The organism is Aeromonas sp. FDAARGOS 1403, from assembly GCF_019047325.1.
GTDB classification, from domain to species: domain Bacteria; phylum Pseudomonadota; class Gammaproteobacteria; order Enterobacterales; family Aeromonadaceae; genus Aeromonas; species Aeromonas dhakensis.
On sequence record NZ_CP077249.1, the window covers coordinates 542,501 to 598,826 of the forward strand.

A 56,326-nucleotide genomic window follows, 5' to 3' on the forward strand; every position below is an offset into this window, starting at 1 on the left:
TAACGTAGTCGGCGTGACCCGGGCAGTCTACGTGGGCGTAGTGACGGGTAGCGGTGTCGTATTCTACGTGGGAGGTGTTGATGGTGATACCACGCTCACGCTCTTCCGGCGCCTTGTCGATCTGGTCGAAGGCGAAAGCTTTACCACCGAAGTGCTTGGCCAGCACGTTGGTGATGGCGGCGGTCAGGGTGGTTTTACCGTGGTCAACGTGGCCGATGGTGCCGACGTTTACGTGCGGTTTATTACGCTCAAATTTTTCTTTAGACACGACGTAGTCCTTCTAGGTTAAACCCGCCTACCGTCGTAGGCGGGGAATCTTAAATTACTTGGATTTGCGCTCTTCGATCACGGCCTGGGCGACGTTGGTCGGGGCATCGTGATACTTGGCGAATTCCATGGCGTAGGAAGCACGACCCTGGGTAGCAGAACGCAGGGAGGTAGCGTAACCGAACATTTCGGCCAGCGGCACCAGAGCACGTACGATCTTGCCGGACGGGCCATCTTCCATGCCTTCGATCAGGCCGCGACGACGGTTCAGGTCACCGATAACGTCGCCCATGTAGTCTTCCGGAGTCTCGACTTCGACCTTCATGATCGGCTCGAGCAGTACCGGGTTGGCCTTCATGAAGCCAGCCTTGAACGCCAGAGAAGCAGCGATCTTGAACGCCAGTTCGGAAGAGTCGACATCGTGGTAAGAACCGAAGTGCAGACGCACGCCCAGATCCATTACCGGATAGCCTGCCAGCGGGCCGGACTTCAGCTGCTCGCGGATACCCTTGTCAACACCCGGGATGAATTCGCCCGGAATGACGCCACCCTTGATGTCATTGACGAACTCGTAGGCTTTGCCTTCTTCCAGCGGGTACATGTCGATAACGACGTGACCGTACTGACCACGACCACCGGACTGCTTGGCGTGCTTACCTTCGATATCCTTGACAGTGTTACGAATGGTTTCACGGTAGGCAACCTGCGGCTTACCTACGTTCGCTTCTACCTTGAACTCGCGACGCATACGGTCAACGATGATGTCCAGGTGCAGCTCACCCATACCGGCGATGATGGTTTGGCCAGATTCTTCGTCGGTCCATACGCGGAAGGACGGATCTTCCTGAGCCAGACGGCCCAGAGCCAGACCCATCTTCTCCTGGTCGGCCTTGGATTTCGGCTCAACGGCGATGGAGATTACCGGCTCCGGGAATTCCATACGCTCCAGGATGATCGGTGCGTTCTCGTCACACAGGGTATCACCGGTGGTGACGTCCTTCAGGCCGATGGCAGCAGCGATGTCGCCTGCGCGAACTTCTTTGATCTCTTCACGCTTGTTGGCGTGCATCTGAACGATACGGCCAAAACGCTCGCGCTTCTCTTTAACGGAGTTCAGCACGGAGTCACCGGAGTTAACCACACCGGAGTAAACGCGGAAGAAGGTCAGGTTGCCCACGAACGGGTCGGTAGCAATCTTGAACGCCAGAGCAGAGAACGGCTCGTCATCGGAAGCGTGACGCTCGTCTTTGGTCTCGCCATCCAGCTTCAGACCGTCGATCGCAGCAACGTCGGTCGGCGCCGGCAGATACTCGATCACGGCATCCAGCATGGCCTGTACGCCCTTGTTCTTGAACGCGGAGCCACAGGTAACCAGGATGATTTCGTTGTTCAGAACGCGCTGACGAAGAGCTTTCTTGATCTCTTCCTCGGTCAGTTCTTCACCACCCAGGTATTTTTCCATCAGGTCTTCAGACGCTTCAGCAGCGGCTTCAACCAGGTTCATGCGCATTTCTTGCGCCTGTTCCAGCAGCTCGGCCGGCACGTCTTCGTAATCGAAGGAAACGCCCTGGTCAGCTTCGCTCCAGTTGATGGCTTTCATCTTGACCAGATCGATAACGCCCTTGAAGTTCTCTTCTGAACCGATGTTCAGTTGCAGCGGAACCGGGTTACCTTTCAGACGGGTCTTGATGTGCTCAACGCAGCGCAGGAAGTTGGCACCGGTACGGTCCATCTTGTTGACGAACGCGATACGGGGAACCTTGTACTTGTTAGCCTGACGCCATACGGTCTCAGACTGGGGCTGTACGCCACCTACGGCACAGTACACCATCACGGCGCCATCCAGAACACGCATGGAGCGCTCTACTTCGATAGTAAAGTCAACGTGGCCCGGGGTATCGATGATGTTGATACGGTGCGGTTGGAACTGTTTACCCATACCGGACCAGAAAGCGGTGGTCGCGGCGGAGGTGATGGTGATACCACGCTCTTGTTCCTGTTCCATCCAGTCCATGGTGGCAGCGCCATCGTGAACTTCACCGATCTTGTGACTTACACCGGTGTAAAACAGAACGCGCTCGGTAGTAGTAGTCTTACCGGCGTCGATGTGAGCGGAGATACCGATATTACGATAACGCTCAATGGGGGTTGTACGAGCCATTGTCATCCTCTTACTAGGGCACTTGTCCCCAGATAATTGAAGGTGCGCAGAGCCAAAAGACCCTGCGCAAGCGGATTACCAGCGGAAGTGAGCGAAGGCCTTGTTCGCTTCAGCCATACGGTGAACGTCTTCACGTTTCTTGACAGACGAACCCTTATTGTCAGCGGCATCCAGCAGCTCGCCAGCCAAACGCTGAGCCATTGATTTTTCACCACGTTTACGAGCGGCATCAACCAACCAGCGCATTGCCAGGGCATTGCGACGAACCGGACGAACTTCTACCGGTACCTGATAGGTTGCACCACCGACACGACGAGATTTAACCTCGACGGCCGGACGAATGTTGTCCAGGGCTTCTTCGAATACGGCCAGGTGCTCTTTGCCAGTCTTGGTGGCAATGATGTCCAGCGCGCCATATACGATGGCTTCGGAAACAGATTTCTTACCGTCAACCATTACTACGTTGACGAATTTAGCCAGCAGCTCTGATCCGAACTTGGGATCCGGCAGGATTTTACGCTGACCAACAACACGACGTCTTGGCATTTCAAATTCTCCGTAACTTCAGGGGTTACCCAAAACTAGAAAGTTATCTAACTAGAAACGAATTAACGTTTGGCCTTACTTAACGGAGAACCATTAAGCTTTCGGACGCTTCACGCCGTACTTGGAGCGAGCCTGCTTACGGTCTTTAACACCGGCACAGTCCAACGCACCACGAACGGTGTGGTAACGAACACCTGGCAAGTCTTTTACACGACCGCCACGGATCAGAACAACAGAGTGCTCTTGCAGGTTGTGACCTTCACCACCGATGTAGGAGGTGACTTCGAAGCCGTTGGTCAGACGTACACGGCACACTTTACGCAGTGCAGAGTTAGGCTTCTTCGGGGTGGTGGTGTATACACGAGTGCACACGCCACGCTTCTGAGGGCACGCTTCCAGCGCCGGCACGTTGCTTTTCACAACGAGCTTGATGCGTGGCTTGCGAACCAACTGGTTAATAGTTGCCATCAAAAGGCTCCTGATAATGACTTCATAAACATGTGAAAAATCCTCCCCGCAGATACGGGGACGCGAAATTTTATGCCCTGTTGTCAAGGGAGTCAAGATTTATACAATCCGTGTCGGGAAAGGCACGGCAGAATGTGTGTAAAGGCTCGGTAAGTCACTGAAATTATTTTATAAAAACAGTTTCTAGCCACCCCAGGTCTGCGGTGAGCCTTTTTCGGCGATCAGCGCGACCAGGTCGGCCATCTCCAGATCCATCCCGATCCGTGACTGCAACCCCCTCGCCTGCAGGTCCTCCCGCATCACGTAGAGCGGTACGCCTGTCAGCCGCTCGCTCCACAACGGGGCCGTTGCCGCGACGACGGCGTCCTGCATCAGCACCAACACATCCTCCGGCTGGCGATAGGCCAGTGCCTGCTCCAGCTCCCGGCTCTGGAAGGGAGACGTCAGTATCAGCTGTATCATGGCTACCTCAAAAACAGATGTGGGTGCTGCAGTCGCCCCACTGGCGACGAATGTCGGATCGGGAGAGACCGGTCACCGGGATCAGCAGATCCTCAGGGGTCAGCCCCCGTTCCGCCAACGAGTCGGTACACACATAGACCTCTTCGATGTCGTACAGCTCGAGCATCTTGAAGGTCGGCGCATAATGACGCTGCAAGATGGCCTGTGGCTGCTGGTCCTTGAGCAGTTGCAGCACGCCGTCCTCGATGAGATACAGCGCCAGCGACTCCGTCATGGCAGAGGTGGCCAGCAGGGCGTCGAGACCTTCCCGGCCAGCCGCAGTACCATGAGGCCCGCGCCGGCAAATGAACGCTATCTTGTGCATGCTTCCCCCTAGAACTGGACAAAGCGATCGGCGGTCAGGCTGGCTTCCGCCAGCTGGCCCAACCCGCTCAGGCAAAAGGGCGCTTCCAGATTGAACTGCGCTCTGCCCATCCCCTTGGCTTCCTGCTCATCCAGTACACCACGACGCATGGCCGCCGCCACGCACACGTCGATACGGATCCCCTGCTGGATGGCGAGCTCGCGCCACAGGGCGACCAGGTTGCTCTCATCGGAGGCGGGAGCATGCAGACCGTTGCCGTTGCAGACCCCATCCTGATAGAAAAACAGGTGAGACAGTCGATGACCCTGTTCGATGACGCTCAGGGCAAAGCGATAGGCCGTGCTGGCCGACTGGGTACCATAGGCCGGCCCTGTCACCAGCAAGGCGAAATTGAGACTCATATCCGGACTCCTGCGCATGTATCAGCCCATTCTACGCCAAATACGAAAAAGCCCCTCCTGGGAGGGGCTCTTCGTACCGCCTTGGATCAGACGTAAGCGATGGCTTCGACTTCAACCAGCACGTCCTTGGGCAGGCGCGCCACTTCCACGCAGGAGCGAGCCGGGGCCGATTCACCGAAGTAACGGGCATAAACCTGGTTGAAGGCAACAAAGTTGTTCATGTCGCTGAGGAAACAGGTGGTCTTCAGCACCTTGCTGGTGTCGGCACCCGCTGCCTTCAATACTGCAACCAGGTTCATCATAACCTGCTCGGCCTGAGCCTCGATGCCGCCAGCCACGATCTCCATGGTGGCCGGATCGAGCGGGATCTGCCCGGAGGTGAAGACCAGCTCGCCCAGTTTGGTGGCCTGAACATATGGACCAATTGCGGCAGGAGCCTTGTCGGTTGCAATAACTTCTTTAGCCATTCTTGTCTATCCCCTTCTATGGCGCTTATTCGTTTTCGTCTTCACCCTGCTTGCGCTGTCGGATGTACAGATAAACGGTGTGTTTGGAAATATTCAGTTTGTCGGCGACCAGGTTGATCGAGTCCTTGATATCAAATATGCCCTTCTCGAACAACTGGGTCACGATAAACCTGTTTTTGGCATTGTTGGCGACGGTCGGATCGCGGTTGATTTCGTCGATGGTATTGTCCACCGTCTGGGCAACCAGCTCTTCCACACTGTTGGCAAAGGTCTCCGGCGACTGACGCTCGACTTGTTGCGGCGTCGGGAAGAATTCGGCGACAAACTCGTGAAAAGGCGCATTGATGTGCAGGTTGATACAGATAAGGCCGATCACCTGCTTGTCACTGTTCCTGATGGCGATGGTGCTCGACTTCATCAGGGCGCCGGTGCGGCTGCGAGCAAAATAGCTCTGGGTGTAATCCTGGCCGGTATTCTCTATGTCCTTGAGCATACGCAGCGCGAGATCGGTAATGGGGGCCCCCTCATTACGTCCCGTATTGAACCCGTTGGCAATCTTGATCACGGACTCGTGCAGATTTTCCAGGGAGTGGAGCACCACTTCACAGTGCTTGCCGAACAGCTCAGCCAAGCCGTCGATAAGCCCATCGTATGAGCGCAACAATTCCCTGTCTTCGTCTGTAAAAGTGCGACCGATCAGTTGCTCTTCGGGAAGCATCACTTCCTCGATACCGACAGTCATGTTCTACCCCTGTAATACCCATTCAACTTTCCCGAGTTTTCAGTTGCGAGGGTTCAATGTCAACTTTTTTTGATTTTTTACTCCGCAACCTTGCTCTGGATCATCCGAATATCCGCGTGGCATCAGGCTTTGCCGAGAAAACAGCCAATAAAAAGGGCCCCATAAAGGGGCCCTTTTTCAATCACTGCAGCAGAAGATTACTCTTCGTCAAAGCTGCCGGCTGCGTTGAGCAGATCCGCCAGGTTTTGCTGAGCTTCATCGGCAGTCACCTGCGGTGCGGCAACGGCACGAGCGGCTGCGGCACGCTGGTTGATCCGGCTGTGGTGGTAGGCAAAGCCGGTACCAGCCGGGATCAGACGACCCACGATCACGTTCTCTTTCAGGCCACGCAGTTCGTCGCGCTTGCCGCCAACGGCAGCTTCGGTCAGAACGCGGGTGGTTTCCTGGAAGGAAGCCGCGGAGATGAAGGACTCGGTGCTCAGAGATGCCTTGGTAATACCCATCAGGATGTGACGGTAGGTGGCCGGGGTCTTGCCCTCAGCAACCAGCTTACGGTTGGCAATCTTCACGCGAGCCACTTCAACCTGTTCGCCTTCGATCAGGTCGGTGTCGCCAGCAGTCAGGATCTCGCACTTGCGCAGCATCTGACGAACGATGACTTCGATGTGCTTGTCGTTGATCTTAACGCCTTGCAGACGGTAAACGTCCTGCACTTCGTTGGCGATGTAGTTGGCGACCGGGCTGATACCGCGCAGACGCAGGATGTCGTGAGCAGACTCAGGACCGTCCGCCAGCACTTCACCCTTCTCAACTTTTTCACCTTCGAACACGTTCAGGTTACGCCACTTCGGAATCATCTCCTCGTAGACGTCGCCACCATCGGTCGGGGTGATGACCAGACGGCGTTTGCCCTTGGTTTCTTTCCCGAAGGAGATGGTACCGGAGATCTCGGCCAGGATGGCCGGCTCTTTCGGTTGACGTGCTTCGAACAGATCCGCAACGCGCGGCAGACCACCGGTGATGTCCTTGGTACCGCCGGACTCTTGCGGGATACGCGCTACCGCGTCACCCACGCCCACGTTGGCACCATCTTCCAGGTTCACGATCGCCTTGCCCGGCAGGAAGTACTGGGCGGCTACATCGGTACCCGGGATCATCACATCCTTGCCGTTCAGGTCGACCAGTTTCACGGTCGGACGCATCTCTTTACCGGCGCTCGGACGCTCGTTGACATCCAGCACGACGATGGAGGAGAGACCGGTCAGTTCGTCGGTCTGACGAGTAATGGTCACGCCGTCGATCATGTGTTCGAAGTGCAGGCGACCCGCCACTTCGGTGATGATCGGGTGAGTGTGCGGATCCCAGTTGGCGACGGTTTCACCGGCGCTCACGGCCTGGCCATCCTTCACTTCCAGCACGGCACCGTAAGGCAGCTTGTGGCTTTCCTTGGTACGGCCCATCTCGTCCATGATGGTCAGTTCGGTAGAACGAGAGGTGATAACCAGTTTGTCGTCGCTGTTGTGAACGAACTTGGCGTTCTGCAGCTTGATGCTACCGGTGTTCTTGACCTGGATGCTGCTCTCGGCAGCGGCACGGGATGCGGCACCACCGATGTGGAAGGTACGCATCGTCAGCTGGGTACCCGGTTCACCGATGGACTGGGCGGCGATAACACCGACAGCCTCACCCTTGTTAACCAGGTGACCACGGGCCAGATCACGGCCGTAGCAGTGAGCACAGTTACCGAAGTCGGTCTCACAGGTGATGGCAGAACGTACCTTCACGCGGTCGACGGAGTTGCGCTCCAGCAGGTCACACAGCTGCTCGTCGAGCAGAGTGTTGCGTGCTACCAGCACTTCATCTTCGGTACCCGGCTTGATCACGTCATCGGCAACCACACGGCCCAGTACGCGCTCGCGCAGCGGCTCGACCACGTCGCCACCCTCGATCAGCGGAGTCATCCACAGACCTTCGGTAGTGCCGCAATCGTCCTCGGTGATCACCATGTCCTGTGCAACGTCTACCAGACGACGAGTCAGGTAACCGGAGTTCGCTGTCTTCAGTGCAGTATCCGCCAGACCCTTACGAGCACCGTGAGTGGAGATGAAGTACTGCAGTACGTTCAGACCTTCGCGGAAGTTCGCCACGATCGGCGTCTCGATGATGGAGCCATCCGGCTTGGCCATCAGGCCACGCATACCGGCCAGCTGACGAATCTGGGCTGCGGAACCCCGCGCACCGGAGTCGGCCATCATGAAGATGCTGTTGAACGAGGCTTGCTCTTCTTCTTCACCCAGCGAGTTGACGTTACGCTCTTTGGACAAGTTCTCCATCATGGCCTTGGATACACGCTCGTTGGCGCTGGCCCAGATGTCGATAACCTTGTTGTAACGTTCGCCCGCGGTCACCAGACCGGACAGGAACTGGTCCTGGATCTCGGCGACTTCGGCTTCGGCAGAAGCGATGATGTCCTTCTTGGCATCCGGGATGACCATGTCATCGATACCAACGGACGCACCGGACAGGGCCGCATAGTGGAAACCGGTATACATCAGCTGGTCAGCGAAGATAACGGTGTCCTTCAGGCCCTGCTTGCGATAGCAGGTGTTCAGCAGACGAGAGATCAGCTTCTTGCCCAGCGCCTTGTTGGAGACGCACTTGATCCAGTTCTGCGGGTTGGCATCCAGATCAGCCTGTTCGGCGGCAGTCAGCACCTTCGGCTCGTCGATCAGGGCGTATTCCATGCCTTTCGGCAGGATCAGGCTCAGGATCGCACGACCAACGGTGGTGTTCTTCATCTCGGTCTTGGCAACCAGTTCACCGGCTTCGTTCTTCACGTACTCGGTGATGCGGCACTTGACGCGCGCATGCAGGTCGGCCAGGCCGGCACGGTAAACCTTCTCGGCCTCTTTCGGACCGGACAGCACCATACCTTCGCCCTTGGCGGCGATACGGGCACGGGTCATGTAGTACAGACCCAAGACCACGTCCTGAGACGGAACGATGATCGGCTCACCGGAGGCAGGCGACAGGATGTTGTTGGTGGACATCATCAGGGCGCGCGCTTCCAGCTGGGCTTCCAGGGTCAGCGGTACGTGGACCGCCATCTGGTCACCGTCGAAGTCCGCGTTATAGGCGGCACAGACGAGCGGGTGCAGCTGGATGGCCTTGCCTTCGATCAGGGTCGGCTCGAACGCCTGGATACCCAGACGGTGCAGAGTCGGTGCACGGTTCAGCAGGACCGGGTGTTCGCGGATCACTTCGTCCAGGATGTCCCAAACGACAGCTTCTTCGCGCTCAACCATCTTCTTGGCGGCCTTGATAGTGGTCGCCAGGCCGCGAGTTTCCAGCTTGCCATAGATGAAGGGCTTGAACAGTTCCAGCGCCATCTTCTTCGGCAGACCGCACTGATGCAGGCGCAGGGTCGGACCGACGGTGATAACGGAACGACCGGAGTAGTCGACACGCTTACCGAGCAGGTTCTGACGGAAACGACCTTGCTTACCCTTGATCATGTCGGCCAAGGATTTCAGCGGGCGCTTGTTGGAGCCAGTGATGGCACGGCCACGACGACCGTTGTCCAGCAGGGCATCCACGGACTCTTGCAGCATGCGCTTTTCGTTGCGCACGATGATGTCCGGTGCAGCCAGATCCAGCAGACGCTTCAGACGGTTGTTACGGTTGATCACGCGACGGTACAGATCGTTCAGATCGGAGGTCGCGAAACGGCCGCCGTCCAGCGGTACCAGCGGACGCAGGTCCGGCGGCAGCACAGGCAGCACTGTCATGATCATCCACTCCGGCTTGTTGCCGGACTGCAGGAAGGCTTCCATCAGCTTCAGACGCTTGGTGGTCTTCTTGCGCTTGGTCTCGGAGTTGGTCTGATCCAGCTCTTCGCGCATGGTGCGCACTTCGCCTTCCAGATCGATGGCGCGCAGCAATGCCAGGATTGCTTCGGCACCCATCTTGGCGTCGAATTCGTCGCCCCACTCTTCCAGTGCGTCCAGGTACTGCTCTTCGGACAGCATCTGGCTGCGCTCGAGGTTGGTCATGCCGGGTTCGATCACTACATAGGATTCGAAATACAGCACGCGCTCGATGTCACGCAGGGTCATGTCCAGCAGCAGGCCGATACGGGACGGCAGGGACTTCAGGAACCAGATGTGGGCAGTCGGGCTGGCCAGTTCGATGTGGCCCATACGCTCACGACGGACCTTGGTCTGGGTCACTTCTACGCCGCACTTCTCACAGATCACACCACGGTGTTTCAGGCGCTTGTACTTGCCGCACAGACACTCGTAGTCCTTCACCGGTCCGAAGATACGGGCGCAGAACAGACCATCACGCTCCGGCTTGAAAGTCCGGTAGTTGATGGTCTCAGGCTTTTTGACCTCACCGAATGACCAGGAGCGGATCATGTCAGGAGAGGCCAGACCGATCTTGATACTGTCAAACTCTTCGGTCTTGGTCTGAGCCTTCAAAAACTTGAGTAAGTCTTTCACGTGTTTCCCCTGTCAGGAGTCTAACCTCGGCGCCCCTCTCGGGGCGCCCACGTCAATTCTCGAACAATAAGAGCGAGCTCTTACTCTTCGTCCAGCTCGATGTTGATACCCAGAGAGCGGATTTCCTTCAGCAATACGTTGAAGGATTCGGGCATGCCCGGCTCCATACGGTGGTCGCCATCCACGATGTTCTTGTACATCTTGGTACGGCCATTCACATCGTCAGACTTGACGGTCAGCATCTCCTGCAGGGTATATGCCGCACCGTAAGCCTCCAGGGCCCACACTTCCATCTCACCGAAACGCTGACCACCGAACTGCGCCTTACCACCCAGCGGCTGCTGGGTAACCAGGCTGTAGGAGCCGGTAGAACGCGCGTGCATCTTGTCGTCTACCAGGTGGTTCAGCTTCAGCATGTACATGTAACCCACGGTGACCTTACGCTCGAAGGCGTTACCGGTACGACCGTCGAACAGGGCGATCTGACCGGATTCCGGCAGGTCGGCCAGCTTCAGCAGGGCCTTGATTTCACGCTCTTTGGCGCCATCAAATACCGGAGTTGCCACCGGCAGACCCTTGCGCAGGTTACCGACCAGGGTACGTACGTCGTCGTCGGACAGCTCGGCCACGTTCACTTGCTGGGTGTCTTTCTCGCCCAGGTCATAGACCTGTTGCAGGAAGTCACGCATCTCGTGCAGTTCGCGCTGTTCCTTGACCATGCGGTCGATCTTCTCGCCGATACCCTTGGCCGCGAGGCCCAGGTGCACTTCGAGGATCTGACCGATGTTCATACGGGACGGTACGCCCAACGGGTTCAGAACGATGTCGACCGGACGGCCGTACTCGTCATGGGGCATATCCTCGACCGGGCAGATCTTGGAGATAACACCCTTGTTACCGTGACGACCCGCCATCTTGTCACCCGGCTGGATGCGACGCTTGACGGCCAGATAGACCTTGACGATCTTCAGTACGCCCGGCGCCAGGTCATCGCCCTGGATGATCTTGCGACGCTTGTTCTCGAATTTCTTGTCGAACTCGGCCTTCAGCTCAACGTGCTGTTCAGCGATCTGTTCCAGCTCGATTTGCTTGGCTTCATCTTCGATGGCCAGTTCAAACCACTTGGAGCGATCGAGCTTGTTCAGACGGTCTTCGCTGTAACCGGCGGCCAGCAGCAGGTTGCGGGAGCGGCCGAAAATGCCGTCTTCCAGGATCTTGAACTCTTCGGTCAAGTCCTTCTTCGCTTCCTTCAGCTGCATCTCTTCGATTTCTTTGGCGCGCTTGTCTTTTTCCACGCCATCGCGGGTAAAGACCTGCACGTCAACCACGGTACCGTACACACCGTTCGGCACACGCAGGGAAGAGTCCTTCACGTCGGACGCCTTCTCACCGAAGATGGCGCGCAGCAGCTTCTCTTCCGGGGTCAGCTGGGTTTCACCTTTCGGGGTCACCTTGCCGACCAGAATGTCGCCGCCCTTCACTTCCGCACCCACGTAGACGATACCGGACTCGTCCAGCTTGGACAGAGCGGCTTCACCCACGTTCGGGATGTCGGCAGTGATCTCTTCCGGACCCAGCTTGGTGTCACGGGAGATACAGGCCAGTTCCTGGATGTGAATGGTGGTCAGGCGGTCTTCCTGAACAACACGCTCGTTCACCAGGATCGAGTCTTCGAAGTTGTAACCGTTCCACGGCATGAACGCGACGCGCAGGTTCTGACCCAGCGCCAGTTCACCCAGATCGGTGGACGGGCCGTCAGCCAGTACGTCGCCCGCCATTACCGGCTCGCCCAACATCACGCACGGACGCTGGTTGATACAGGTGTTCTGGTTGGAACGGGTGTATTTGGTCAGGCTGTAGATGTCGATGCCGGCTTCGCCAGGCAGCAGCTCATCTTCGTTGACCTTGATAACGATACGGGAGGCATCGACGTAGTCGATCATACCGCCACGCTTGGCCACTACGGTAACACCGGAGTCAACGGCAACTGCGCGTTCCATACCGGTACCAACCAGCGGCTTATCGGCGCGCAGAGTCGGTACAGCCTGACGTTGCATGTTTGAACCCATCAATGCGCGGTTCGCGTCATCGTGTTCCAGGAACGGGATCAGGGCCGCTGCCACAGAGACGATCTGTTGCGGGCTCACGTCCATATACTGGATCTGGTCGGCGTTCATAAAGGTGGATTCACCTTTGTGACGGCACGGGATCAATTCATCTTTCAGACGGCCATCTTCGGTGGTCGCGGCGTTAGCCTGTGCGATCACGTACTTGCCTTCTTCAATAGCAGACAGATAGTCCACTTCGTCGGTGATCACACCGTCAATGACCTTGCGGTACGGGGTCTCGAGGAAACCGTACTCGTTGGTACGAGAGTACACGGACAAGGAGTTGATCAGACCGATGTTCGGACCTTCAGGAGTCTCGATGGGGCACAGACGACCGTAGTGGGTCGGGTGTACGTCTCGAACTTCAAAGCCGGCACGCTCACGAGTCAAACCGCCCGGGCCCAGCGCGGAGATACGGCGCTTGTGGGTTACTTCGGACAGCGGGTTATTCTGGTCCATGAACTGGGACAGCTGGCTGGAACCAAAGAACTCTTTGACTGCGGCGGAGATCGGCTTGGCGTTGATCAGATCCTGCGGCATCAGGGTGTCCAGGTCGCCCAGGGAGAGACGCTCCTTGACCGCACGCTCGACACGCACCAGACCGACACGGAACTGGTTCTCGGCCATTTCACCGACAGAACGGATACGACGGTTGCCCAGGTGGTCGATATCGTCCACTTCGTCGTTACCGTTACGGATGTCGATCAGGCGCTTCATCACATCGACGATGTCGTCTTTGGTCAGGGTGCCCACGCCGGTCTCGTCTTCACGAGCCAGACGGCGGTTGAACTTCATCCGACCTACGGTAGACAGGTCGTAACGCTCGGAAGAGAAGAACAGGTTCTCGAACAGCTGCTCTGCGGCTTCGCGAGTCGGCGGCTCACCCGGACGCATCATGCGATAGATCTCGACCAGGGCTTCCAGGCGGCTGGAGCTGGAGTCGATACGCAGGGTCTCGGACATGTAGGCACCGTGGTCCAGTTCGTTGGTGAACAGAACCTCGAAGTGCTTGAAGCCGGCTTGGGAGAGGTTGGCTACCGCTTCCAGGCTCAGCGCCTGGTTGGCAGTCACTACCATCTCGCCAGTTTGCGGATGTGCGTAGTCCTTGGCAGCAACTTTGCCAACAACATACTCAACCGGTACCTCAATCTGGGTAACGGAATCTTTTTCCAACTGACGGATGTGACGCGCAGTCACTCGACGACCGGTCTCAACCACCACGGCGCCATTGGCCACGATGTCAAAGGTCGCAGTTTCACCACGCAGGCGCTCCGGCACCAGATCCATCATCAGCTTGCCATCTTTGACTTCGAAACCGATGGTCTCGAAGAAGGTGGCCAGAATCTGTTCGGAACTGAAATCCAGGGCACGCAGAATAATGGATGCCGGCAGTTTGCGACGACGGTCGATACGGACAAACAGGTTGTCTTTCGCATCGAACTCGAAGTCCAGCCAGGAACCACGGTAGGGAATAACGCGAGCGTTATACAACACCTTACCGGATGAATGTGTTTTGCCTTTATCGTGGTCGAAGAAGACGCCCGGGCTGCGGTGCAGCTGGGAGACGATTACCCGCTCGGTACCATTGATGACAAAGGTGCCGTTCTCGGTCATGAGCGGAATTTCGCCCATGTATACTTCTTGTTCCTTGATGTCTTTGACGGTGCCGGCAGCTGCTTCACGGTCGTACAGAACCATACGAAGCTTGACACGCAGCGGCGCGGAGTAGGTCACTCCACGGATCTGGCATTCTTTTACGTCAAATACCGGCTCACCCAGGCGATAGCTGACATACTGAAGCTCAGCACTACCGGAGTAACTGGTGATCGGGAAAACGCTACGGAAAGCGGCCTCTAGGCCATATTCACCTTCCGGGTCAGCCTCGATGAACTGCTTGAAGGAGTCCAGCTGAATGGACAACAGATAAGGCGTGTCCAGTACCTGGTCTCGCTTACCGAAGTCCTTACGAATGCGTTTTTTTTCGGTATAAGAGTAAACCATAGGGTTCCTCAGCTCGCTGATAAGTGACCCACTCTGTCCCACGGGACAGCTCTGTCTCAACACCGTTTTGTGTTGGCCCGGACGAAAGAAAACAGTCCGGATTGCTGGTGCACCGAGAGTCGTAAACGGTGTGAAATGCTCTCAGTCTACAGCGCAAAAAGGCTGGTGAACAAAAATTCACCAGCCCTAGCCTGTTTTATCAGGCTAATCTACATAAATGCAGATTATTTGATCTCAACAGAAGCACCGGCAGCTTCCAGCTCTTTCTTCAGAGCTTCAGCTTCGTCCTTGGACACGCCTTCCTTCAGGTTAGCCGGGGCAGCTTCTACCAGATCTTTGGCTTCTTTCAGGCCCAGACCGGTAGCGCCACGAACGGCTTTGATAACGGCAACTTTGTTGGCGCCAGCAGCAGTCAGAACTACGTCGAACTCGGTCTTCTCTTCTACTGCTTCAGCAGCAGCCGGGCCGGCCATTACGGCAGCAGCGGCAGAAACACCGAACTTCTCTTCCATAGCTTCGATCAGCTCAACAACTTCCATTACGGACATGGAAGCAACGGCTTCGATGATTTGGTCTTTAGTGATAGACATGACAAAAATTCCTGATGTTGAATAAACTCAAACAGCCTAGATAGGCGAGAATCAAGCAGCAGCTTGTTTCTGGTCGCGAACAGCAGCGATAGTACGAACCAGCTTGCCAGCAGAGGCTTCCTTCATGGTAGCCATCAGCTTCGCAATTGCTTCTTCGTAAGTCGGCAGCGTGGCCAGACGATCAATTTGTGCTGCGGCGATAAACTCACCGTTAAAAGCGCCAGCCTTGATTTCGAACTTTTGGTTCGCTTTGGCAAACTCTTTGAACAGACGAGCGGCAGCGCCCGGGTGTTCGTTAGAGAAAGCAATCAAGGTAGGACCGGTAAATGCGTCGTTCAGGCACTCGTATTCGGTACCTTCTACCGCGCGACGCAGCAGGGTGTTACGCACAACGCGCATGTACACACCAGCTTCACGAGCGGTTTTACGCAGGACGGTCATCTTGTCTACAGTCACGCCGCGAGAATCGGCAATCACTGCAGAAAGAGCGCCTTTGGCAGCTTCGTTGACTTCAGCAACAATTGCCTTTTTGTCTTCGAGTCCCAATGCCATTGGCTTAACTCCTGGATTGAATCCGGGTCAATTGACCCAGTACTGACACATCCCCCCTACCTTTACAACAGAGGGGAACGATGCGGTAGCAGGATTCCAGAAGAGAAAGAATCTTTCTCGCTGGGTTTCCGGCACCGTCTACGCAGGAAGTATTAAGGCCTAGCGGCCTCCTGCGGTCTTGGACGGAGGTCGAAGCCCCCAACCAATCAAGGCGCAAAATTATAGATTAAATTTTGCGCCTTGTAAAATCCATCAATTAGGCCTGAGCTTCCAGAGTAGCTTGGTCTACGGCAACACCGGCACCCATAGTAGTGGAGATGCTTACCTTCTTGATGTACTGACCCTTGGCGGAGGACGGCTTGGCCTTTTTCAAGGCAACCAGCAGAGCTTCCAAGTTCTCTTTCAACTGAACTTCGTTGAAGGAAACTTTGCCCAGGGTAGTGTGAATGATACCGTTCTTGTCGTTACGGTAACGAACCTGACCAGCCTTGGCGTTCTTGACGGCTTCGGCTACGTTCGGGGTTACAGTACCAACTTTCGGGTTCGGCATCAGGCCGCGCGGGCCCAGGATTTGACCCAGTTGACCAACAACGCGCATGGCATCCGGGGATGCGATCACGACGTCGAAGTTCATCTCGCCTTTCTTGACCAGATCGGCCAGGTCATCCATGCCAACCAGTTCAGCACCGGCAGCTTTGGCAGCTTCGGCGTTGGCACCTTGGGTGAACACGGCTACGCGTACATCACGACCGGTACCGTGCGGCAGTACAGTAGCACCACGTACGTTCTGGTCAGATTTACGAGCATCGATACCCAGGTTAACGGCAACGTCAACGCTTTCAACGAACTTGGCGGTAGCCAGTTCTTTCAGCAGGGCAATGGCTTCGTTGATGGAGTACTCTTTGGTACCGTCAACTTTTTCGCGAATAACGCGCATACGCTTGGACAGTTTAGCCATTGTCTTACTCCTCCACTACCAGGCCCATGGAACGAGCGGAGCCGGCGATGCAACGTACTTTTGCATCCAGATCGGCACCGGTCATATCCGGCTCTTTGGTCTTGGCGATTTCTTGCAGCTGGGCAACAGTCACCTTACCAACCTTGTCTTTGTTCGGCTTGGCGGAACCAGACTGGATACCAGCGGCTTTCTTCAGCAGGAAGGAAGCGGGCGGAGTCTTGGTTTCGAAGGTGAAGGAACGGTCGCTGTAAACGGTGATCACGACCGGAGTCGGAGAACCTTTTTCCAGCTTCTCTGTACGAGCGTTGAACGCTTTACAGAATTCCATGATGTTAACACCGTGCTGACCCAGAGCAGGACCAACGGGAGGGCTGGGGTTAGCACTGCCAGCCTTAACTTGCAGCTTGATATAAGCTGTGACTTTCTTAGCCATTACAAAAATACCTCAGAAATGGGTTCTAACGCCTCGGAGACATGCTCCTGCAAACGGCTCCCCAACTAATAAAGGGGCAGCGAATTATAATGACATTCGCTGCCCCTGACAACCGTTAACGAACAGAGTTTAATCAGCCTTTTTCGACCTGACCAAAATCCAGCTCTACCGGAGTAGAACGGCCGAAGATCAGTACGGAGACCTTCACGCGGCTCTTTTCGTAGTCCACCTCTTCAACGGTACCGTTGAAATCGGCGAACGGACCATCGGCAACCCGCACCATCTCTCCCGGTTCAAACAGGGTTTTCGGACGCGGCTTGTCGTGGGCATCTTGCAGACGATTGAGGATGGCATCCGCTTCCTTATCGGAGATTGGAGCAGGACGATCAGAGGTGCCACCGATGAAGCCCATGACGCGCGGTACGTTGCGTACCAGGTGCCATGTGGTTTCATCCATGATCATCTGAACCAGGACGTAGCCCGGGAAAAACTTGCGCTCACTCTTGCGCTTCTGGCCAGCACGCATCTCGACCACTTCTTCGGTCGGGACCAGCACTTCACCGAACATGTCTTCCATGCCATGCATCTTGATATGTTCACGCAGGGATTTGGCGACACGGCCTTCATAGCCGGAAAACGCCTGCACGACATACCATCTCATACGCTGTTCACGTTGTTCAGTCATGGCTTATCCTTACACACCGGTAATCAGGTTGACCAACCAGACCAGGGCACCGTCCAGTACGAACAGCAGCAGCCCCATCACGGCAGTCACCGCCAGCACAATCAGGGTTGTCTGAATGGCTTCCTGACGGGTCGGCCATACGACCTTGCGTACTTCCAGGCGAGACTCACGGGCAAATGCCAGTGTTGCCTTTCCCTTGGTGGTTTGCAGGGCTACTGCACCGGCAGCAGCAATGACAACGACCACACCCAGGGCGCGGACGGCAGCGACAACATCGTTGAGCAGGTAATTACCCACTACAGCGGCAGCCAGGATAATGAAAACCAGGCCCCAAAGCAGGGTATCCTTGCTTCCGCCCTGGCTCTCAGAACTAACACTCATACAACCCACCTGTATCTGACGTAACCAAAGACACAAAAGCCCCGTACGAGACGAGGTATATGGCAGGGGCGGCAGGACTCGAACCCGCAACCATCGGTTTTGGAGACCGCTGTTCTACCAATTCGAACTACGCCCCTGCATAAGAAAGCCCCTATTATAGGGGCTTTGCTTTATTTATGTAAGCCAAAGATTAAGCGATAACTTTAGCTACAACACCAGCACCTACGGTACGACCACCTTCACGGATGGCGAAACGCAGGCCGTCGTCCATTGCGATCGGCGCAATCAGGGTAACAACCATCTTGATGTTGTCGCCCGGCATTACCATCTCTACGCCTTCCGGCAGTTCGATGGTACCGGTCACGTCGGTAGTACGGAAGTAGAACTGCGGACGGTAGCCTTTGAAGAACGGGGTGTGACGACCACCTTCTTCTTTGGACAGCACGTACACTTCAGATTCGAACTTGGTGTGCGGCTTGATGGTGCCCGGCTTGGCCAGTACCTGACCACGCTCTACGTCTTCACGCTTCACGCCACGCAGCAGCGCGCCAACGTTCTCACCTGCGCGACCTTCGTCCAGCAGTTTGCGGAACATTTCAACGCCGGTACAGGTGGTCTTGGTGGTATCTTTGATACCAACGATTTCCACTTCTTCACCAACTTTAACGATACCGCGCTCTACACGACCAGTTACTACGGTACCACGGCCTGCGATGGAGAATACGTCTTCGATCGGCATCAGGAACGGCTGGTCAATTGCGCGCTCCGGCTCCGGAATGTAGGTGTCCAGGTGGCCAGCCAGTTCCAGGATCTTCTCTTCCCACTGAGCTTCGCCTTCCAGCGCTTTCAGTGCGGAACCACGTACCACCGGCAGGTCATCACCCGGGAAGTCGTACTCAGACAGCAGTTCGCGAACTTCCATCTCGACCAGTTCCAGCAGCTCTTCGTCATCTACCATGTCGCACTTGTTCATGAACACGATGATGTACGGAACGCCTACCTGACGACCCAGCAGGATGTGCTCACGAGTCTGCGGCATCGGGCCGTCAGTCGCTGCTACTACCAGGATCGCGCCGTCCATCTGGGCAGCACCGGTGATCATGTTTTTAACGTAGTCGGCGTGACCCGGGCAGTCTACGTGAGCGTAGTGACGGGTAGCGGTGTCGTATTCTACGTGGGAGGTGTTGATGGTGATACCACGCTCACGCTCTTCCGGCGCCTTGTCGATCTGGTCGAAGGCGAAAGCTTTACCACCGAAGTGCTTAGCCAGCACGTTGGTGATGGCGGCGGTCAGGGTGGTTTTACCGTGGTCAACGTGGCCGATGGTACCCACGTTAACGTGCGGTTTATTACGCTCAAATTTTTCTTTAGACATGATCGTCCCTCTAAACTAACGCTGAGTACGCGGTGGCAAGCTAACCACAGAACAGTTTATATGATGGATTTGAATCTGGTAGGGAAGAGAGGCTGGTGCTGACAGGCTGGTTCGATTGCCGAACTCACCCTAGGGTGTGACTCTGCTATCGCCTGAGCCAATCAGCATCTTGGAGCGGGCAGCGGGAATCGAACCCGCATCATCAGCTTGGAAGGCTGAGGTAATAGCCATTATACGATGCCCGCATTTCTCTAACCCAAAGAACTCAAACCGCAGAGAAATATGGTGGAGGGAGAAGGATTCGAACCTTCGAAGGCAGAGCCGTCAGATTTACAGTCTGATCCCTTTGGCCGCTCGGGAACCCCTCCGTTACGTCAATGTCACAACGGTAATTCTGCTTGCACCCGTTGATTTATCGCTTTTGCTGGGCAAATAGACGACAGACATCTAAGCGTCGCGCATTTTATGGTAAGGATTTTGGGGATGCAACCATTGCGCCTTGCAAAATGTGCATTATTGCCAGGAACCAGGCAAAAAAGGACTCACTCTCCGCTCGAAACCGTCGCTTCTCTTGTCGCTCCCGCCCCCCTTGGTGTATGGTCGCCCTGCCCAAGAAACAGTGACGACACCATGACGACAGAGCATAACCCCTATCTGCAATTCACCCGCGAACAATGGGCGTTATTGCGCGACTCGGTCCCTTTGACCCTGACCGAGCACGATCTGCAGACCCTGCGCGGGATCAACGAGAAGGTGTCATTGCAGGAGGTGGAAGAGATCTATCTGCCCCTCTCCCGTCTGCTCAATCTCTACGTCAAGGCCAAGCAGCGCCGCAGCCGGGTGCTGGAACAGTTCCTCGGTCAGTCTCGCGGCAAGGGCACCTACATCATCAGCATCGCCGGCAGTGTGGCAGGCGGCAAGAGCACCACGGCGCGCATCATGCAGGCGCTGCTGGAGCGCTGGCCGGAGCACCCGCGGGTGGAGCTGGTCACCACCGACGGCTTTCTCTACCCCAACAAGGTGCTGGAAGAGCGCGGCCTGATGCGCCGCAAGGGGTTCCCGGAGTCCTACGACATCCGCCATCTGGTGGAGTTTGTCGCCAACATCCGCGCCGGCCACGAGAAAGTCGAGGCCCCCGTTTACTCCCATCTCATCTACGACATCATTCCGGATGAGAAGAAGGTGGTGGAGCAGCCGGACATCCTGATCCTGGAAGGGCTCAATGTGCTGCAAAGCGGCATGGACTACCCGCAGGATCCGCACCGCGTCTTCGTATCGGACTTCGTCGACTTCTCCATCTATGTGGATGCCGACGCCGAACTGCTGCGCACCTGGTATATCGAGCGTTTCCTCAAGTTTCGCAGCGGCGCCTTCTCGGATCCGGACTCCTACTTCCACCACTACGCCAAGCTGGCCGAGAGCGAGGCGACCAAGATCGCCAGCAACATCTGGCAAGATATCAACTATCTGAATTTGAAAGAGAACATCCTGCCTACCCGGGAGCGGGCCAACCTGATCCTGACCAAGGGCAACGAGCACGCCATCGAGCAGATCAAGCTGCGCAAGTAACGGCGGCAGCTCACCCATCAATGAAGAGGGGGCCCGCAGGCCCTCTCTTCATTGGGTGACGGTCAGCGCCGTCATCAGTCGCCCCGACGCAGGGAGATCTCCCCGCCCAGATAGAACTTGATCCCCTCCTCCGTCTCCAGCCGCAGCGCACCGCGATCATCTATGCCGCGCGCCACGCCGCGGATCTCCTGCTCGCCCATCAGCAGTCGTACCGGCCGGCCGGCGAAATGGTCGAGTCGGTTCCAGTCCGCCACGAAGCTGGCGAGCCCCTCCTGTTCGAAGGTGAGCATGGCCTGCTGCAGATGTTCAATCACCCGGCCGGCCAGCAGATTGCGATCCACCAGTTCCGGCTGGATGTGGCGCAATTCGGACCAGGCCTGATCGATCCGCTCCGCCTCCCGGCTCGGCATCGCCAGGTTGAGGCCGACCCCGATCACCAGGTGGCAGCTGGCGCCGGCACTACCGCTCATCTCCACCAGGATCCCCGCCAGCTTGCGGCCCTGATAGTAGAGATCGTTGGGCCACTTGAGCTCAACGCCCGGATAACCGAGGGACTCCAGCGCCTGCACCACGGCCACCCCGACCGCCAGACTCAGCCCCATGGCGGCCGCCATGCCCTGCTCCAGCCGCCAGTACATGCTCAAGATCAGCTGGCAGCCGAAGGGAGAAACCCAGGGCTTGCCGCGCCGGCCGCGCCCGGCGGTCTGGCACTCGGCCAGGCAGCTCTCGCCCGACTGCAGCTGGTTGACCCGCTCCAGCAGGTACTGGTTGGTGGAGTCGATGACCGGGAAGCAGTGCACCGGTGCCATGGGCGCCAGCGCCTGCAGCTGCTCTTCGTCATAGAGCGCCATCGGCACCGCCAGCCGGTACCCCTTGCCGGTCAGGCTGAAGAGATCCAGTCCCAGCTCCTTGAGCGCCGCCATGTGCTTGCTGACCGCCGCCCGACTGATGCCGAGCTGCTCGCCAAGCTGCTCACCGGAGTGGAATTGCCCGTCGCTGAGCAGAGCGATCAGGGTTTGCCGGATGGGAGTCAGGGTCATGCCAGTACCTCGTCGAGCCAAGTTTCACCACGGCGGCCCATGAAGCGCACCTCGTGCTCCAGCACCACCCCGAATTTCTGCTCCACGCTGTCGCGTACGTGAGCCGCCAGCGCGATCAGCTCCATGGCGCTGGCGCCGCCCAGATTGACCAGCACCAGCGCCTGCTCCTGATGGACGGCGGCACGGCCGATGGCAAAACCCTTGAGGCCGCACTGGTCGATGAGCCAGCCCGCGGCCAGCTTGGCCAGCCCTTCACCCGCCGGATAGAGCGGCATCTGGGGATATTTCTGCTTGAGCGACGTTGCCAGCGCGGCAGGCACCACCGGATTCTTGAAGAAGCTGCCCGCGTTGCCGAGCACGGCCGGATCCGGCAGCTTGGCCATACGGGTGGCGCAGACGGTGTCGAAGATGGCCTGTGCCGAGGGCAGTTCGCCCAGTGCGGCCAGCGGACCATAGCCCTGGCTTGGCTGCCAGGCCTTGGCCAGTCGCAGACCGACCGCAGTGATGAAATGGCTGTCCTGATACTCGTGCTTGAAGATGCTGTCGCGATAACCGAAGCGGCAGTCGGCCGCAGCGATGCGCTCTATCTCGCCGCTCTGCCAGTTGAACGTCTCGACGTAGGCACAGACGCTGGCCAGTTCGACCCCGTAGGCGCCGATGTTCTGCACCGGTGCCGCCCCGACCGTGCCAGGGATGAGCGCCAGGTTTTCGAGACCGTACCAGCCCTGCTGCAGGGTGTGGCACACCAGCTCGTGCCAGTTCTCGCCGGCGGCTACGTGCAGCCGCCAGTGATCCCCCTCGTCCTGCAGCGCTATCCCCTTGAGCCGGTTGAGCACCACCACCCCGGCGAAGTCATCGCAAAACAGCACGTTGCTGCCACCGCCCAGCACCAGCCGCGGCAAGCCGGCCAGCTCGGCGTTGGCAACCAGCTGCGGCAGGTCGTCGGTTTGCTCCACTTCGGCCAGCCAGTGGCAGTGGGCATCGAGGGCGAGGGTGTTGAGCGTCAACAGGGAGGCGTGCGGGGTGAGTTTCATCTGCGTGTTCCGACAATGGCAAGCGGGCAGTCTACCTTATATTGCCGCCGGACGAAAAATCCCGCCCTCTTTTCGGACTCATATAGCTGGAGTAGAGTATCCCGCTCCGACTCTTGAGGAAGTACTCATGAACAACCAATTTGCCGTCATCGGCCTGGGGCTGTTTGGCAGCGCGTTGTGTGAAGAGCTGCAGCGCCAGGATGCCGAGGTGCTGGCGATTGACATCGACGAGAGCAAGACCCGCCAGATCGCCACCCTCTGCAACCACGTCATCGTGGCCGACGCCACCGACGAGGCCACCGTCGCCGAACTGGGCCTGGCCGACTTCGACATCGTCTTCGTCGCCATCGGTGACAACCTCGAGACCAGCATACTCACCACCCTCGTCCTCAAGGAGGCAGGGGTGAAGAAGGTCTGGGTCAAGGCGCGCGACAAGTTCCACGCCAAGATCCTGCAGAAGGTGGGTGCCGACAAGGTGATCAACCCGGAGTGGGACATGGGTCGTCGGGTCGCCCAGAGCATGCTGGATAACCGGCTGTTCGACTATCTGGAGCTGGGTCACGACATGGTGCTGACCGAGTTTGTCATCGGCCTGCAGTTGAACGGTCGGGCCCTCAGCGACTTCCATCTGCTGCAACAGAGCGAATTCCAGCTGCTCGCCATCAAGCGTGGCGAGACCCTGCACAACGTGCTGACCGGCAAGATGGAGCTGCAGCTGGGTGACATCCTGATCCTGGCCGGCAACAAGCACGCCATCGACCACTGGCTGGAAACCCTATGACCCGCTGGCGCAGCAGCTACGCCTTTGCCCTGCAGCGGGAAGATGAGTCCCGCTGGAGTGAAGCCAAGCTGATCCTCGGCAGTTTTCTGGTCATCCTGCTGATCGGCACCCTGTTTCTGGTGCAGCCTTCCAGCCACAACGGTCAGGTGAGCTTCATCAATGCCTTGTTCACCGCCACCTCGGCCATCAGCGTGACCGGGCTCGGGGTGGTGGACACCGGCACTGCCTTCACCCTGCAGGGACAGATCTTCCTGCTGATACTGATGGAGATTGGCGGCCTGGGCCAGATGACCATGACCCTGCTGCTCATCGCCATGTTCAGCAAACGGGTCGGCCTGCGCCAGCAGGTGCTGGCCAAGGAGGCGCTGGGCCAGGAGGGCTCGGTCAACATCATTCAGTTGGTGAAGCGCATCGTGCTGTTCGCCTTCATCGCCCAGCTCATCGGCACCGCTCTGATGGCCATTCGCTGGGTGCCCGAGATGGGGTGGGAGCGCGGCCTCTACGTCAGCTTCTTCCACGCGGTGTCGGCCTTCAACAACGCCGGCTTCTCGCTGTTTGCCAACAATCTCATGGACTACCGGGACGACCCCGTCATCAGCCTGACCATCGCCGGTCTGCTGATCCTCGGCGGGATCGGCTTCACAGTCATCGTCGATCTGGTGCGCAACCGCCGCTGGCGCAAGCTCAAGCTGCACAGCAAGCTGATGCTGATCATGACCCCGGGTCTGCTGCTGCTGGGAACCCTGATGTTCTGGCTGCTGGAGCACAACAACCCGGGCACCCTCGGCAAGGTCTCCTTCGGTGGCCAGTGGCTGGCGGCCTTCTTCCAGTCTGCCAGCGCCCGTACCGCGGGTTTCAACACCATCGACATCGGCCTGATGACCCCGGCCGCCCTGCTGTTTCTGATGATGCTGATGTTCATCGGGGCGGGTGCCACCTCCACCGGTGGCGGTATCAAGGTGACCACCTTCGCGGTGGTGCTGCTGGCGACCAAGGCGTTTCTGACCAAGCGCCCTCATGTCACCGCCTTTGGCCGCACCCTCTCGTCCCAGATAGTGACCCGATCGCTGGCCATCATCATGGTCAGCACCATGGTGTTGATGCTGGCCATGTTCCTGCTGATGCTCACCGAGCAGCAGCCCTTCGACAAGATCATGTTCGAGACCATCTCGGCGTTTGCCACCGTGGGGCTCTCCACTGGCATCACCGCCACCCTGAGCGAGCCTGGCAAGCTCATCCTGGTGCTGGTGATGATCTGCGGCCGTCTCGGCCCGCTCACTCTGGCCTTCATGCTGGCTCGCCCGGTCGAAACCCGCATCAAGTACCCGGAAGAGACCGTCTACACCGGCTGATGACACCGGGGCCCGTCGCGGCCCCGGTCACTCGCGCTGCCGCGCCTTGAGCCAGCGCCCCGGGCTCATGCCAAACTCCCGCTCGAACGCCCGCCCGAAGGCGGTGCCCCCGCTGTAACCCGCCCCCAACGCCACCTGGGTAATGGACTCCCCCGCCAGCAGCTGCTGACTGGCCAACACCATCCGCCAGCGCGTCAGATAGTCCAGCGGCGTCTGCCCGGTCAGCGCCTGAAAATGAGCGGCGAAGCGGGCGCGCGACATGCCCGCCTCCCGCGCCAGGGTCGCCACCGTCCAGGGCTCGTCCCCGCGCTGATGCATGACCGCGATGGCCCGAGCCAGCCGCGGGTCGGAGAGGCCGGCCAACATCCCCTGCCGGCAGAGCCCCTGTTCCACCAGATGACGCAGCAAGAGGATCAGCAGCACTTCCAGCAGACGGGAGAGGATCGGCGGCTGACCGTAACGCTCGACGAATGCCTCCTCGAACAGCAGGGTCAGTACCGGCGCAATGGCCGGGATCGTCTGCAGCGGCAACACCAAGGTATCCGGTAACGCCAGCTGCAGTGGTGAGTCTCCTGCCGGCCCGAACGACACGCTGGCACACACCAGGTCACAGCCCGCCAACTGGCGGGGTTCGAGCCTGTGAGCCTGCCCCCTGGCGTAGAGGATCAGGGTCGGCTCGGTCAGCAACAGGGGTTCACCCCCCTCTTCGCGCAGCAGCAGTTCGCCACGGCGCAACAAGTGCAGATGGCCACCGGCGGGATAGTCGCTGCTGTGAGAGTGCTGACACAGGTTGCCGGCGAAAAAGAGACTGGCCTGGGGAGCGGCATGGGCCAGCAATATCGAGAGTGGATCCATATTTGAGACGCCTGGTAGTCAATGATGGACTCTGGGTGATAAACCGTACCATTAAAACCGGCATAGTGTCTCCCGTACCCAACCCAAACAGGAGCACATCATGAGTCGCATTCACGCCGTCGTGCAGCCCAAACCGGCAGCCGCCCCCACCTTCGCCGCTCTTAAAAGCAGCCTGGGCATGGTCCCCAACCTCTACGCAACCCTGGCCCACTCACCGGCCCTGCTCAACGGTCTGCTCGGCTTTGCCGACGCGCTGGGCAAGGGGCGGCTCAGCGCCCGCCAGCGGGAGCTGCTGGCACTGGCCATCGGTCAGGCCAACGCCTGCCAGTACTGCCTGTCGGCCCACACTCTGCTGGCTGGCCGGGCCGGTTTCGATGACGACGCCATCCGGGCTGCCCGTCTCGCCCAGGCAGCGGATCCGCTCGATCACGCCCTGTTGCAGCTGGCGGTCGCCCTGGTCACCCAGCGCGGTGTCATCAGTGATGCGCAACTGGCCGCCGCCCGGGCGGCGGGCGTGGATGATGAGCTGATGATGGAGGTGCTGGGGCAGGTGGTCATCAATACCCTGACCAACTACGGCAATCATCTGGCAGAAACCGACATCGACTTTCCGCCCGTCACGCTCACCCCATGACAGAGGAGCAGAAATGGAACGTCATGACCGAGGTTTTCTGATCGCCCTCGCGGGGGTGGTACTGACCCTGCTCTGGATCGGCGTGTTCAAGTTCACGCCGACCGAGGCGGCGGCCATCCGGCCACTGGTGGCAAGCCACCCGCTGATGAGCTGGCTCTATGCCGTGCTCTCGGAGCAGGCAGTCTCCAATCTGATCGGGTTGGTCGAGATCCTGATCGCCGGCGGCCTGATTGCCGGCCTGTGGCGGCCACGTCTGGGCTACTGGAGCAGCCTGGGGGCCATCCTGACCTTCCTCGTGACCCTCAGCTTTCTGCTGACCCTGCCGGGCGTCTGGAAGCTGGTCGACGGGGTGCCGGTCACCGAGTTCTTTATTTTCAAGGATCTGGTGCTGCTCGGCGTTGCCTGGCACTACCTGAATTTGAGTCGCGCCAGACTGGCCGACGCCTGACGACAATGCCTTTTTGCGCCCCGGAAGGGGCGTTTTTTTTATCAGGCGGCCCTGGCTGGCCGCTTGCCTGCCCCTGTCGTGCCACCACTCGCCGGGCTGCGCTTGCGTTTGGTGAAGCGACGCTTGTCGGCCCCGGGCGCCGCCTTGGGCAGGGCGCTGAAGCTGGCCCCCGAATCCTGCCTGGCGCCGTCGATCAAATCGTTCAACTGCTCGGTGAGCGGCCCCATGAACTGCTGATAGCTCGCCTGCCGCTCGGCAATCCGGCCGAGATGCTGCTCCCACAGCGCCGTCATGTCCGGGGTGGTGGCCGTGGCCGGCAGGGCCTGGATCAACGCCCGCCCGGTGGGGGTCGCCTTGATGCTCTTGCCCTGACGCACCAGAAAGCGGCGCTTGAACAGCAGGTCGATGATGCCGGCCCGGGTCGCCTCGGTGCCGAGGCCGTCGGTTTCGCGCAGGGTCTTGCGGATCTCGGGATCCTGCACGTAGCGGGCGATGCCGGTCATGGCGGCCAGCAGGGTGGCATCGGTAAACGACTTGGGCGGCTGGGTCATCTTCTCCAGCAGCTCCCCCCGCTCGCACAGCAACTGCTCGCCCTGACGCAGGGCAGGCAGGGTTCCCGCCTCCTCCTCGTCATCTTCCTCCACCCCGAGCAGCGCCTTCCAGCCCGCCTTGAGGATCCGCCGCGCCTTGGCCTGAAACTGCCCGCCGGCGATGCGCAGCAGCACCTTGCTGTCGTTGTACTCGAACGGCGGGTAGAACTGCAGCAGATACTGGCGGGCGATCAGGCCATACAGCCTGGCTTCATCGCCACTCAGGCTCCCCTCGTTGCCGTGCTTCTCGGTGGGGATAATGGCGTGGTGGGCATCCACCTTGCTGTCGTTCCACGCCTTGCTGCGGATCTTGCCGTCCGCCTCGCTCACCGCCCTGGCCAGCGCCGGCGCCGTGCTGGCGATGGCCTCCCGCACCTGGCCGGCCCGATTGAAGTGCTCGCTCGGCAGATGGCGGCTGTCGGATCTGGGGTAGGTGATGAGCTTGTGCCGTTCATAGAGGCTCTGGCAGACATCCAGCACCCGTTTGGCGTCCATGCCGAACCGCTTGGCGGCATCGATCTGCAGGCTGGAGAGGTTGTAGGGCAGCGGCGCAGCCTGCTTGCGGGCCTGCTCCTCCACCTCTTCCACCAGTGCGCTCTGACCCTGGATCCGCTCCACCACCTTGGCGGCCAGCGCCCGGTTGAGCACCCGCCCCTCCTCGTCCTGCCAGGGCAGACAGGCCTCGGAGGGCAGCCACTTGGCGCTGAAACGCTCGTTGTCTTCGGTCTGTAGATGGGCCAGCACCTCGAAGAAGGGTTTGGGCACGAAGGCCTCTATCTCGAGATCCCGCCGCACCACCAGCCCCAGCAGCGGAGTCTGTACCCGGCCGACCGAGAGAAGCTCGCTGCAACCCCCCTTGCGACCAAGCAGGGTATAGGCGCGGGTCATGTTGATGCCGTAGAGCCAGTCGGCCCGGCTGCGGGCCAGCGCCGACACCGCCAGCGGCACGAATTCCTTGTTGTCTCTGAGCTTGTCGAGGGCGCGGCGCACCGCCGGCGGGTTGAGATCGCTGATGAGACAGCGCAGCACCGGCCGGGTTTTGCCATAGCCGAGAAAGTCGATCACCTCGTCCACCAGCAGTTGCCCCTCCCGGTCCGGGTCACCGGCGTTGACCACGCAGTCGGCCTGCTTGAGCAGGCGCTTGATGACGGTGAGCTGGGTCTTGGTCTTCGGCTTGGCCACCAGTTGCCACTGGCTCGGGATGATGGGAAGGGATTCCATGCGCCACTGCTTGTAGGCGGCATCGTAGGCATCGGGCTCGGCCTGCTCCAGCAGGTGGCCGATGCACCAGGTCACCACATCCCCCTGCGCGGTTTCGATGAAGCCCTCCCCCTTCTTGTGGGGCTTGGGCAGCACGTCGGCAATGGCGCGCCCCAGACTGGGCTTCTCGGCGATAAAGAGTCGCATGGCAAACACCTGGATACTGTATATGCGAACAGTATATACCGGGCCCAGGGCAAAGCCCAAGCCCCTGCCAGGCGCGAGACGACAGGCTGCTGCACAGGCAAGAGAAGGGAGCAGGGAGTCATGGCCCAACGATAAAAAGTGGAGAGAAAGTGGCGCAGCGGCATCAATTACGCCTCAAACGAGGAGCAAAAAGACGGTAAAATCGCAGGATGTTAGATTAAATTCAGTTAAATGATAAATAACAAAATAATAATTGCATTTAAAATAACAATACAAAATATAAATCATGATAGAGGTCAATCAACTACCTCTCCATAGATACTACTATATTGGTAATATTTGAACGTAGGAAAACGCCGTCATGCTTGGAAAACTGTTGAGAAAAACCTGGTTCTGGCTACTGCTGCTTGGAGCCCTCTTGGGCGTTGCAGCGCTGGGGGTCACGGTGACCGTCATGCACAAGACCAGTTCCACCGAGTTCTGCGTCTCCTGCCACTCCATGCAGACCCCGCTGGCCGAGTATCAGGGCAGCGTCCACTTCCAGAACGTGAAGGGCATCCGCGCCGAGTGCGCCGACTGCCACATTCCGGGTGATCCCACCTCCTATCTGTGGACCAAGATCCGCGCCGTGAAGGACATCTATCACGAGGCGATCGGCACCCTCGACACGCCGGAGAAATACGAGGCCCACAAGCTGCGCATGGCGCAGTCGGTGTGGGACGAGCTGAAGGCCAACGACTCCGCCACCTGCCGCAGCTGCCACAGCTACGCGGCCATGGACATCCTGGCCCAGCGCCCCAACGCCCGCTCCGAGCACCCGGTCGCCATCAAGGAGGGCCAGACCTGCATCGACTGCCACCGCGGCGTCGCCCACATCATGCCCGACATGAGCGGCCTGGCCGCCGCCGGTGCCAGCGAGCTGGCGCAAGCCGCCGCCCAGACCCCGGCCAACGTCACCACCCGTTACGCCATCGCCACCACCCCGCTCTATCTGGATGCCGGCGCCAAGACTGACGAAGGCACCCTGATGCCCTCCACCCAGGTGGAAGTGCTGGCCAACGACAACGGCCGCGCCCAGGTGCGCATCGACGGCTGGCAGCAGGACGGGGTGAGCGAGGTGTTCTACGCCGCCCCCGGCAAGCGCATCCTGAGCACCCTGCTCGGCGACAAGGCCAAGGCACAGCTCACCACCGGCAAGAGCGAAACCGACAGCGCCACCAACCTCACCTGGCATCAGGTCAGCCTGACCGCCTGGGTGGATCAGAGTCAGCTCATCGGCGATCAGGGCAAGCTGTGGCAGTACGCCTCCACCCTGATGTCCAACAACTGTACCGGCTGCCACGGCCTCACCGCACTGGATCACTTCAACGCCAACCAGTGGATCGGTGTCATCAAGGGGATGGAATCACGCACCTCCCTGACCCCGGAACAGGCACGCATGTTGACCCAATACGTCCAGAAACATGCCAGTGACATGAACGCGGCGCACTAAGGCTGGCACAGAGGAAATCGTCATGACTTTTTTTACCGATAAGCAAACCAATCTCTCCCGCCGCAACCTGCTCAAGGGGCTCGGCGCCTGTGCCGCCCTGCCGCTGCTGGCCGGCGTCTTCCCGAAAAGCGCGCTGGCCCAGGCCATCAGTACGGCCCTTGAACAGTTCCCGACCCTGGTGCCGGCCCAGAAAGGCATCCTGACCGGCGCTCACTGGGGGGCCTTCGAGGCCATCGTCGAAGAGGGCCGCATGGTACGGGTCCAGCCGGTGGCCGATGATCCGGCCCCCAACGATCTCATCGACATGGCGCCGTTCCAGGTCCACGCCAAGAACCGCATCAAGTACCCCATGGTGCGCAAGAGCTGGCTGGAGCAGGGCCCGGGTGCAAAACCCGAGCTGCGCGGCGCCGACGAGTGGGTGCGGGTGAGCTGGGAGAAGGCCATCGCCCTGGTGGCCGGCGAAATCAGCCGGGTGCAGAGCGACTTCGGCCCGCAGGCGATCCACGCCGGTTCCTACGGCTGGAAGAGCGTCGGCATGTTCCACAACAGCCGCACCCTGCTGCACCGCCTGATGAACCTGGCGGGCGGCTTCACCGGCTATGCCGGCGACTACTCCGCCGGCGCAGCCCAGGTGATCATGTCCCACGTGATGGGCTCCATCGAGGTGTATGAGCAGCAGACCGCCTGGCCCAACGTCATCGAGCACGCCGAACTGGTGGTGCTGTGGGGGGTCAACGCCCAGGTCACCCTGAAGAACAGCTGGAACATGCCGGATCACGAAGGTCAGGCCGGCTTCAAGGCGCTCAAGGAGAAGGGTACCCGCATCATCAGCATCGACCCTGTCTACAACGAAACCGCCAAACTGGCCGGGGCTGAATGGATTGCGCCGAATGCCTACACAGACGTGGCCATGATGCTGGGGGTAGCCCACACCCTCTACAGCGAGCAGAAGCACGATCAAGCCTTCCTCGACCGCTACACCACCGGCTTCGACAAGTTCCTCGCCTATCTGCTCGGCAAGGAAGACGGCCAGCCGAAGAGCGCCGAGTGGGCGAGCACCATCTGCGGTGTCGACGCCAAGGTGATCCGCCAGCTGGCCCTCGACATGGCGTCCAAGCGCACCATGATCATGGCGGGCTGGGGCATGCAGCGGCAGCAGCACGGCGAACAGCCCAACTGGATGCTGGTCACCCTGGCCGCCATGCTGGGCCAGATCGGCCTGCCGGGCGGCGGTTACGGCTTCAGCTACCACTACTCTTCCGGTGGCAGCCCCACCGCCAAGGGCGGCATCCTGGCGGGCATCTCCGCCGGCAATGCGCCGAAGAACGGGCCGGCGCCGATCCCGGTGGCCCGCATCGCTGACTGTCTGGCCAACCCCGGCAAGACCATCGACTTCAACGGCCGCAAGGTGACCTACCCGGACATCAAGCTGGTTTACGTGGCGGGCGGCAACCCCTTCCACCACCACCAGGACACCAACAACCTGGTCAAGGCCTGGCGCAAGCCGCAGACCGTGATCGTGCACGAGCCTTACTGGACCGCCACCGCCAAGCACGCCGACATCGTCCTGCCGGCCACCACCAGCTACGAGCGCAACGATCTGGAGATGGGCGGCGACTACTCCCAGCGCTACGTCTTCCCGATGCACCAGTGCGTGCCGCCCCAGTTCGAGGCGCGCAATGACTTCGACATCTTCCGCGACGTCGCCGCCAAGCTGGGTCTGCAGGAGCAGTACACCGAAGGTAAGGACGAGATGCTGTGGCTCAAGCAGATGTACGACGGCATGGCCGCCCAGGCCCGCGGCGCCCGGGTGGCGCTGCCGCCGTTCAACATGTTCTGGGAGTCCAACAACTACATCCGCTTCCCGGTGCCCGAGGCGAACCGCCAGTGGATCCGTCACGCCGATTTCCGCGAGAACCCGCTGCTCAACCCGCTCGGTACCCCGTCCGGCAAGATCGAGATCTTCTCCAGCACGGTGGCCGGCATGGGTTATGCCGACTGCGCCGGCCATCCCAAGTGGTATGAGCCCAAGGAGTGGATCAAGAGCAAGGAGGCAACCCGCTATCCGCTGTCGCTCAACACCTCGCACCCGACCCAGCGGCTGCACTCCCAGCTCGACAACACCCCGCTGCGGGACAAGTTCGCCATCGCCGATCGCGAGGCGATCCTGATCCACCCGGACGACGCCAAGGCACGCGGCATCCAGGATGGCGATCTGGTGCGGGCCTTCAACGACCGCGGCCAGATCCTGGTGGGGGCCCTGCTCTCGACCGACATCCGCCCGGGGGTGGTGCGGGTGTGCGAAGGGGCCTGGTTCGATCCGGCCAAACCGGGCGAGGCGGGGAGCCTGTGCAAGAACGGCAACGTCAACTGCCTCACCTTCGACGAGGGCACCTCCAGCCTGGCGCAGGGCAACTGCGGTCACATGGCCCAGCTGCAGATCGAGAAGTACCAGGGCCCGGCCCCGGTCAACACCGCCCATGCGGTGCCGGCCAACGCCTGAGCAGAGGACTGAGCAACAAAAACGGCGCCATCAAGGCGCCGTTTTCTTATCGCGGTTTGTGGTGTGACTCGGAAGCCACCCTCAACCATCTACTCTTGTGCACACTCCACCCGCTTTGCAGCCAGAGCGCGGACAAGGGCTCAGAATCAGAAGTCCCCTTCCACCATGTACTCTTCCGCACACTCCACCAGCTGAGGCCAGAGTTCTTCCGGCACCCAGGCATCCGGGTCATCTTCATCCCCGTCGTACTGGCTCCAGAAGTAGCGGCGCAGGCCGGAGGCGAAGTCATCGCTCAGCTCGGCCAGCTCGGAGAGCGGCCCCAGCCAGGCGATGCGGCGCAGGCCGGAGGCGAGATCGTTGATGGCGTCCATCAGGCCGCGATCGTCGAAGCTCTGCTCCACCAGCAGGGTGAAGCGCTCGCGCGCCCGCTCGGTCTGATCCTCATCCAGCTCGCCCACGTCGGCCAGCAGGTCGACGAAATCTTCCAGCAGGAAGGCAATCAGGCTGTCGCGATCCTCAAACCACTGGATCTGGGCCCCCTTGGTGCCCAGCACGGAGGCATCGAACGAATCGTCGAGGTGACACAGTGCCCATGGATCATCGGTCATGGTTCTCTTCCTCAGGCTAAAACAGGTGCCATATCTTATGCCTAGCTCTCCACTCTTGCCACCTTGGGCAGCGAGAGGGAAGCAGCCAGCCCGCCCAGTTCGGCGCGTCCCATGATGAGGCTGCCGCGGTAGGCTTCCGCCAGATCGGAGACGATGTTGAGCCCCAGCCCCGAACCCGGCACCTTCTCGTCGAGCCGCACCCCGCGCAGCACTGCCTTGGCGATCTGATCCTCGCTCATGCCGGGACCATCATCCTCGATGCGCAGGGTGATCCAGCCCCCCAGCTCGGCGCTGGAGATGCGCAGCCGGCCGACCGACCACTTGAAGGCGTTCTCCAGCAGGTTGCCCACCATCTCGTCGAAGTCCTGCTCCTCCACCCCGACCGCCAGGGTGGCCGGCACCTGCAGATCCACTTCCCGGCCCGGATAGAGGCGGGAGAAGGCGCGGCAGATGTACTCCACCCGCGCCCGCACCGGGGTCGACACCCCGAGGATCTTGGCGGCGCCGGTCACCCGCGCCTTGCCGAGGTGGTAGTCGATGTGGCGCTGGATCTGATCGAGCTGCTCGCCGAGGGCGGCCTGATCCTCCGGTGGCAGCTGGGCCACCTGGTTGCGCATGATGCTGAGCGGCGTCTTGAGGGCGTGGGCCAGGTTGCCGGTGTGGGAGCGGGCCCGCTGCAACAGCTCGCCATAGTGGTGCAGCAGCCGGTTGATGTCCTCCACCAGCGGCTGGATCTCCAGCGGGTAGCGCAGCCGGAACCCCTCCTGATGGCCCTGATGGACCCGGCTCAGCTCGCGCCGCAACAGGTGCAGCGGCCGCAGGCCGTAGACGATCTGGAACATGAAGCCGAGCACCAGCCCGGTCGCGGCAAAGCCGAGGCCGAGGAACAGGCTGATGCGGGTCTTCTTCAGGGTCTGGGTCAGGGCGCTGCTGTCCTTGGCCATCACCAGGGTGAACACCCGATCCGAACCGGGCAGCAGCACGGTACGGGTCATGATCAGCAGCGGCTCCTTGTTGGGCCCCTTGCCGACGAACAGATCCGGATCGCCGAAGGCCGACTTCAGGCCGTGCACGTCGAGGTGCACATCCCACAGGGAGCGGGAGCGGCTGACCACGCTCTCCCCCAGCTCCAGCTGCCAGTAGTAACCGGAGTAGGGCTGGCGAAAGCGGGGATCGGCCATGGGTTCGGTGACCACCGGCAAACCATCCGGCTGGATCTCGAGGCGGGAGAGCAGATCGTAGAGCTGCAGGCGCAGGCCGTCGGCCTCCGCTTCCTGCCAGTAGTTGCGCATCATGGTCTGCAGGCTGAAGCCGGTGGCGAACAGGAACAGGCCGCACCAGACCATGGCGATGACCACCAGCCGCCCCCGCAGGGTACGCACCAGCCTCATTCAGCCGCTCCGCTGCAAAAGGGCATCAAGATCAGGCTCATTCGTTTATCCGGTAGCCAAGGCCGCGCACCGTCTCGATGAGATCGGAGTGGGTCTTCTTGCGGATCCGGCCGATGAACACCTCTACCGTGTTGGAGTCGCGGTCGAAATCCTGGGCGTAGATGTGGTCGATCAGCTCGCTGCGCGACACCACCTTGCCCCTGTGCTGCATCAGATAGCCGAGCACCCGGAACTCGTGGGCGGTGAGCTTGATGGGGGTGCCTTCGTACCACACCTGAGAGGCCGCCATGTCCAGACGCACCCCGCCGATCTCCAGGATCGAGCTGGCGTTGCCCGCCGCCCGCCGCACCAGGGCATGGACCCGGGCCACCAGCTCGGCCACCTGGAACGGCTTGGTGAGGTAGTCATCGGCCCCGGCGTTGAGCCCCTCGATCTTCTCGTGCAGCTGGCCACGAGCGGTCAGCACCAGCACCGGGGTGTCGATCCCCTTGCTGCGCCACTCCTTCAGCACGCTCAGGCCGTCGCGCCCCGGCAGACCGAGATCCAGAATGATGGCGTCGTAGGGCTCGGTCTCGCCGAGAAAGCCGGCCTCGTTGCCGTCGTGGCAGAGGTCGGTCACGAAACCGGACAGGCGCAGCTGTTCCGCCAGCTGGCCAGCCAGGGTCTTCTCATCTTCAACTATCAGAATTCGCATAAATGGGTATCCAAAGCAGGGTTGTGCCGGAACCGGCAGCGGTTGGGGGGACGAACTGGACGGTGGGTTCGCGGGCTCACTCCATCACTCCTCTTCCGGGGGCGGACGCGGTTCGAACAGCCGCTCCAGATGGTGACCCTTGAGCCACACCATCTCCAGGTTGTCGGCCCGATAGCCCACCTTGATGACGCTGTTCTCGCTGTCGATCAGCTTGAGTTCGTACAGCCAGATGCCGTCCTCCTCCCCCAAATCGACCCGCAGCACCCGTACCGGCAAGCGGGAAGCCACCTCCATCACCTCATGAAAGGGGCGCACCCGTCCCTCGCTGACCGCCTGCTGCAGCAAGGCCTCGTTCGGCGTGGCCGCCTGTGCCAGTGCCGGCAGCAGCAACCCAAGCAGAGACAGGGCTCTATTCATGGATGATTCATCTCCCAAAACCTAACATAATGCCGTTTATAGTCTGCCAGCCATGAATCCGGAATGAATATGATCCTACGCAGTTTCCTGCTGATCCTTTGCCTCTTCTCCACCCTCGGCTGGGCGGCCGAAAGCCGTCTCGACATGGCAGGGCTGGTCAAGCTGCTGGTGGCCCAAGGGTATCACGACATTCGGGAAGTGGAGCTGGAAGGGGACAAATTCGAGGTGGAAACCCTGGATGCCCAGGGGCAGCGGGTACGACTCCTGGTCGACGCCCATACGGGTGACATCAAAAAAGAGGCCGACTAGGCCTCTTTTTTATGGCAGGTTGCCGGGGCGGCGCACTGCCGGCCTCATGCCTCCCTCAGTTTCTGCGGCCGAAGCCGGCGCCAGGGGCGCAGCAGCTTGTCGCGGCGTGGCACCAGCAGGGCACAGGCCAGCAACAGGTAGATGAGCGGCTCCTGCCAGCCGCTCTTGAGCGACCACCAGTAGTGCACCGGCACCAGCAGGGCCACCGCGTAGATCCAGTTGTGCAGCTTCTGCCAGGCCGGCCCCATGCGCCGCAGCAGGGCCGGGATCGAGGTGAGGCTGAGCGCCAGCAGCAACAGCAGCGCCACCATCCCCACCACTATGTAGCTGCGCTTGACCAGCTCACCGCCAATCAACCGCCAGTCGAACTGCAGATCCAGCCCCAGCCAGACCATAAAGTGCAGACCGGCCCAGGCGGCGCACCAGAGCCCGAGCGGGCGGCGCAGCTTGATGAGCTGCCCCTGCCGCCAGCGTTTGGCCAGCGGCGACACCAGCAGGGTAAGCAACAGCAGATTGAGCGCCCCCTTGCCCAGATAGTGGGTCAGCCCCTGTACCGGATCCCCTCCCAGCAGACCGCCGGGCACGGCCACCAGCAGCCAGAGCAGAAACCCCAGCGAGGCGAGGTGTACCAGCGCCCGCAGCAAGGTGATGTGACGCGCCGTCAGTCGCAGAGTCATGATGTCAGCTCCTCTCGTCTCAATACCACTTGCGCAGGTCCATGCCCTGATAGAGGGACGCCACCTCGTCGGCATAGCCATTGAACATCAGGGTCGGCTGGCGCTTGGCGCCGAAGATGCCCCCCTCGCCGATGAAGCGCTCGCTGGCCTGGCTCCAGCGCGGGTGATCCACCGCTGGATTGACGTTGGCGTAGAAGCCGTATTCGTTGGGGGCCAGCAGGTTCCAGGTAGTGGGTGGCATCTCCTCCACCAGCCGGATGGAGACGATGCTCTTGATGCTCTTGAAGCCGTACTTCCAGGGCACCACCAGCCGGATCGGCGCACCGTTCTGGGCCGGCAGCGCCTTGCCATAGAGCCCCATCGCCAGGAAGGAGAGCGGATGCATCGCCTCGTCGATACGCAGCCCCTCAACATAGGGATAGTCGATGCCACCGCCGAGGGAGCGGGAAGCCTGACCGGGCAGCTGCTCCGGATCATAGAGGGTCTCGAACGCCACGAACCTGGCGCGGCTGGTGGGCTCGGCCCGGCGAATAAGGTCCGCCAGCGCGATGCCGCTCCAGGGCAGCACCATGGACCAGGCCTCCACGCAGCGCAGCCGGTAGATACGCTCCTCGAGCGTGCTCTTGTTGATGAGATCCCACACATCCAGGGTAAACGGCTTGGCCACCTCCCCTTCCACCTTCAGGGTCCAGGGCTCGGGCTTGAGGTAGTGACCGTTGCGAGCCGGATCCCCCTTGTCGGTACCAAGCTCGTAGAAGTTGTTGTGGGTGGTGGCCTTCTCCTCCGGCGTGAGGATCAGCCCCTCCGGCCGGGCGGCGGCGTGGATGTTGAGCGCCCGGGTGGCGACCGGTGCCGGCTTGTCGCCAGAGAAGAGATCGAGCACCCCGGCCTGGGTCGGCAACGCCAGGGTGGCGGCGCCGAGCCCCAGCCCTTTCAGGATCAGGCGACGATCCTGATAGACGGCTTCCGGCGTGACGTCCTGTTCGATGAGGTGATGGGCAGAGCGGCGCTTGAGCAACATGGAAAAACTCCCGGGGCGATGAGGGTAACAATCATAAGACCCGCCCCGGCCGAGTTTTATTTCACGGAAAATTACATGAACTGATAGAGGGGCAGTGCCTTGGCCATGGTTCCGACCAGAAACAGCACTACGAACACCAGCAGGGGAACGATCACATTTGGCACCATCAGACTCACTCCATGAGCAGGACAGGGCCTCTAACTATGGTGCAGACACGACCGCCTCACCATGAATTTTTTTCGCGAGCGCAAGCGTATTCCTGAGTTGAAATGAGTGATGCAGATCACACACAATTCCGCCCCTGCTTGCCGCCCCCCCTGCGCGGGGTAGGCTCCCCTTTTTCCGGATTTCACTACTGAAGAGTCACGCCATGAGCCCATTGATCGCCATCGCCATCACGACCGGGATCCTCTCCGCCGTCTGGGGCTGGGTCGCCGTCACCCTCGGCCTCATCTCCTGGGTCGGCTTCCTCGGCTGCACCAGCTACTTCGCCTCCAGCGGCGGCTACAAGGCGCTGCTGCAGACCCTGCTGTGCAATGCCAGCGGCATGCTGTGGGCCCTGCTGCTGATCCATGGCGACGCCTGGTGGGGCGCCGGGGTGGCGGGTTACCTGATGACCGGGGTGGTGGCGACCCTGATGTGCGTGCAGGCCAGGCAGCAGTGGCTCTCCTACATTCCCGGCACCTTCGCCGGTTGCTGTGCCACCTTCGGAGCGGCGGGAGAGTGGCGACTGATCCTGCCATCGCTGGTGATAGGTGCGCTGTTTGGCTACCTGATGAAGGCGAGCGGCCTCTGGCTCTCCCATAAAACCCAGAAAACCCACGCCACGGCTGGCGTCACCGACCCGGCTTGAGCCGGCCTAACGTGACCGATTCGGTCTGAAACCAGAGGGGCGGCCCGTCATCAACGGGCCGCCCCTCTGTCATTTATCCCTTCGACTTGAAGTTTGCCGCTTCTATGCCGTGCCGGTTCAACAGCTTGTAGAAGTCGGTGCGGTTTCTGCCCGCCATGCTGGCCGCCAGGGTGACATTGCCCTCGGTGGTGCGCAGCAGCCGGATCAGATACTCCTTCTCGAACTCGGCCCGCGCCTCGTTGAACGAGGGGATGCCACCACTGCCGACACTCAGGGCAGACTCCACCATAGCGGCACCGATCACCGGGCTGCAGCAGAGGCTGGCCAGCTGCTCCACCACACTGTAGAGCTGGCGCACGTTGCCGGGCCAGGCCGCCGCCGCCAGCAACGCCAGCGCCTCCGGCGAGAAGCCGAGGGCGGCGCATTCGCCGTGGCGGCTGCGATACTCGTCCAGCGCCTGCCTGGCCAGCAAGGGGATATCCTCGCTGCGGGCACTGAGGGGCGGCATTGTGATGTTGGCCACGTTGAGCCGATAGAAGAGATCTTCCCGAAAGCGCCCCTCCTCCATCGCCGCCACCAAATCCTGATGGCTGGAGCTGATGACCCGCACCTCAGGCGTGCCCTGGCCGTACTCCTGCAATACCTGCAGCAGCTTGGCCTGCAGCGACTCCGACAGATCCCCTATCTCGTCAAGAAACAGGGTCGCCCCCTTGGCCTGCTCAAACAGGCCGGACTGGCCATCCTCGCCGAACAGCTGCAGATCCAGCGCAGCCCAGGGCAGCGCGGCACAGTTGATCACATACAGCGGCTGATCACGCCGGCTGCTGGCCTGGTGCAGCGCCTGGGTCATCACCCCCTTGCCGGAACCGGAAGGGCCCATGATCAGCACAGGCACCTCCATGGTGGCGATGCTGCTGGCCTGGATCAGCAACTGCTCCATCTGCGGATTGCGGGTCAGGATCAGCGACTGCCACTCCTGGCGCTGCTTTGGGCGCGTCAGGCTCAGCGCATGCTCTATGGTGGCGAACAGCTCGTCCTTGTCGATGGGCTTGGTCAGAAAACTGAATACCCCGGAGCGGGTCGCCTGAATGGCATCGGGAATGGTGCCGTGGGCAGTCATGATGATGACCGGCAGCCCCAGCCACTGGGACTGGATCCGCTCGAACAGCGCCAGCCCGTCCATGCCGGCCATGCGCAAGTCGCTCAGCACCAGATCGGCCCGTTGCTGACGCAACCGGTCCAGCGCCCCTTCGGCGCTGTCGGCGGTATCCACCTCATAACCCTGGCTGCGCAGACGCATGCTCATCAGCTTGAGCAGGCTGGCATCATCATCAACCAGCAGGATGCGACTCATTTCAGCGCCTCGCCGTTGCCGTTCAGCTTGCGCTGATTGAGCTGTTCATCGATGGCGGAGAGCTGCTCGATCTGGCGGCGCAGACGCTGCACCTCCTGACTCTGATCGTCGCGCCGGCTGTCACGGGCCAGCAGCTCCTCGCCGAGGGCAATCCAGCTGCGCAGGAAGGCCTGGGCATCCAGGCCGAGCTCGGGCAGCAGGCTCTTGAGCTTGTCCAGACCGGCTCGCCGGCTGGCCACCGATTCGGACGGGTGGGTGTTGACCATGGCCAGGCTGACCCGGCTCTCGAGGTCGGTAGCCCCCTTGAGGCGCTGGCGCTCCTGGGCCCGTTGCTGGGCATGGCTGGCCAGCAGCCAGTCCGAGTATTGCAGGCGCACCTGCATCTCCTTGTTGGCAAACTCCATCCGCTTGGCGAGGGCAAGATCCGGCGACGCCGCCGGGTCACGCGCTGGCAGCAGGGAACAGCCTGTGAGCAGGCTCATCATCAATACCGGAACAACACATTGTTTCATCTTGGGCTTCACTTCAACGTCAACCGGAAACAGACATCCGCCTGTTCATCTTCAACCAATACCAACTCGCCGCCAAGGCTCATCGCCGATTCCCGGGCGATGGAGAGCCCCATTCCGGAGCCTTTCAGCAAGCCCTGGCGCACAATACTGCCCTGCTCGAAGGGTTCGAAGATCCGCTCCCGTTCGGCCACGGGAATGGCGGGCCCCTCGTTGGCCACCTCCAGCCAGCTGCCGTTGCCATCCTGCCCGGCACGGATCCAGATCTGCCCTCCCTTGGCGCCGTAGCTGACCGCATTGGAGAACAGATTATCGAGGATCAGCCGCAAGCGATATGGCTCAGCTTTCAGCGTGATCGGATCGGTCGGCAAGTGTACACTGATTTGTTTGGATTCCAGCGCCAGCCGGTATTCTGCAGATAATTCTGACAGCAGGGGCGCCAGCGCCACCGGCGTCAAAGTGAACACCTCCTGCTGGCTGAGCCGGTTGAAATCGAGCAGCCGCTCGATCAGGGTCTGCAGACGCCGGCTGTTCTCCTCCAGCATCTGGCAGATCTCCTGCTGATCCTGGGTGAGCGGCCCTACAAGCTGCTCGGAGAGCAGATCCGCCCCCTCCCGCAGCACCGCCAGCGGGGTCTTCAGCTCGTGGGAAACGTGGCGCAGGAACTGGTATTTCTGCTGTTCCAGCTCCTTCAGTTTGTCGTGCAGCCAGCCGATCCGCTCCCCCAGCAGCACCAGTTCGGCCGGCCCGTCCACCGGTCGCTTGTCCGGCTCCACACCGGCCCCCAGACTCAAGATCCGCGACTCAATCTGACGCACGGGGTGGATGATCAGGTAGGTAAACAGCAATACCAGCAGCAGGCTGAGCACTGCCACGAAACCGCTGACCCACCAGATCTCGGTCATCAGGGCGGCGATGGTGGCCCGCACCTTGCTGACGTGATCGTCTACCTGACTGCGAGTGATGATCTCGAGCTGCTGGTTGGCCTCGTTGAACTCGTCAAACTTGGGGCTGTTGGACTCTGCCTTGGCACGGGCGAGATCCTGCAGGCTGTCGAGCCAGACGAGGGCCTGCTCGATGCCGCCATAGGCCTCGGCGTCAGGAATGGAACTCTGGTGGGCGGCCAGCTGGTCGCGGTAGCTCGCCAGCTGCTGCTGGTAGCTGGTCAGGATGCGCTCATCCCCGAGCACCGCATAACGGCGCAGGGTCCGCTCAAGATCGATGGCCTGGGTGGTCAGCAGAGTGGCCCGGCGGGTATCGCGCACCGCCCGCTCCAGCTCGTCGCTGGTCAACTGGCTGAGGTGGTCGAGGGCCTGGCTGTCATGCCAGATCATGCCGCCTAGCGGCATCAACACCAGGACGAACCCCATCAATACCACTTGCAACAGGGAGCGTGGGCGTACCTTGGTCATCTTGTGCGGTCTCACTTCATCTGGGGTGGGTCAGCATATCCGCACTCCCCCAAAAAGCAAAACCGGCCAGAAGGCCGGTTCATGCTCTCTTCCGGGGTCATGCCAGACCCACGGATACCACACAGATAATCAGGATCATGGCCAACGCACCCGAGGCGGTCAGCAGTGCCCATTTCAGTTCCACACTCATGCAAATCTCCTTTCTTGCCAAGATGATAGAGCCTGATCACAACAGACGAACAGATGTTAATGCATAGTTAAGCCGATAACCGTGAGCTGTGTAAGAATTTCAGATGAGCCCTATCAAAGGACTGATGACATGTTCTATCTGTGTAGCATAGGGTCGAATCTTGACCCCCACCAGCATGTCGGCCAGGCGGTTGCCGAGCTGCTTGCCCACTTTGGCCGCCTGCGGCTCAGTTCGGTGATCCAGACCAAGCCGGTCGGCATGCATTCAAGCCATGACTTTCTCAATTGCCTGTTCGTCGCCGAGAGCGAGCTGGCCCAGCCCCGACTCAAGGCACACTTCGTCGCCATGGAGCTGGCCCACGGCCGGGATCGCAGCGATCCGCACTGCAAGGTGCGGGACCGCCCGCTGGACATCGACATCCTGGCCAGCAGCGAGGACGACGACTTCTCCGCCGCCCGGGTTGACGCCTATCTCGACGAGCTGTTGGCAGAACTCTACGGCAAAGGAGAGGTGCACGACCCCAAGGTGACCCTGCCGCTACACACTCGCTTGATGGCAGGCAAGGTGATCGAAGAGGGGCAGGTCGGCCTGGCCCCCGTCGCCCTGCAGCGCGACATGGCCATCCCCTGTTGATGGCTAGATGACGGCCAGACCGCGGCCACCATCCACCCGGATGCTGGCCCCGGTCATGTAGTCGTTCTGCATCAGCAACTGCACCGCCTGCCAGATGGGCGCCAGCCCCCCTTCCCGCGCCAGCGGCGTCTTCGCCAGCACCTGTTCACGCCACGCATCCCCATGCTCGTCGAGAAACAGAATGGGGCCAGGCTCTATGGTGTTGACCCGGATGGCCGGCGCCAGCTCGCGGGCAAAGCTCATGGCGAGCGAATGGGCCCCCGCCTTGGTGGCCACATAGCTGGCGAACTGGGGCGCCGGAGCGTGGATATAGATGTCGGTGATGTGGATGATGCTGGCGTTGGGATGGCGTGCCAGCTGAGGGGCCAGCCCCCGGTTGAGCTGGAAGGGGGCCGCCATGTGCACCCGGTAGAATTGATCAAACTGGGCCAGCTGGGCCGCCGGCTCGCTCGCCTGCGGTTCAAAGGCCGAGGCGTTGTGGATCACCAGCGCCAGATCCGGCTGGGAGGCCAGCACCTCGATGAGCCGGCCCACCTCTTGCTCCCGGTTGAAGTCGGCCTGCACCAGCGTCACCCCCAGCGCCCGCAACCGCGCCAGCTCCGGTCGCTCGCTGCGATAGCTGCCGGTTACCTGCCAGCCTGCCGCCACCAGCTGTTCGCACAGATAGAAACCGAGCCGACGGCCACATCCTGTCACCAATGCACGCATAATCCCTCCTCTCTTATCCGCAGGAATGCCTATCGATCCCCACGGCACAAGCCATTGGCCGTTGCCGCCATCCGGCGGGCATAGTGGCCCCATCATCACCTTACGGAGCCACTTCCATGTTGCAGATCCGCGATCACATGAGCCGTCTGACCCACTCCCTCACCCCGCAGCTCGGCCTGGCCGAGGCGCTGGACCGACTGCATGACGCCGGCCTGAGCGGCCTGCCGGTGCTGGACCCGCAGCAGCAGCTGATCGGGTTTCTCTCCGAGCAGGATTGCATCCCGAGCCTGCTCACCGGCAGCTATCACTGCGATACCCGCACCCGGGTCGAGGATCTGATGAACCGAACCCCGCTCTCGGTCAGCCCGGACGACAGCATACTGGAGCTGGCCCGCCAGATGACCGGGGCCAAACCCAAGGTCTATCCGGTGCTGGAGGGCAATCGGGTAATAGGCATCATCAGCCGCCGGCAGGTGATGCAGGCCCTCAACACGCAGATGAAGGCCTGCCTGCCCACCTAAATCTGGTAACGCCCCTTGTCGCCGATATCGAAGTGCAGGGGCATCCGCCACTTGGCCAGCGCGAGCAGGCAGAGCAGCGCGCCACACACCAGCGCCACCAGGGCGGCGGCCCAGCCGATGCCGGCCAGCTCCAGCAGCCATAGCAAAGGCAGCAGCAAGGGGACCGCCCTGATCCCCGGAATGGCGAAGCAGAACTGCTCCTTGAAGGCCAACCCCGCCAGCGTGGCCAGGGCCGCCCCCAGCACCAGCACATCCGGCGCCCCGCTCGCACTGAGCAACAGAGCGCCCCAGCCCAGCCCCTGCAGCAAGAAGCGAATGCGCTTGTCATAGACATGCAGGCACAGGCCGCATACCCCGCTGGCCACGGCCAGCGCCGTCAGCCACTGTGCCGGCGTCAAAAAATCCTGCCCGATCAGCAAGCTTGCCCCTCGACACAGCAGCAGCAAGGCTGCCAGACTCAAGCCCAGGCGATAGAGGCAGACCGACAGCCTGTCGATGCCGTCCAGCTCGCTTTCAATTTCAGGGTTTGCCATATACAGTCGCCTCTACGAATCAGGGGCAACCCAATATACTGGTATCAGGCGCCAGATAATCTTCAAATGGGTTCAGGAGAGGTAGTTTGCGTGTAATCCACCTGCTTTGGCTACTGTTCCCGCTCAGCCCCTTTGCCAGGGAGCTGATCGTCTGTGGCACGATGGAACCCCCGCTCAAATACCTCGATGCCGCTCAGCAGCCTAGGGGCCTCGATGTCGACATCGTCACCGCCATCTTCGGCAGACTCAAGATCCCCATCAAGATCGAGCTGGCCGATTCCGGTGCCCGTCTCACCCGCAACGCAGAGACCGGTGTTTGCGATGTGGTGATGACGCACTCCTACAAGGCGGAGCGGGAACGCTACCTCATCTACCCCCAACAGGCCCATATCCGCCACAGCTGGCACTTTTTCGTGCGCAAAGCCGACCTGCTGAAGATCCGCTACGAGACGCTGGCCGACCTCAAACCCTGGCGCATCGGGGTGACCAAGGATTTCTCCTACACCCCCGAGCTGGCCGCCGCCCTCACCGATCCCTCCTATCACTTCCAGGAGATCACCATGAACCAGCTGCAGCTGCGCAAGCTGCTGGCCGGACGGATCGATACGGTCCCCATGCCGCTGGTCACCGCCTTCGCCCAGATCAGGGAGGAGGGACTGGAGGGCAAGCTCGACTACCTGCCCAAACCGCTCAAGAGCAGCCCCTACTTCAACACCTGGGCCCGCGCCCGCGCCGACCAGAATACCTCGGCCCAGATGGCGGCCTATGACGCCGAGCTGCTGCGCATGAAACGCGACGGCCGGCTCAAGGCCCTCTACGACAAGTACGGCATCCCCTATATCGAACCCTGATCGGCCGGTCAGGGCTTCATAGCCCGCAAGCTCGAGTTTTGCAGCGAGACAAGCGTCTCGCACGGGAGTGGATCTCTACATCCCTCTCATGCAACCCGGCTCAAGGTTTCACATCCCGCAGGATCGGGTTCTGCAGCGAGATCAGCGTCTCGGTGGACTGTATCTCGTCGATGGTCTGGATCTTGTGGATCAGCACGGTCTGCAACTCGTCGATGGAGCGGGTCATCACCTTCATGAAGATGCTGTAGTGGCCCGTGGTGTAGTAGGCCTCCACCACCTCGTCCAGCGCCTGCAGCTTGGCCAGCGCCGACGGGTAGTCCTTGGCGCTCTTGAGGTTGATCCCGATGAAGCAGCAGACGTCGTAACCCAGCTTCTTCGGGTTCACCTGCACCCGCGTACCCTCGATGATCCCCGCCTGCTTCATCTTCTCCACCCGCACATGGATGGTGCCCGGGCTGACCAGCAGTTGTTTGGCCAGCTCGGCGTAAGGCAGCCGTGCATTCTCCATCAGGGCGGTGAGGATGGCCTGATCGAGATTATCGATCCGATAATTTTCCGGCACTTTTTTGCACTCCCTTTGATGATTCATCATTAATCACCCGTGTATTTTGAAGAAAAAAATACACAAAGCCTATTTCTATTATCGAATCTTGAATTTAGTTGGCGATCTGTTGAAGAATCCTCACATCCAACGGGTTCAAGACAGGTATTCAGCATGAAACAGCACTACATTCGCAGCCAGCAACAGATCAGCTTCGTCAAAGAGATGTTCTCCCGCCAACTCGCCCAACAACTGGGTCTGATGGAGGTACAAGCCCCCATCCTGAGCCGGGTCGGTGATGGCACTCAAGACAACCTCTCTGGCCACGAGAATGCGGTGCAGGTCAAGGTGAAGACCCTGCCTGAGCACAGCTACGAAGTGGTGCACTCACTGGCCAAATGGAAGCGCCAGACCCTGGGCCGCTTCGGCTTCGGTCCGGGCGAAGGCATCTACACCCACATGAAGGCACTGCGTCCGGACGAGGATCGCCTCACCCCCATCCACTCCGTCTACGTGGATCAGTGGGACTGGGAGAAGGTGATGCCGAGCGAGCGCCGCGATCTGGCCTACCTGCAGGAGACGGTGCGCGGCATCTGGGCCGCCATCAAGGCCACCGAGCGCGCGGTTTGCGCCGAACATGAGCTGACCCCCTTCCTGCCGGCCGAAATCCAGTTCGTGCACAGCGAAGAGCTGCTGACCCGCTACCCGGATCTCGACGCCAAGGGGCGCGAGCGGGCCATCGCCAAGGAGCTGGGTGCCGTGTTCCTGATCGGTATCGGCGGTGCCCTCTCCCACGGTGAGCGCCACGACGTGCGCGCCCCGGACTACGACGACTGGAGCAGCCACAGCGAGCTGGGTCTGGCAGGTCTGAACGGTGACATCCTGGTGTGGAACCCGGTGCTGCAGGACAGCTTCGAGATCTCCTCCATGGGGATCCGGGTCGACGCCGAGGCGCTGCGCCGCCAGCTCGCCATCACCGGCGACGAGGATCGCCTGCAGTACGACTGGCACCAGGATCTGCTGGCCGCACGGATGCCGCAAACCATCGGCGGTGGCATCGGTCAATCCCGTCTGGCCATGCTGCTGCTGCAAAAAGAGCACATAGGTCAGGTTCAGGTCGGTGTCTGGCCGGCCGAGATGAAAGCCGCCGTGCAAGGCATGCTGTAACGAATGAAGGCCATGCCGGCGTCATCGCCGCCGGCATGGCAACAGGCAAGTGGCCGTCGGGGTTGAGCGAGCGCAACCCCGGCAGGCTGTAAGAGGCAAGACCGGCAGCGGCCTTGCTTCGCCATCGGGGGCTTGCCCCTGCGACCCGCTCAACCCACGTCAGGTCGCTTCACTACATTCCTCCCGGCAATCTTCGGATTGCCGTTTTTTTTACGCCGAAAACCGGTATTCGAAACCGGCTCCGATCTGGCACTGGCGCGGCAGATCCGCTTTCCTGCTGCCGGTACAGTGGCAGGCAAACAGCTTCTCCACCCCCTCCTCCTGCAGATAGGCGCCAAGCGCCGCCGCCCGCTGCGAACCGGAAAACTTCAGGTGCAGACCGCCGATGACGGCGTGGATCCGCTCATCGCCACACACCTCCCTGGCCCGCTCGATGATGTTCTCGGTCCCTGCGTGACCACAGCCGATAAAGACGATGAGCCCCTGTTCGCTCTTGTAGACCAGCGCGGAATCGTCGCTGATAAGGTCTTTTTCCACCCGTCCGTCCCGCATGATGTAGCCAAGCAGCGAGGGGGCGGCCCGCTCGCGCCGAGCTATGCTGCCGAGGAACACCAGACGCTCCGAGAGCCACACCGGCTCGGCCGAGCAGTGGGGGAGCAAGCCTCTGGCTGCCAGCGATTCCCGTTCCAGCCCTCCCGACAGGCGATAGAGGTTGCGCCGCCAGAAGGGAAGCGGCAGGAAGTAGCCCCGCTCGCAGAACACGTCCGGACAGGCGATGAGAGGAATGGGAGTCGGATAGACGGGCAGCGAGCCTACCCCGCCCACATGGTCGTAATGACCGTGAGAGAGCACCACATGGGTGAGCGAGGCGAGATCGACCCCCATCACGGCGGCGTTGAGGCGCAGCGCCCGGCCACGGCCGCTGTCGAACAGCACCCTGAGGCCGTCGCACTCCAGCAGCAACGACAGCCCCTTCTCGGGCAGACAGCCAGGCAGATGGACATCGTCATCCACCAGTACGGAAAAGGTGAGCATGCAATTACCCCTCAAAAAAAACGCAGGCTCGGGGCCTGCGTTTTTATCAGCGATCCAGTTATTGGGTCATGGTGAGGCCGTTGCTGTCGGCCCCCAGCAGTAGTTTCTTGCCGGGGACGATGCGGCCGGAGAGCAGCGCCTGCGCCAGCGGGTTCTCCACCTTGTGCTGGATCGCCCGCTTGAGGGGACGCGCACCGTAGACGGGGTCGAACCCTGCGTGGACCAGCTTCTCGAGCAGTGCTTCGCTCACCTCCACCTCGTAGCCCTGGGCCTCGAGACGGCTCATCAGGCTCTTGAGCTGGATGCGGGCGATAGACTTGATGTGCTCCTCGCCGAGCGGGTGGAACACCACTGTCTCGTCGATCCGGTTGATGAACTCCGGCCGGAAACTGCGTGCCAGCACCTCCATCAACATGGCCTTCATCTCGTCGTAATCCTTCTCGGAGTGGTGCTCCTGAATCAGATCCGACCCCAGGTTGGAGGTCATGATGACCACGGTGTTACGGAAGTCCACGGTGCGACCCTGACCATCGGTCAGCCGGCCGTCATCCAGTACCTGCAGCAGGATGTTGAACACATCGGGGTGGGCCTTCTCCACCTCGTCCAGCAGGATCACCGAGTAGGGGCGACGACGCACCGCCTCGGTCAGATAACCGCCCTCCTCGTAACCCACGTAGCCGGGAGGCGCCCCCACCAGACGGGCCACGCTGTGTTTCTCCATGAACTCGGACATGTCGATCCGCACCATGGCGTCCTGGGTATCGAACAGGAACTCCGCCAGCGCCTTGCACAGCTCGGTCTTGCCCACCCCGGTGGGCCCGAGGAACAGGAAAGAGCCGATGGGGCGATTCGGGTCTGATAGACCTGCGCGGGAGCGGCGAATGGCGTTGGAGACCGCCTCGACCGCCTCCTCCTGGCCGATCACCCGACTATGCAGCTGATCTTCCATCCGCAGCAGCTTCTCGCGCTCCCCTTCCAGCATGCGAGCCACCGGAATCCCGGTCCAGCGGGCCAGCACGTCTGCGATCTCCACATCGGTGACCCGGTTGCGCAGCAGGCTGGTCTCCTGCATCTCGGCCTGGGTGGCGAGATCCAGCTGTTTCTCCAGCTCCGGAATGCGGCCGTACTGCAGCTCGGACATGCGGCCCAAGTCCCCTGCGCGGCGAGCCACGTCGAGATCCTGACGGGCCTGCTCCAGCGCCGCCTTGATGTGCTGGGTGCCGGCGAGGGCGGCCTTCTCGGCCTTCCACACCTCTTCCAGCTCGTTGTATTCCCTATCCTTTTCGCCGATCTCCTGGTTGATGAGCTCGAGCCGTTTGCGGCTGGCGTCGTCATCCTCCTTCATCAGCGCCTGCTGTTCGAGTTTCAGCTGGATGATGCGCCGCTCGAGCCGGTCGAGGGACTCGGGCTTGGAGTCGATCTGCAGCCGGATGCTGGCCGCCGCCTCATCGATGAGGTCGATGGCCTTGTCCGGCAGCTGACGATCCGCGATGTAGCGGTGCGACAGCTGGGCCGCCGCCACGATGGCGGGGTCGGTGATCTGCACGTGATGGTGCAGCTCGTAGCGCTCCTTCAGGCCGCGCAGGATGGCGATGGTATCCTCCACGCTCGGCTCTTCCACCAGCACCTTCTGGAAGCGGCGCTCCAGCGCGGCATCCTTCTCGATGAACTGGCGATATTCATCGAGCGTGGTAGCCCCGACGCAGTGCAGTTCGCCCCGCGCCAGCGCCGGTTTCAGCATGTTGCCCGCGTCCATGGCCCCCTCGCCCTTGCCCGCGCCGACCATGGTGTGCAGCTCGTCGATGAAGAGGATGACGTTGCCCTCCTCCTTGGCCAGGTCGTTCAGCACCGCCTTGAGCCGTTCCTCGAACTCGCCGCGATACTTGGCACCGGCCACCAGGGCCCCCATGTCCAAGGAGAGCACCCGCTTGTTCTTGAGCCCCTCCGGCACCTCGCCGTTGATGATGCGCTGGGCCAGCCCCTCGACGATGGCGGTCTTGCCGACGCCGGGAGCCCCGATCAGCACCGGGTTGTTCTTGGTACGGCGTTGCAGCACCTGGATGGTGCGGCGAATTTCGTCATCCCGCCCGATCACCGGGTCGAGCTTGCCGATCTCGGCCCGTTCGGTCAGATCGATGGTATACTTCTCCAGCGCCTGGCGATTCTCCTCGGCGTTGGCATCCTCCACCTTCTTGCCGCCACGCACCTTGTCGATGGCCGCTTCGAGTTTCTCCTTGGTCAGCCCCTGGGCACGCAGCAGTTCGCCCAGCGTCCCCTTCTCGTCGAGGGCCGCCAGCACGAACAGTTCGGAGGAGATGAACTGATCCTTGCGCTGCTGGGCCAGCTTGTCGCAGACGTTGAGCAACCGGCCGAGGCCGTTGGAGAGCTGCACGTCTCCCTCCACGCCGCTGACACGCGGCAGGCGGTCGAGTTCTTCACCCAGACGCGAGCGCAGGGCATTGATGTCCAGCCCGGTCAGGGTCAGCAACGGGCGAATAGAGCCGCCATCCTGGTTGACCAGGGCGGTCATCAGGTGAACGGGCTCAATGAATTGGTGGTCACGACCCAGCGCAAGAGACTGGGCATCGGAAATAGCAATCTGGAATTTGCTGGTCAGGCGATCGAGGCGCATTGCACTCCCCCTTCAAACAGGCAGACGCCGCTTGCGCGGCAAACAACATAACTTTCTGAGATGAAAGATGAGGCCCGTACGGACTATTTCAAGGGGTGAGGCTGGTTATTTTTTCTGCAGATGCTGGCGTGAGGGGATCACGGCCCCTTGGCAAACAAGGGGCCGCTGAGTGTTTATTCGGCCAGCCAGATGATGGAGGCCATGCGGCCGGTCTGGCCGTCGCGACGATAAGAGTAGAACTGCTCGCTGTCGCTGAAGGTGCAGTGCTCACCGCCATGGACGGCGGTGACGCCGGCGCGGGCGAGGCGCAGGCGGGCCAGCTGGTAGATATCCGCCAGCCACTTGCCCTCGTTGGACGAAGGCACAAACGCTGCCTCTGCTGCAGCCTGCTCCGCCATAAAGGCCTCGCGCACCTCGCCACCCACTTCAAACGCAGTGGGGCCGATGGCCGGGCCGAGCCAGGCCAGGATCTCGCCCGGCTCGCAGCCCATGGCGGCGATGCTCGCTTCCAGCACACCCCCCTGCAGCCCGCGCCAGCCGGCGTGAGCGGCAGCCACCACGGTGCCGGCCCGATCGCAGAACAGCACAGGCAGGCAGTCGGCAGTCATCACGATGCAGGCCTGCCCCGCGTCTCGGGCGCAGGCGGCATCCGCATCCGGTGTACAGCCATAGTCGCTGCTGACGAGATGCACCGCGGTGCCGTGCACCTGATTGAGCCAGTTGAGAGTGCCGGGAATGGCGGCCGCCTGCTGCAGCCGGGCCCGGTTGGCCTCGACCCTGGCCGGTTCGTCCCCCACGTGGGCCCCCAGGTTGAGGCCGGCAAAGACCCCCTCGCTGACGCCGCCGTCACGGGTGGTCGACAGGGCTCTGACCCTGGCCGGGGCCGGCCAGTCGGGTTCGATCCATTTCATCTGTGGCTCCTTTCGTTCATATGAAAACGGGGCCCCTTGGCTGCAACCAGTCAAGGGGCCCCATATCAGGTCATGCAGGGCGGGTTACGGCAGGAATCGTCGCAGAGCCGCCCTTTTCATCAGTTCCAGACCAGATCGTCCGGATTGGCCAGGGTATCAGCCCGCAGCACTTCCATCAGATCCAGCATGTCCTGCGGCGTCGGCGAGTGCCACTGCATCACCTCACCGGTGATGGGGTGCGCCAGCTGCAGCATGGTGGCGTGCAGCGCCTGGCGATGGAAGTTGCGCAGGGCCTCGGTCAGCTCGGGGATGGCGTTGCGCAGCGGACGCAGACGACCGCCGTAGGCCGGATCACCCACCAGCGGGTGCTTGATGTGGGCCATGTGCACGCGGATCTGGTGGGTACGACCGGTTTCCAGCCGCAGCCGTAGCCGGGTGTGGCCGCGGAACTTCTCGTGCACCCGGTAGTGGGTCACGGAAGGACGGCCATTGGGCACCACGGCCATGTGGGTACGCTGGGTCGGGTGACGGCCGATGGGGGCATCGACGGTGCCGCCGGCGGTCATGTGACCGATGGCGATCGCTTCGTACTCACGGGTGATCTGGCGCGCCTGCAGCGCTTCCACCAGATGGGTCTGGGCCGGCACAGTCTTGGCGACCACCATCAGACCTGTGGTGTCTTTATCCAGACGGTGCACGATACCGGCGCGGGGCACTTCGGCGATGTCCGGGTAGCGGTGCAGCAGGGCGTTGAGGATGGTGCCATCGGGCGTACCGGCGCCCGGGTGAACCACTAGGCCGGCCGGCTTGTCGATCACCAGAATGTGTTCATCTTCGTAAACGATGTTGAGCTCGATATCCTGCGCATCGAAGCGGGTGTCATCTTCCAGCTCGACATCCACATGTACCTTCTGCCCGGCCAGCACCTTCTCGCGCGGGGTATTGGCAACCTGACCATCCAGGGTCACTCTGTCCTGTAAAATCCACTCCTTGATGCGGGTGCGGGAGTAGTCTGGAAACAATTCGGCCAGGGCCTGGTCGAGTCGCTGCCCGAATTGGTGATCCTGGAATTCGCCTGTCAGTTCAATATGCTGGCTCATGTATGGTCTCTTGAGCGGGGGGTATCAATTCGAAATAATCCGGGTATTCTAGCTTTTCTTTTAGCCAAGCATAACGGATACTTTGCCAATTTCGTGGAAATGGACCGGATGTTGTTGATGGGAAAGAAGTCTCACCTGCTGATGTCACTCGCCTTGGTCGCTACCTTGATCACAGGCTGTTCCAGCACCAAACCCAAGGTACCGGACGAACCGCCGGAGACCCTGTACCAGAAAGCACGCGTCAAGCTGGATGCAGGTAACTACCTGAATGCTATCGAGTTACTGGAGGCGCTGGATTCTCGCTATCCTTTCGGTGCCTACTCCAACCAGGTTCAGCTCGACCTCATTTACGCCTACTACAAGCAGGATGACACTGCCCAGGCGATCGCCAATATCGACCGTTTTATCCGCCTCAATCCGGCGCATAAAAATATCGATTACGTCTTCTATATGCGCGGTCTGACCAACATGGCCGGCGATTACAACTTCTTCCAGGACTTCCTGGGCATCGATCGGGACGACAAAGACCCCTCCTATGCCCGTCAGGCCTTCCAGGATTTCAAGACCCTGTTGCAGAACTACCCCAACAGCGTCTACGCCGCCGATGCCCGTGCCCGCATGATCGGTCTGAAGAACCGGCTCGCCCGCTACGATCTGAGCGTGGCCGAGTACTATGTGAAGCGTGATGCGCTGATCGCCGCCGCCAACCGGGCCAAGCTGATCGTCGAGACCTATCCCGACACGGCCGAAACCGAGAAGGCGCTGGAGATCATGATCAACTCCTACGACACCCTGAAGATGCCGACCCTGGCCCAGCACGCCCGCGAAGTGCTGGCCAAGAACTACCCGGACAATCGTCTCGGTCGCAGCTGATCGCTTGCCGCACCATGAAAAACCGGAGCCTTGGCTCCGGTTTTTTTATGGGCGCTGTTCATGAACGACATGCCCCTTTACCACCCCGTACCGGCGGCATGGGGAAAGACGGCGCACATCAGCCACGCCGTCATGCCGTGTATTACTTGGCGACGTTGCCCGCCACGTTGAGCACATCCCAAGTGCGGGAGAAGGGCGGTGCGTAGGCAAAGTCCAGCATGCCGAGCTGCTCCGAGGTCACCCCCATGGTGATGGCGACCGCCAGCGCATCGATGCGGTGCACCGCCCCCTTGCGCCCGAGGATCTGCCCCCCCAGCAGCCGCTTGCTGCCCGCCTCATAGACCAGCTTGACGTGAATGTCGGACTGACCCGGGCAGTAGTTGGTGTGGCACTTGTCCTTGATCACCACGGTACGATAATCAAGGCCCATCGCCCTGGCCTCCTGCTCGGAGAGGCCGGTACGGCCCGCCTCCAGCCCCAGCACCTTGAGCGCAGCAGAGCCGAGGGTGCCCGGGAATTCCTGCTCGGCGCCCGCCAGGTTCTCGCCCACCATGCGTCCCAACTTGTTGGCGATGGTAGCGAGCGGCACATAGACCTGCTGCTGCTTCACGCCGTGCCAGACGCTGGCACAGTCACCGGCCGACCAGACATTGGCCAGCGAGCTGCGCCCCTGCCGGTCCACCTTGATGGCGCCATTGCCGAGCCGCTCGATGCCGGTGTCGGCCAGAAACTCGGTGTTGGGCTTGACCCCGGTGCAGACCACCACGATGTCGGCCTCGTACTCGCCATGGCTGGTGCGCACGCCGGTCACCCGGCCCTCCCCCAGCAGGGCTTCGACCCGCTCGCCGAGATGGAGGGAGACTCCCTGCTCACGCAGCTCAGTCTCGATATGCTGGGTGATTTCGCTGTCGAACGCCTCCGGGATGACCCGCTCCGCCAGTTCGATCAGACGCACCTCCTTGCCCTGATGGACCAGCGCCTCGACCACCTCCAGCCCGATAAAGCCGGAGCCGATCACCAGGGCTCGGCGATTGCGCGGCTCCTGCACGGCGGCCTTGAGGGCCAGCCCATCGGCCATCCGGCGCAGGCCGAATACCCCTTCCTGCTGCAGGCCCGGGATGGGCGGCATCACTTCGCGAGCGCCGGTGGCGATCATCAGCCGATCGTAGCGATCGGTGAAGGTGTCGCCGTTATGTTCGACCTTCAGCGTCTGGGCGGCGGCATCCAGGCTCAGCACCCGGTGGCCGGTCTTGACCTCGATCCCCTTGGCGGCGAACTGCGCCGGGGTGAACTCGGCCATGTAGCCGGGCTCCTGAAACTCGTCGCCAACGAAATAGGGCAGACCGCAGGCGCCGAAGGAGATCACCTCGGACGCCTCATACACCACGATCTCAGCCTCTTTGGCCAGTCGGCGCGCCTTGGCGGCCGCACTCATGCCGGCGGCTTCGCCACCGATGATCACGATTCTCATACTTGCTCCTGTCAATGACGCAGGGAGGGCGTGCCCTCCCTGTGGTTGATGGCGGAAGGGATCCCCTCCCGCGGCGGATCAGATGGTGGACTCTTCGCCGTCCAGACAGACTTCCTGCTCGCTGTTAAACACCGCCATGTCGGTCTCCCCCAGCAGACGGCTGGTGACAGTACCGGCGGTGATGGAGCCGGAGACGTTCAACGCGGTACGGCCCATGTCGATCAGCGGCTCGATGGAGATCAGCAGACCGGCCAGCGCCACCGGGAAGTCCAGCGCGGAGAGCACGATCAGGGCGGCGAAGGTGGCGCCGCCACCAATGCCGGCTACCCCGAAGGAGCTGACGGTGATGATGGCGATCAGGGTCATGATGAAGGCCGGATCCATGGGGTTGACCCCCACGGTCGGCGCAATCATGACCGCTAGCATGGCCGGATAGATGCCGGCGCAGCCGTTCTGGCCGATGGTCGAACCGAACGAGGCGGCGAAGTTGGCGATCCCCTCCGGAATGCCGAGCGCCTTGGTCTGGGTCTGCACGTTCATCGGGATGGAACCCGCACTGGTGCGGGAGGTGAAGGCAAAGGCCAGCACCGGCATGATCTTCTTCAGGAAGCGGGCCGGGTTGATGCCCACCAGCGCCACCAGCAGCAGGTGCACGGCGAACATGATGGCGATGGCACCGTAGGAGGCCAGCACGAAGTTGAGCAGGTTGATGATGTCGGCGTAGTTGGAGCCGGACACCACCTTGGT

General features: G+C 60.9%; 55 protein-coding genes and 3 tRNA genes (2 of these 58 cut by a window edge). 14 read left to right on the plus strand and 44 right to left on the minus strand.

All coding sequences use genetic code 11. From position 1 onward, the window contains the following. The 21 genes from tuf (I6L33_RS02680) to I6L33_RS02780 all read right to left on the minus strand — a co-directional run. Positions 1-268, minus strand: the beginning of a protein-coding gene (gene tuf, locus I6L33_RS02680; protein WP_005306325.1) for an elongation factor Tu. It extends 917 nt beyond the left edge of the window; only the first 268 of its 1,185 coding nucleotides appear in the window; the start codon lies at positions 266-268; the stop codon falls past the left edge of the window. A gap of 54 nt (positions 269-322) precedes the next feature. Next, positions 323-2,428, minus strand: a complete 2,106-nt coding sequence (gene fusA / locus I6L33_RS02685; RefSeq protein ID WP_005306261.1) for an elongation factor G — start codon at positions 2,426-2,428, stop codon at positions 323-325. Positions 2,429-2,503: 75 nt separating this feature from the next. Further along, complete coding sequence (gene rpsG, locus I6L33_RS02690) at positions 2,504-2,974, minus strand: 30S ribosomal protein S7 (RefSeq protein WP_005306266.1); 471 nt, start codon at positions 2,972-2,974, stop codon at positions 2,504-2,506. Positions 2,975-3,067: 93 nt separating this feature from the next. After that, complete coding sequence (gene rpsL, locus I6L33_RS02695; protein ID WP_005306278.1) at positions 3,068-3,442, minus strand: 30S ribosomal protein S12; 375 nt, start codon at positions 3,440-3,442, stop codon at positions 3,068-3,070. A gap of 183 nt (positions 3,443-3,625) precedes the next feature. Further along, the gene (gene tusB / locus I6L33_RS02700; protein WP_017788704.1) at positions 3,626-3,904 is read right to left on the minus strand and encodes a sulfurtransferase complex subunit TusB; all 279 of its coding nucleotides are present in this window, start codon (positions 3,902-3,904) and stop codon (positions 3,626-3,628) included. 7 nt (positions 3,905-3,911) lie between these two features. After that, the gene (tusC, locus tag I6L33_RS02705) at positions 3,912-4,268 is read right to left on the minus strand and encodes a sulfurtransferase complex subunit TusC (protein ID WP_216973504.1); all 357 of its coding nucleotides are present in this window, start codon (positions 4,266-4,268) and stop codon (positions 3,912-3,914) included. A gap of 8 nt (positions 4,269-4,276) precedes the next feature. Continuing rightward, positions 4,277-4,669: a sulfurtransferase complex subunit TusD gene (tusD, locus tag I6L33_RS02710; protein WP_017765117.1), complete on the minus strand. Its 393-nt coding sequence runs from the start codon at positions 4,667-4,669 to the stop codon at positions 4,277-4,279. A gap of 86 nt (positions 4,670-4,755) precedes the next feature. Further along, positions 4,756-5,136: a RidA family protein gene (locus I6L33_RS02715; protein WP_208201547.1), complete on the minus strand. Its 381-nt coding sequence runs from the start codon at positions 5,134-5,136 to the stop codon at positions 4,756-4,758. Between the two features lie 25 nt (positions 5,137-5,161). Then, entirely contained in the window at positions 5,162-5,878 is a 717-nt protein-coding gene (locus I6L33_RS02720; protein ID WP_005306294.1) for a transcriptional regulator, read from the minus strand. Between the two features lie 197 nt (positions 5,879-6,075). Next, the gene (gene rpoC / locus I6L33_RS02725; protein WP_005306298.1) at positions 6,076-10,380 is read right to left on the minus strand and encodes a DNA-directed RNA polymerase subunit beta'; all 4,305 of its coding nucleotides are present in this window, start codon (positions 10,378-10,380) and stop codon (positions 6,076-6,078) included. A gap of 80 nt (positions 10,381-10,460) precedes the next feature. Then, a complete protein-coding gene (gene rpoB, locus I6L33_RS02730) occupies positions 10,461-14,489 on the minus strand; it encodes a DNA-directed RNA polymerase subunit beta (RefSeq protein WP_010635847.1) in 4,029 nt (1,342 codons plus the stop codon). A 224-nt stretch (positions 14,490-14,713) separates the two neighbouring features. After that, a complete protein-coding gene (gene rplL / locus I6L33_RS02735; protein WP_005306304.1) occupies positions 14,714-15,079 on the minus strand; it encodes a 50S ribosomal protein L7/L12 in 366 nt (121 codons plus the stop codon). A gap of 51 nt (positions 15,080-15,130) precedes the next feature. Beyond that, a complete protein-coding gene (gene rplJ, locus I6L33_RS02740; RefSeq protein ID WP_005306307.1) occupies positions 15,131-15,631 on the minus strand; it encodes a 50S ribosomal protein L10 in 501 nt (166 codons plus the stop codon). A gap of 256 nt (positions 15,632-15,887) precedes the next feature. Continuing rightward, positions 15,888-16,589, minus strand: coding sequence for a 50S ribosomal protein L1 (gene rplA, locus I6L33_RS02745; protein WP_005306309.1), 702 nt, complete (start codon positions 16,587-16,589; stop codon positions 15,888-15,890). Between the two features lie 4 nt (positions 16,590-16,593). Beyond that, on the minus strand, positions 16,594-17,022 hold the full coding sequence (rplK, locus tag I6L33_RS02750) for a 50S ribosomal protein L11 (RefSeq protein ID WP_005306313.1): 429 nt from the start codon (positions 17,020-17,022) through the stop codon (positions 16,594-16,596). 133 nt (positions 17,023-17,155) lie between these two features. Beyond that, entirely contained in the window at positions 17,156-17,707 is a 552-nt protein-coding gene (gene nusG, locus I6L33_RS02755; RefSeq protein WP_005306318.1) for a transcription termination/antitermination protein NusG, read from the minus strand. A 9-nt stretch (positions 17,708-17,716) separates the two neighbouring features. Further along, a complete protein-coding gene (secE, locus tag I6L33_RS02760) occupies positions 17,717-18,088 on the minus strand; it encodes a preprotein translocase subunit SecE (RefSeq protein WP_005306322.1) in 372 nt (123 codons plus the stop codon). A gap of 60 nt (positions 18,089-18,148) precedes the next feature. Beyond that, positions 18,149-18,225 (minus strand) — tRNA-Trp (locus tag I6L33_RS02765). Between the two features lie 53 nt (positions 18,226-18,278). After that, positions 18,279-19,463 carry an elongation factor Tu gene (tuf, locus tag I6L33_RS02770; protein ID WP_005306325.1) on the minus strand — a complete coding sequence of 395 codons (1,185 nt, stop codon included), beginning with the start codon at positions 19,461-19,463 and terminating at the stop codon, positions 18,279-18,281. Between the two features lie 170 nt (positions 19,464-19,633). Next, positions 19,634-19,708: transfer RNA gene (locus I6L33_RS02775), tRNA-Gly, on the minus strand. Positions 19,709-19,746: 38 nt separating this feature from the next. Next, positions 19,747-19,831 (minus strand) — tRNA-Tyr (locus I6L33_RS02780). Positions 19,832-20,093: 262 nt separating this feature from the next. Here I6L33_RS02780 and coaA point away from each other — a divergent pair. Then, the gene (gene coaA, locus I6L33_RS02785) at positions 20,094-21,032 is read left to right on the plus strand and encodes a type I pantothenate kinase (protein ID WP_005306328.1); all 939 of its coding nucleotides are present in this window, start codon (positions 20,094-20,096) and stop codon (positions 21,030-21,032) included. 74 nt (positions 21,033-21,106) lie between these two features. Here the strand turns inward: coaA and birA are convergent, their stop codons facing one another. Then, entirely contained in the window at positions 21,107-22,072 is a 966-nt protein-coding gene (gene birA / locus I6L33_RS02790) for a bifunctional biotin--[acetyl-CoA-carboxylase] ligase/biotin operon repressor BirA (protein ID WP_216973505.1), read from the minus strand. Next, on the minus strand, positions 22,069-23,106 hold the full coding sequence (gene murB / locus I6L33_RS02795; protein ID WP_216973506.1) for a UDP-N-acetylmuramate dehydrogenase: 1,038 nt from the start codon (positions 23,104-23,106) through the stop codon (positions 22,069-22,071). Before murB ends, birA begins: the two co-directional genes overlap by 4 nt. A 127-nt stretch (positions 23,107-23,233) precedes the next feature. Between murB and I6L33_RS02800 the strand changes: the two genes are divergently transcribed. Further along, the gene (locus I6L33_RS02800; protein ID WP_005306338.1) at positions 23,234-23,887 is read left to right on the plus strand and encodes a TrkA family potassium uptake protein; all 654 of its coding nucleotides are present in this window, start codon (positions 23,234-23,236) and stop codon (positions 23,885-23,887) included. Continuing rightward, entirely contained in the window at positions 23,884-25,239 is a 1,356-nt protein-coding gene (locus tag I6L33_RS02805; RefSeq protein ID WP_017781180.1) for a TrkH family potassium uptake protein, read from the plus strand. The genes I6L33_RS02800 and I6L33_RS02805 overlap by 4 nt, the downstream gene beginning before the upstream one ends. A gap of 27 nt (positions 25,240-25,266) precedes the next feature. On the opposite strand, the gene I6L33_RS02810 is transcribed toward I6L33_RS02805, so the two are convergent. Further along, positions 25,267-26,094, minus strand: a complete 828-nt coding sequence (locus tag I6L33_RS02810; RefSeq protein ID WP_017781181.1) for an AraC family transcriptional regulator — start codon at positions 26,092-26,094, stop codon at positions 25,267-25,269. Between the two features lie 100 nt (positions 26,095-26,194). Here I6L33_RS02810 and I6L33_RS02815 point away from each other — a divergent pair, with 100 nt between their 5' ends. Further along, on the plus strand, positions 26,195-26,728 hold the full coding sequence (locus I6L33_RS02815) for a carboxymuconolactone decarboxylase family protein (RefSeq protein WP_017409800.1): 534 nt from the start codon (positions 26,195-26,197) through the stop codon (positions 26,726-26,728). Between the two features lie 13 nt (positions 26,729-26,741). Beyond that, positions 26,742-27,176 (plus strand): DUF417 family protein, encoded by a 435-nt coding sequence (locus I6L33_RS02820; RefSeq protein WP_017409799.1) that lies wholly within the window; start codon positions 26,742-26,744, stop codon positions 27,174-27,176. 41 nt (positions 27,177-27,217) lie between these two features. Here I6L33_RS02820 and I6L33_RS02825 read toward each other — a convergent pair whose 3' ends face one another. Next, entirely contained in the window at positions 27,218-29,173 is a 1,956-nt protein-coding gene (locus tag I6L33_RS02825; protein ID WP_216973507.1) for a DNA topoisomerase III, read from the minus strand. A 361-nt stretch (positions 29,174-29,534) separates the two neighbouring features. Here I6L33_RS02825 and I6L33_RS02830 point away from each other — a divergent pair, with 361 nt between their 5' ends. Beyond that, positions 29,535-30,665 carry a NapC/NirT family cytochrome c gene (locus I6L33_RS02830; RefSeq protein ID WP_216973508.1) on the plus strand — a complete coding sequence of 377 codons (1,131 nt, stop codon included), beginning with the start codon at positions 29,535-29,537 and terminating at the stop codon, positions 30,663-30,665. A gap of 22 nt (positions 30,666-30,687) precedes the next feature. After that, a complete protein-coding gene (torA, locus tag I6L33_RS02835; RefSeq protein ID WP_216973509.1) occupies positions 30,688-33,168 on the plus strand; it encodes a trimethylamine-N-oxide reductase TorA in 2,481 nt (826 codons plus the stop codon). A 146-nt stretch (positions 33,169-33,314) separates the two neighbouring features. Here torA and I6L33_RS02840 read toward each other — a convergent pair whose 3' ends face one another. The 4 genes from I6L33_RS02840 to I6L33_RS02855 form a co-directional block, all read right to left on the minus strand. Further along, the gene (locus tag I6L33_RS02840; protein ID WP_010635837.1) at positions 33,315-33,776 is read right to left on the minus strand and encodes a hypothetical protein; all 462 of its coding nucleotides are present in this window, start codon (positions 33,774-33,776) and stop codon (positions 33,315-33,317) included. Positions 33,777-33,817: 41 nt separating this feature from the next. Next, a complete protein-coding gene (locus I6L33_RS02845) occupies positions 33,818-35,167 on the minus strand; it encodes a sensor histidine kinase (RefSeq protein ID WP_216973510.1) in 1,350 nt (449 codons plus the stop codon). A gap of 37 nt (positions 35,168-35,204) precedes the next feature. Then, positions 35,205-35,861, minus strand: a complete 657-nt coding sequence (locus tag I6L33_RS02850; protein ID WP_011707717.1) for a response regulator transcription factor — start codon at positions 35,859-35,861, stop codon at positions 35,205-35,207. Between the two features lie 84 nt (positions 35,862-35,945). Beyond that, positions 35,946-36,278, minus strand: coding sequence for a PepSY domain-containing protein (locus tag I6L33_RS02855; protein ID WP_011707718.1), 333 nt, complete (start codon positions 36,276-36,278; stop codon positions 35,946-35,948). 63 nt (positions 36,279-36,341) lie between these two features. On the opposite strand from I6L33_RS02855, the gene I6L33_RS02860 reads away from it, so the two are divergent. Beyond that, positions 36,342-36,587 (plus strand): PepSY domain-containing protein, encoded by a 246-nt coding sequence (locus I6L33_RS02860; RefSeq protein WP_017781184.1) that lies wholly within the window; start codon positions 36,342-36,344, stop codon positions 36,585-36,587. A 44-nt stretch (positions 36,588-36,631) separates the two neighbouring features. On the opposite strand, the gene msrQ is transcribed toward I6L33_RS02860, so the two are convergent. Together msrQ and msrP are read right to left on the minus strand one after the other, a co-directional pair. Next, entirely contained in the window at positions 36,632-37,264 is a 633-nt protein-coding gene (msrQ, locus tag I6L33_RS02865; protein ID WP_005306391.1) for a protein-methionine-sulfoxide reductase heme-binding subunit MsrQ, read from the minus strand. A gap of 19 nt (positions 37,265-37,283) precedes the next feature. Then, the gene (gene msrP, locus I6L33_RS02870) at positions 37,284-38,285 is read right to left on the minus strand and encodes a protein-methionine-sulfoxide reductase catalytic subunit MsrP (RefSeq protein ID WP_117405880.1); all 1,002 of its coding nucleotides are present in this window, start codon (positions 38,283-38,285) and stop codon (positions 37,284-37,286) included. A gap of 370 nt (positions 38,286-38,655) precedes the next feature. Between msrP and I6L33_RS02875 the strand changes: the two genes are divergently transcribed. Beyond that, complete coding sequence (locus tag I6L33_RS02875; protein ID WP_010635831.1) at positions 38,656-39,138, plus strand: DUF1097 domain-containing protein; 483 nt, start codon at positions 38,656-38,658, stop codon at positions 39,136-39,138. 73 nt (positions 39,139-39,211) lie between these two features. On the opposite strand, the gene I6L33_RS02880 is transcribed toward I6L33_RS02875, so the two are convergent. The 4 genes from I6L33_RS02880 to I6L33_RS02895 form a co-directional block, all read right to left on the minus strand. After that, positions 39,212-40,492, minus strand: coding sequence for a sigma 54-interacting transcriptional regulator (locus I6L33_RS02880; RefSeq protein ID WP_216973511.1), 1,281 nt, complete (start codon positions 40,490-40,492; stop codon positions 39,212-39,214). Further along, complete coding sequence (locus I6L33_RS02885) at positions 40,489-41,004, minus strand: hypothetical protein (RefSeq protein ID WP_017764803.1); 516 nt, start codon at positions 41,002-41,004, stop codon at positions 40,489-40,491. Before I6L33_RS02885 ends, I6L33_RS02880 begins: the two co-directional genes overlap by 4 nt. An 8-nt stretch (positions 41,005-41,012) precedes the next feature. Next, positions 41,013-42,413, minus strand: coding sequence for a HAMP domain-containing sensor histidine kinase (locus I6L33_RS02890; RefSeq protein ID WP_017785623.1), 1,401 nt, complete (start codon positions 42,411-42,413; stop codon positions 41,013-41,015). A 97-nt stretch (positions 42,414-42,510) separates the two neighbouring features. Then, positions 42,511-42,603, minus strand: coding sequence for a YnhF family membrane protein (locus I6L33_RS02895; RefSeq protein ID WP_005306410.1), 93 nt, complete (start codon positions 42,601-42,603; stop codon positions 42,511-42,513). Between the two features lie 129 nt (positions 42,604-42,732). Between I6L33_RS02895 and I6L33_RS02900 the strand changes: the two genes are divergently transcribed. Then, entirely contained in the window at positions 42,733-43,236 is a 504-nt protein-coding gene (locus I6L33_RS02900; RefSeq protein ID WP_010635829.1) for a 2-amino-4-hydroxy-6-hydroxymethyldihydropteridine diphosphokinase, read from the plus strand. Positions 43,237-43,239: 3 nt separating this feature from the next. Here the strand turns inward: I6L33_RS02900 and I6L33_RS02905 are convergent, their stop codons facing one another. Next, entirely contained in the window at positions 43,240-43,944 is a 705-nt protein-coding gene (locus I6L33_RS02905; RefSeq protein ID WP_017787107.1) for an SDR family oxidoreductase, read from the minus strand. A gap of 116 nt (positions 43,945-44,060) precedes the next feature. On the opposite strand from I6L33_RS02905, the gene I6L33_RS02910 reads away from it, so the two are divergent. Continuing rightward, entirely contained in the window at positions 44,061-44,465 is a 405-nt protein-coding gene (locus tag I6L33_RS02910) for a CBS domain-containing protein (RefSeq protein WP_216973512.1), read from the plus strand. On the opposite strand, the gene I6L33_RS02915 is transcribed toward I6L33_RS02910, so the two are convergent. After that, the gene (locus I6L33_RS02915) at positions 44,462-44,998 is read right to left on the minus strand and encodes a DUF2301 domain-containing membrane protein (protein WP_005306418.1); all 537 of its coding nucleotides are present in this window, start codon (positions 44,996-44,998) and stop codon (positions 44,462-44,464) included. The two genes, I6L33_RS02910 and I6L33_RS02915, sit on opposite strands and share 4 nt — an antisense overlap. A gap of 86 nt (positions 44,999-45,084) precedes the next feature. On the opposite strand from I6L33_RS02915, the gene I6L33_RS02920 reads away from it, so the two are divergent. Further along, a complete protein-coding gene (locus I6L33_RS02920) occupies positions 45,085-45,849 on the plus strand; it encodes an ABC transporter substrate-binding protein (protein WP_017781190.1) in 765 nt (254 codons plus the stop codon). Positions 45,850-45,949: 100 nt separating this feature from the next. On the opposite strand, the gene asnC is transcribed toward I6L33_RS02920, so the two are convergent. Next, positions 45,950-46,411, minus strand: a complete 462-nt coding sequence (asnC, locus tag I6L33_RS02925) for a transcriptional regulator AsnC (RefSeq protein WP_005306422.1) — start codon at positions 46,409-46,411, stop codon at positions 45,950-45,952. A 153-nt stretch (positions 46,412-46,564) separates the two neighbouring features. On the opposite strand from asnC, the gene asnA reads away from it, so the two are divergent. Then, positions 46,565-47,557 carry an aspartate--ammonia ligase gene (asnA, locus tag I6L33_RS02930; RefSeq protein WP_024942111.1) on the plus strand — a complete coding sequence of 331 codons (993 nt, stop codon included), beginning with the start codon at positions 46,565-46,567 and terminating at the stop codon, positions 47,555-47,557. A gap of 210 nt (positions 47,558-47,767) precedes the next feature. Here the strand turns inward: asnA and I6L33_RS02935 are convergent, their stop codons facing one another. The 4 genes from I6L33_RS02935 to rluD all read right to left on the minus strand — a co-directional run bounded on the left by I6L33_RS02935 (position 47,768) and on the right by rluD (position 53,235). After that, positions 47,768-48,592 (minus strand): MBL fold metallo-hydrolase, encoded by an 825-nt coding sequence (locus I6L33_RS02935; RefSeq protein WP_216973513.1) that lies wholly within the window; start codon positions 48,590-48,592, stop codon positions 47,768-47,770. A gap of 58 nt (positions 48,593-48,650) precedes the next feature. Continuing rightward, on the minus strand, positions 48,651-51,224 hold the full coding sequence (clpB, locus tag I6L33_RS02940) for an ATP-dependent chaperone ClpB (RefSeq protein ID WP_201892738.1): 2,574 nt from the start codon (positions 51,222-51,224) through the stop codon (positions 48,651-48,653). A 173-nt stretch (positions 51,225-51,397) separates the two neighbouring features. After that, on the minus strand, positions 51,398-52,135 hold the full coding sequence (gene pgeF / locus I6L33_RS02945) for a peptidoglycan editing factor PgeF (protein WP_216973514.1): 738 nt from the start codon (positions 52,133-52,135) through the stop codon (positions 51,398-51,400). 119 nt (positions 52,136-52,254) lie between these two features. After that, positions 52,255-53,235: a 23S rRNA pseudouridine(1911/1915/1917) synthase RluD gene (rluD, locus tag I6L33_RS02950; protein WP_010635820.1), complete on the minus strand. Its 981-nt coding sequence runs from the start codon at positions 53,233-53,235 to the stop codon at positions 52,255-52,257. 117 nt (positions 53,236-53,352) lie between these two features. On the opposite strand from rluD, the gene I6L33_RS02955 reads away from it, so the two are divergent. After that, the gene (locus tag I6L33_RS02955) at positions 53,353-54,108 is read left to right on the plus strand and encodes an outer membrane protein assembly factor BamD (RefSeq protein ID WP_005306434.1); all 756 of its coding nucleotides are present in this window, start codon (positions 53,353-53,355) and stop codon (positions 54,106-54,108) included. A gap of 142 nt (positions 54,109-54,250) precedes the next feature. Here the strand turns inward: I6L33_RS02955 and I6L33_RS02960 are convergent, their stop codons facing one another. Continuing rightward, a complete protein-coding gene (locus I6L33_RS02960; protein ID WP_216973515.1) occupies positions 54,251-55,579 on the minus strand; it encodes a CoA-disulfide reductase in 1,329 nt (442 codons plus the stop codon). Between the two features lie 78 nt (positions 55,580-55,657). Next, positions 55,658-56,326, minus strand: the 3' portion of a protein-coding gene (locus I6L33_RS02965; protein WP_216973516.1) for an L-cystine transporter. It continues 732 nt past the right edge of the window; only the last 669 of its 1,401 coding nucleotides appear in the window; its start codon lies off the right edge, out of view — the gene reads right to left on this strand; the stop codon is at positions 55,658-55,660.

Bases quoted from the DNA above. Each gene is read 5' to 3' on its own strand.
- I6L33_RS02885 (WP_017764803.1), bottom strand. From the start codon at position 41,004: ATGAAACAATGTGTTGTTCCGGTATTGATGATGAGCCTGCTCACAGGC.
- rpsL (WP_005306278.1), bottom strand. From the start codon at position 3,442: ATGGCAACTATTAACCAGTTGGTTCGCAAGCCACGCATCAAGCTCGTT.
- clpB (WP_201892738.1), bottom strand. From the start codon at position 51,224: ATGCGCCTCGATCGCCTGACCAGCAAATTCCAGATTGCTATTTCCGAT.
- pgeF (WP_216973514.1), bottom strand. From the start codon at position 52,135: ATGAAATGGATCGAACCCGACTGGCCGGCCCCGGCCAGGGTCAGAGCC.
- I6L33_RS02890 (WP_017785623.1), bottom strand. From the start codon at position 42,413: ATGACCAAGGTACGCCCACGCTCCCTGTTGCAAGTGGTATTGATGGGG.
- nusG (WP_005306318.1), bottom strand. From the start codon at position 17,707: ATGACTGAACAACGTGAACAGCGTATGAGATGGTATGTCGTGCAGGCG.
- I6L33_RS02715 (WP_208201547.1), bottom strand. From the start codon at position 5,136: ATGGCTAAAGAAGTTATTGCAACCGACAAGGCTCCTGCCGCAATTGGT.
- torA (WP_216973509.1), top strand. From the start codon at position 30,688: ATGACTTTTTTTACCGATAAGCAAACCAATCTCTCCCGCCGCAACCTG.
- I6L33_RS02915 (WP_005306418.1), bottom strand. From the start codon at position 44,998: ATGGCAAACCCTGAAATTGAAAGCGAGCTGGACGGCATCGACAGGCTG.
- I6L33_RS02810 (WP_017781181.1), bottom strand. From the start codon at position 26,094: ATGGATCCACTCTCGATATTGCTGGCCCATGCCGCTCCCCAGGCCAGT.
- I6L33_RS02845 (WP_216973510.1), bottom strand. From the start codon at position 35,167: ATGAGGCTGGTGCGTACCCTGCGGGGGCGGCTGGTGGTCATCGCCATG.
- I6L33_RS02830 (WP_216973508.1), top strand. From the start codon at position 29,535: ATGCTTGGAAAACTGTTGAGAAAAACCTGGTTCTGGCTACTGCTGCTT.
- coaA (WP_005306328.1), top strand. From the start codon at position 20,094: ATGACGACAGAGCATAACCCCTATCTGCAATTCACCCGCGAACAATGG.
- I6L33_RS02805 (WP_017781180.1), top strand. From the start codon at position 23,884: ATGACCCGCTGGCGCAGCAGCTACGCCTTTGCCCTGCAGCGGGAAGAT.
- I6L33_RS02960 (WP_216973515.1), bottom strand. From the start codon at position 55,579: ATGAGAATCGTGATCATCGGTGGCGAAGCCGCCGGCATGAGTGCGGCC.
- secE (WP_005306322.1), bottom strand. From the start codon at position 18,088: ATGAGTGTTAGTTCTGAGAGCCAGGGCGGAAGCAAGGATACCCTGCTT.
- I6L33_RS02900 (WP_010635829.1), top strand. From the start codon at position 42,733: ATGTTCTATCTGTGTAGCATAGGGTCGAATCTTGACCCCCACCAGCAT.
- I6L33_RS02820 (WP_017409799.1), top strand. From the start codon at position 26,742: ATGGAACGTCATGACCGAGGTTTTCTGATCGCCCTCGCGGGGGTGGTA.
- I6L33_RS02895 (WP_005306410.1), bottom strand. From the start codon at position 42,603: ATGAGTGTGGAACTGAAATGGGCACTGCTGACCGCCTCGGGTGCGTTG.
- tusD (WP_017765117.1), bottom strand. From the start codon at position 4,669: ATGAGTCTCAATTTCGCCTTGCTGGTGACAGGGCCGGCCTATGGTACC.
- msrQ (WP_005306391.1), bottom strand. From the start codon at position 37,264: ATGACTCTGCGACTGACGGCGCGTCACATCACCTTGCTGCGGGCGCTG.
- I6L33_RS02860 (WP_017781184.1), top strand. From the start codon at position 36,342: ATGAATATGATCCTACGCAGTTTCCTGCTGATCCTTTGCCTCTTCTCC.
- tusC (WP_216973504.1), bottom strand. From the start codon at position 4,268: ATGCACAAGATAGCGTTCATTTGCCGGCGCGGGCCTCATGGTACTGCG.
- murB (WP_216973506.1), bottom strand. From the start codon at position 23,106: ATGAAACTCACCCCGCACGCCTCCCTGTTGACGCTCAACACCCTCGCC.
- I6L33_RS02840 (WP_010635837.1), bottom strand. From the start codon at position 33,776: ATGACCGATGATCCATGGGCACTGTGTCACCTCGACGATTCGTTCGAT.
- fusA (WP_005306261.1), bottom strand. From the start codon at position 2,428: ATGGCTCGTACAACCCCCATTGAGCGTTATCGTAATATCGGTATCTCC.
- I6L33_RS02955 (WP_005306434.1), top strand. From the start codon at position 53,353: ATGGGAAAGAAGTCTCACCTGCTGATGTCACTCGCCTTGGTCGCTACC.
- I6L33_RS02850 (WP_011707717.1), bottom strand. From the start codon at position 35,861: ATGCGAATTCTGATAGTTGAAGATGAGAAGACCCTGGCTGGCCAGCTG.
- I6L33_RS02720 (WP_005306294.1), bottom strand. From the start codon at position 5,878: ATGACTGTCGGTATCGAGGAAGTGATGCTTCCCGAAGAGCAACTGATC.
- I6L33_RS02880 (WP_216973511.1), bottom strand. From the start codon at position 40,492: ATGAGTCGCATCCTGCTGGTTGATGATGATGCCAGCCTGCTCAAGCTG.
- rplJ (WP_005306307.1), bottom strand. From the start codon at position 15,631: ATGGCATTGGGACTCGAAGACAAAAAGGCAATTGTTGCTGAAGTCAAC.
- I6L33_RS02875 (WP_010635831.1), top strand. From the start codon at position 38,656: ATGAGCCCATTGATCGCCATCGCCATCACGACCGGGATCCTCTCCGCC.
- rplK (WP_005306313.1), bottom strand. From the start codon at position 17,022: ATGGCTAAGAAAGTCACAGCTTATATCAAGCTGCAAGTTAAGGCTGGC.
- rpsG (WP_005306266.1), bottom strand. From the start codon at position 2,974: ATGCCAAGACGTCGTGTTGTTGGTCAGCGTAAAATCCTGCCGGATCCC.
- rplA (WP_005306309.1), bottom strand. From the start codon at position 16,589: ATGGCTAAACTGTCCAAGCGTATGCGCGTTATTCGCGAAAAAGTTGAC.
- rluD (WP_010635820.1), bottom strand. From the start codon at position 53,235: ATGAGCCAGCATATTGAACTGACAGGCGAATTCCAGGATCACCAATTC.
- I6L33_RS02935 (WP_216973513.1), bottom strand. From the start codon at position 48,592: ATGCTCACCTTTTCCGTACTGGTGGATGACGATGTCCATCTGCCTGGC.
- I6L33_RS02825 (WP_216973507.1), bottom strand. From the start codon at position 29,173: ATGCGACTCTTTATCGCCGAGAAGCCCAGTCTGGGGCGCGCCATTGCC.
- I6L33_RS02855 (WP_011707718.1), bottom strand. From the start codon at position 36,278: ATGAATAGAGCCCTGTCTCTGCTTGGGTTGCTGCTGCCGGCACTGGCA.
- asnA (WP_024942111.1), top strand. From the start codon at position 46,565: ATGAAACAGCACTACATTCGCAGCCAGCAACAGATCAGCTTCGTCAAA.
- msrP (WP_117405880.1), bottom strand. From the start codon at position 38,285: ATGTTGCTCAAGCGCCGCTCTGCCCATCACCTCATCGAACAGGACGTC.
- I6L33_RS02815 (WP_017409800.1), top strand. From the start codon at position 26,195: ATGAGTCGCATTCACGCCGTCGTGCAGCCCAAACCGGCAGCCGCCCCC.
- rplL (WP_005306304.1), bottom strand. From the start codon at position 15,079: ATGTCTATCACTAAAGACCAAATCATCGAAGCCGTTGCTTCCATGTCC.
- birA (WP_216973505.1), bottom strand. From the start codon at position 22,072: ATGACCCTGACTCCCATCCGGCAAACCCTGATCGCTCTGCTCAGCGAC.
- I6L33_RS02905 (WP_017787107.1), bottom strand. From the start codon at position 43,944: ATGCGTGCATTGGTGACAGGATGTGGCCGTCGGCTCGGTTTCTATCTG.
- tuf (WP_005306325.1), bottom strand. From the start codon at position 19,463: ATGTCTAAAGAAAAATTTGAGCGTAATAAACCGCACGTTAACGTGGGT.
- rpoB (WP_010635847.1), bottom strand. From the start codon at position 14,489: ATGGTTTACTCTTATACCGAAAAAAAACGCATTCGTAAGGACTTCGGT.
- I6L33_RS02800 (WP_005306338.1), top strand. From the start codon at position 23,234: ATGAACAACCAATTTGCCGTCATCGGCCTGGGGCTGTTTGGCAGCGCG.
- tusB (WP_017788704.1), bottom strand. From the start codon at position 3,904: ATGATACAGCTGATACTGACGTCTCCCTTCCAGAGCCGGGAGCTGGAG.
- I6L33_RS02910 (WP_216973512.1), top strand. From the start codon at position 44,061: ATGTTGCAGATCCGCGATCACATGAGCCGTCTGACCCACTCCCTCACC.